This is a genomic window from Shewanella sp. Scap07 (assembly GCF_013394145.1).
GTDB lineage: Bacteria > Pseudomonadota > Gammaproteobacteria > Enterobacterales > Shewanellaceae > Shewanella > Shewanella waksmanii.
This window is the reverse complement of the sequence record NZ_CP041329.1, coordinates 4,705,343-4,763,013: the sequence shown is the minus strand read 5'-3', so window position 1 is coordinate 4,763,013 and position 57,671 is coordinate 4,705,343. Positions and strand designations below refer to the sequence as shown.

General features: G+C 46.6%; 51 protein-coding genes (2 of these 51 running past the window's edge). 24 read left to right on the top strand and 27 right to left on the bottom strand.

From position 1 onward, the window contains the following. Positions 1 to 390: the start of a putative porin gene (locus FLM48_RS21000; RefSeq protein WP_179026013.1), read on the bottom strand. Its footprint begins 588 nt before the window's first position; 390 of the gene's 978 nt are visible here — the first part of the coding sequence; its start codon is at positions 388 to 390; its stop codon lies beyond the left edge, outside the window. Positions 391 to 594: 204 nt separating this feature from the next. Here FLM48_RS21000 and FLM48_RS20995 point away from each other — a divergent pair, with 204 nt between their 5' ends. Then, the gene (locus FLM48_RS20995; RefSeq protein WP_179026012.1) at positions 595 to 1,206 is read left to right on the top strand and encodes a tRNA-uridine aminocarboxypropyltransferase; all 612 of its coding nucleotides are present in this window, start codon (positions 595 to 597) and stop codon (positions 1,204 to 1,206) included. A gap of 218 nt (positions 1,207 to 1,424) precedes the next feature. Here FLM48_RS20995 and FLM48_RS20990 read toward each other — a convergent pair whose 3' ends face one another. After that, positions 1,425 to 3,530 carry an EAL domain-containing protein gene (locus FLM48_RS20990; protein WP_179026011.1) on the bottom strand — a complete coding sequence of 702 codons (2,106 nt, stop codon included), beginning with the start codon at positions 3,528 to 3,530 and terminating at the stop codon, positions 1,425 to 1,427. A 328-nt stretch (positions 3,531 to 3,858) separates the two neighbouring features. On the opposite strand from FLM48_RS20990, the gene FLM48_RS20985 reads away from it, so the two are divergent. From FLM48_RS20985 to FLM48_RS20975, 3 genes are read left to right on the top strand one after another with little or no spacing between them, the layout of a single operon-like run. Then, positions 3,859 to 5,415 (top strand): EAL domain-containing protein, encoded by a 1,557-nt coding sequence (locus tag FLM48_RS20985; RefSeq protein ID WP_179026010.1) that lies wholly within the window; start codon positions 3,859 to 3,861, stop codon positions 5,413 to 5,415. Next, positions 5,408 to 5,743, top strand: coding sequence for a hypothetical protein (locus tag FLM48_RS20980; RefSeq protein WP_028773581.1), 336 nt, complete (start codon positions 5,408 to 5,410; stop codon positions 5,741 to 5,743). Before FLM48_RS20985 ends, FLM48_RS20980 begins: the two co-directional genes overlap by 8 nt. Before the next feature lie 44 nt (positions 5,744 to 5,787). After that, positions 5,788 to 6,426, top strand: coding sequence for a class I SAM-dependent methyltransferase (locus FLM48_RS20975; RefSeq protein WP_179026009.1), 639 nt, complete (start codon positions 5,788 to 5,790; stop codon positions 6,424 to 6,426). 57 nt (positions 6,427 to 6,483) lie between these two features. Here the strand turns inward: FLM48_RS20975 and FLM48_RS20970 are convergent, their stop codons facing one another. Continuing rightward, positions 6,484 to 7,191 (bottom strand): PilZ domain-containing protein, encoded by a 708-nt coding sequence (locus FLM48_RS20970; protein WP_028773583.1) that lies wholly within the window; start codon positions 7,189 to 7,191, stop codon positions 6,484 to 6,486. Between the two features lie 253 nt (positions 7,192 to 7,444). On the opposite strand from FLM48_RS20970, the gene FLM48_RS20965 reads away from it, so the two are divergent. The 3 genes from FLM48_RS20965 (at position 7,445) to FLM48_RS20955 (ending at position 10,850) form a co-directional block, all read left to right on the top strand. Continuing rightward, the gene (locus FLM48_RS20965) at positions 7,445 to 8,764 is read left to right on the top strand and encodes a M16 family metallopeptidase (RefSeq protein ID WP_372847489.1); all 1,320 of its coding nucleotides are present in this window, start codon (positions 7,445 to 7,447) and stop codon (positions 8,762 to 8,764) included. Further along, entirely contained in the window at positions 8,761 to 10,206 is a 1,446-nt protein-coding gene (locus FLM48_RS20960; RefSeq protein WP_179026007.1) for a pitrilysin family protein, read from the top strand. Before FLM48_RS20965 ends, FLM48_RS20960 begins: the two co-directional genes overlap by 4 nt. A 128-nt stretch (positions 10,207 to 10,334) precedes the next feature. Further along, entirely contained in the window at positions 10,335 to 10,850 is a 516-nt protein-coding gene (locus FLM48_RS20955) for a hypothetical protein (protein ID WP_028773586.1), read from the top strand. Positions 10,851 to 10,892: 42 nt separating this feature from the next. Here the strand turns inward: FLM48_RS20955 and trmL are convergent, their stop codons facing one another. Beyond that, positions 10,893 to 11,357, bottom strand: a complete 465-nt coding sequence (gene trmL / locus FLM48_RS20950; protein WP_179026006.1) for a tRNA (uridine(34)/cytosine(34)/5-carboxymethylaminomethyluridine(34)-2'-O)-methyltransferase TrmL — start codon at positions 11,355 to 11,357, stop codon at positions 10,893 to 10,895. A gap of 192 nt (positions 11,358 to 11,549) precedes the next feature. On the opposite strand from trmL, the gene FLM48_RS20945 reads away from it, so the two are divergent. Continuing rightward, complete coding sequence (locus tag FLM48_RS20945; RefSeq protein WP_179026450.1) at positions 11,550 to 12,530, top strand: MDR family oxidoreductase; 981 nt, start codon at positions 11,550 to 11,552, stop codon at positions 12,528 to 12,530. Here FLM48_RS20945 and FLM48_RS20940 read toward each other — a convergent pair. After that, complete coding sequence (locus tag FLM48_RS20940) at positions 12,520 to 13,458, bottom strand: LysR family transcriptional regulator (RefSeq protein ID WP_179026005.1); 939 nt, start codon at positions 13,456 to 13,458, stop codon at positions 12,520 to 12,522. The two genes, FLM48_RS20945 and FLM48_RS20940, sit on opposite strands and share 11 nt — an antisense overlap. A gap of 239 nt (positions 13,459 to 13,697) precedes the next feature. Between FLM48_RS20940 and FLM48_RS20935 the strand changes: the two genes are divergently transcribed. From FLM48_RS20935 to FLM48_RS20920, 4 genes are all read left to right on the top strand, one after another. Then, positions 13,698 to 15,218, top strand: a complete 1,521-nt coding sequence (locus FLM48_RS20935) for a flavocytochrome c (RefSeq protein ID WP_028773590.1) — start codon at positions 13,698 to 13,700, stop codon at positions 15,216 to 15,218. 27 nt (positions 15,219 to 15,245) lie between these two features. Next, complete coding sequence (locus tag FLM48_RS20930) at positions 15,246 to 15,599, top strand: cytochrome c3 family protein (RefSeq protein ID WP_028773591.1); 354 nt, start codon at positions 15,246 to 15,248, stop codon at positions 15,597 to 15,599. Between the two features lie 390 nt (positions 15,600 to 15,989). Beyond that, a complete protein-coding gene (locus FLM48_RS20925) occupies positions 15,990 to 17,234 on the top strand; it encodes a hypothetical protein (RefSeq protein WP_179026004.1) in 1,245 nt (414 codons plus the stop codon). A gap of 122 nt (positions 17,235 to 17,356) precedes the next feature. Further along, a complete protein-coding gene (locus tag FLM48_RS20920; RefSeq protein ID WP_037471093.1) occupies positions 17,357 to 18,466 on the top strand; it encodes a hypothetical protein in 1,110 nt (369 codons plus the stop codon). Positions 18,467 to 18,554: 88 nt separating this feature from the next. Here FLM48_RS20920 and FLM48_RS20915 read toward each other — a convergent pair whose 3' ends face one another. Next, positions 18,555 to 19,418, bottom strand: coding sequence for a LysR family transcriptional regulator (locus FLM48_RS20915; RefSeq protein ID WP_028773594.1), 864 nt, complete (start codon positions 19,416 to 19,418; stop codon positions 18,555 to 18,557). 123 nt (positions 19,419 to 19,541) lie between these two features. Between FLM48_RS20915 and FLM48_RS20910 the strand changes: the two genes are divergently transcribed. Further along, positions 19,542 to 20,186 carry a TetR/AcrR family transcriptional regulator gene (locus FLM48_RS20910; RefSeq protein ID WP_179026003.1) on the top strand — a complete coding sequence of 215 codons (645 nt, stop codon included), beginning with the start codon at positions 19,542 to 19,544 and terminating at the stop codon, positions 20,184 to 20,186. Here FLM48_RS20910 and FLM48_RS20905 read toward each other — a convergent pair. From FLM48_RS20905 to FLM48_RS20870, 8 genes are all read right to left on the bottom strand, one after another. Further along, complete coding sequence (locus FLM48_RS20905) at positions 20,183 to 22,114, bottom strand: methyl-accepting chemotaxis protein (protein WP_179026002.1); 1,932 nt, start codon at positions 22,112 to 22,114, stop codon at positions 20,183 to 20,185. The genes FLM48_RS20910 and FLM48_RS20905 overlap by 4 nt on opposite strands. Before the next feature lie 38 nt (positions 22,115 to 22,152). Next, entirely contained in the window at positions 22,153 to 23,196 is a 1,044-nt protein-coding gene (locus FLM48_RS20900) for an inorganic phosphate transporter (RefSeq protein ID WP_179026001.1), read from the bottom strand. Positions 23,197 to 23,207: 11 nt separating this feature from the next. Then, entirely contained in the window at positions 23,208 to 23,876 is a 669-nt protein-coding gene (locus FLM48_RS20895; protein WP_179026000.1) for a DUF47 domain-containing protein, read from the bottom strand. Between the two features lie 96 nt (positions 23,877 to 23,972). Further along, on the bottom strand, positions 23,973 to 24,797 hold the full coding sequence (locus tag FLM48_RS20890; protein WP_179025999.1) for a hypothetical protein: 825 nt from the start codon (positions 24,795 to 24,797) through the stop codon (positions 23,973 to 23,975). Positions 24,798 to 24,811: 14 nt separating this feature from the next. Then, entirely contained in the window at positions 24,812 to 26,179 is a 1,368-nt protein-coding gene (locus FLM48_RS20885; protein ID WP_179025998.1) for an OprO/OprP family phosphate-selective porin, read from the bottom strand. A gap of 292 nt (positions 26,180 to 26,471) precedes the next feature. Then, the gene (locus FLM48_RS20880) at positions 26,472 to 27,809 is read right to left on the bottom strand and encodes a hypothetical protein (RefSeq protein WP_179025997.1); all 1,338 of its coding nucleotides are present in this window, start codon (positions 27,807 to 27,809) and stop codon (positions 26,472 to 26,474) included. A 3-nt stretch (positions 27,810 to 27,812) separates the two neighbouring features. Then, positions 27,813 to 28,286, bottom strand: coding sequence for a CYTH domain-containing protein (locus FLM48_RS20875; RefSeq protein ID WP_028773602.1), 474 nt, complete (start codon positions 28,284 to 28,286; stop codon positions 27,813 to 27,815). An 18-nt stretch (positions 28,287 to 28,304) separates the two neighbouring features. Further along, positions 28,305 to 28,940, bottom strand: a complete 636-nt coding sequence (locus FLM48_RS20870; protein WP_179025996.1) for a hypothetical protein — start codon at positions 28,938 to 28,940, stop codon at positions 28,305 to 28,307. A 321-nt stretch (positions 28,941 to 29,261) separates the two neighbouring features. On the opposite strand from FLM48_RS20870, the gene FLM48_RS20865 reads away from it, so the two are divergent. Both FLM48_RS20865 and FLM48_RS20860 read left to right on the top strand, forming a co-directional pair. Then, complete coding sequence (locus FLM48_RS20865; protein ID WP_084632532.1) at positions 29,262 to 30,863, top strand: DASS family sodium-coupled anion symporter; 1,602 nt, start codon at positions 29,262 to 29,264, stop codon at positions 30,861 to 30,863. A 44-nt stretch (positions 30,864 to 30,907) separates the two neighbouring features. Next, positions 30,908 to 31,930: a helix-turn-helix domain-containing protein gene (locus tag FLM48_RS20860; RefSeq protein WP_028773605.1), complete on the top strand. Its 1,023-nt coding sequence runs from the start codon at positions 30,908 to 30,910 to the stop codon at positions 31,928 to 31,930. A 36-nt stretch (positions 31,931 to 31,966) separates the two neighbouring features. Here FLM48_RS20860 and FLM48_RS20855 read toward each other — a convergent pair whose 3' ends face one another. After that, complete coding sequence (locus tag FLM48_RS20855) at positions 31,967 to 33,337, bottom strand: ATP-binding protein (RefSeq protein WP_179025995.1); 1,371 nt, start codon at positions 33,335 to 33,337, stop codon at positions 31,967 to 31,969. A gap of 1 nt (position 33,338) precedes the next feature. Further along, complete coding sequence (locus tag FLM48_RS20850; RefSeq protein WP_028773607.1) at positions 33,339 to 34,022, bottom strand: response regulator; 684 nt, start codon at positions 34,020 to 34,022, stop codon at positions 33,339 to 33,341. 218 nt (positions 34,023 to 34,240) lie between these two features. Here FLM48_RS20850 and FLM48_RS20845 point away from each other — a divergent pair, with 218 nt between their 5' ends. The 5 genes from FLM48_RS20845 to FLM48_RS20825 all read left to right on the top strand — a co-directional run bounded on the left by FLM48_RS20845 (position 34,241) and on the right by FLM48_RS20825 (position 40,934). After that, positions 34,241 to 34,717 (top strand): Spy/CpxP family protein refolding chaperone, encoded by a 477-nt coding sequence (locus FLM48_RS20845; protein WP_179025994.1) that lies wholly within the window; start codon positions 34,241 to 34,243, stop codon positions 34,715 to 34,717. Between the two features lie 76 nt (positions 34,718 to 34,793). Beyond that, a complete protein-coding gene (locus tag FLM48_RS20840; RefSeq protein ID WP_179025993.1) occupies positions 34,794 to 35,669 on the top strand; it encodes a cation diffusion facilitator family transporter in 876 nt (291 codons plus the stop codon). 174 nt (positions 35,670 to 35,843) lie between these two features. Then, positions 35,844 to 36,515: a TetR/AcrR family transcriptional regulator gene (locus tag FLM48_RS20835; protein ID WP_256870990.1), complete on the top strand. Its 672-nt coding sequence runs from the start codon at positions 35,844 to 35,846 to the stop codon at positions 36,513 to 36,515. Then, positions 36,508 to 37,827, top strand: a complete 1,320-nt coding sequence (locus FLM48_RS20830; RefSeq protein ID WP_179025992.1) for an efflux RND transporter periplasmic adaptor subunit — start codon at positions 36,508 to 36,510, stop codon at positions 37,825 to 37,827. The genes FLM48_RS20835 and FLM48_RS20830 overlap by 8 nt, the downstream gene beginning before the upstream one ends. After that, positions 37,824 to 40,934: an efflux RND transporter permease subunit gene (locus FLM48_RS20825; protein WP_179025991.1), complete on the top strand. Its 3,111-nt coding sequence runs from the start codon at positions 37,824 to 37,826 to the stop codon at positions 40,932 to 40,934. Before FLM48_RS20830 ends, FLM48_RS20825 begins: the two co-directional genes overlap by 4 nt. Positions 40,935 to 41,014: 80 nt before the next feature. Here FLM48_RS20825 and FLM48_RS20820 read toward each other — a convergent pair whose 3' ends face one another. The 4 genes from FLM48_RS20820 to FLM48_RS20805 form a co-directional block, all read right to left on the bottom strand. Then, on the bottom strand, positions 41,015 to 41,944 hold the full coding sequence (locus tag FLM48_RS20820) for a Gfo/Idh/MocA family protein (protein ID WP_179025990.1): 930 nt from the start codon (positions 41,942 to 41,944) through the stop codon (positions 41,015 to 41,017). Between the two features lie 29 nt (positions 41,945 to 41,973). Beyond that, the gene (gene glnG, locus FLM48_RS20815; protein ID WP_028773614.1) at positions 41,974 to 43,386 is read right to left on the bottom strand and encodes a nitrogen regulation protein NR(I); all 1,413 of its coding nucleotides are present in this window, start codon (positions 43,384 to 43,386) and stop codon (positions 41,974 to 41,976) included. A 45-nt stretch (positions 43,387 to 43,431) separates the two neighbouring features. After that, the gene (gene glnL, locus FLM48_RS20810) at positions 43,432 to 44,487 is read right to left on the bottom strand and encodes a nitrogen regulation protein NR(II) (RefSeq protein WP_179025989.1); all 1,056 of its coding nucleotides are present in this window, start codon (positions 44,485 to 44,487) and stop codon (positions 43,432 to 43,434) included. A 128-nt stretch (positions 44,488 to 44,615) separates the two neighbouring features. Then, a complete protein-coding gene (locus FLM48_RS20805) occupies positions 44,616 to 45,155 on the bottom strand; it encodes a DUF4124 domain-containing protein (protein ID WP_028773616.1) in 540 nt (179 codons plus the stop codon). 585 nt (positions 45,156 to 45,740) lie between these two features. Between FLM48_RS20805 and FLM48_RS20800 the strand changes: the two genes are divergently transcribed. Then, the gene (locus tag FLM48_RS20800; protein WP_179025988.1) at positions 45,741 to 47,840 is read left to right on the top strand and encodes a S8 family serine peptidase; all 2,100 of its coding nucleotides are present in this window, start codon (positions 45,741 to 45,743) and stop codon (positions 47,838 to 47,840) included. 87 nt (positions 47,841 to 47,927) lie between these two features. Here FLM48_RS20800 and FLM48_RS20795 read toward each other — a convergent pair whose 3' ends face one another. Beyond that, positions 47,928 to 48,398, bottom strand: coding sequence for an Lrp/AsnC family transcriptional regulator (locus tag FLM48_RS20795; protein WP_179025987.1), 471 nt, complete (start codon positions 48,396 to 48,398; stop codon positions 47,928 to 47,930). Positions 48,399 to 48,558: 160 nt separating this feature from the next. On the opposite strand from FLM48_RS20795, the gene FLM48_RS20790 reads away from it, so the two are divergent. Both FLM48_RS20790 and FLM48_RS20785 read left to right on the top strand, forming a co-directional pair. Then, the gene (locus FLM48_RS20790) at positions 48,559 to 49,740 is read left to right on the top strand and encodes a monodechloroaminopyrrolnitrin synthase PrnB family protein (protein WP_179025986.1); all 1,182 of its coding nucleotides are present in this window, start codon (positions 48,559 to 48,561) and stop codon (positions 49,738 to 49,740) included. Next, positions 49,740 to 50,849, top strand: coding sequence for an aminotransferase class V-fold PLP-dependent enzyme (locus FLM48_RS20785; protein ID WP_028773620.1), 1,110 nt, complete (start codon positions 49,740 to 49,742; stop codon positions 50,847 to 50,849). Before FLM48_RS20790 ends, FLM48_RS20785 begins: the two co-directional genes overlap by 1 nt. A gap of 26 nt (positions 50,850 to 50,875) precedes the next feature. On the opposite strand, the gene FLM48_RS20780 is transcribed toward FLM48_RS20785, so the two are convergent. The 4 genes from FLM48_RS20780 to glnA form a co-directional block, all read right to left on the bottom strand. Continuing rightward, positions 50,876 to 51,313, bottom strand: coding sequence for a hypothetical protein (locus tag FLM48_RS20780; RefSeq protein ID WP_179025985.1), 438 nt, complete (start codon positions 51,311 to 51,313; stop codon positions 50,876 to 50,878). Between the two features lie 31 nt (positions 51,314 to 51,344). Beyond that, positions 51,345 to 51,659, bottom strand: coding sequence for a helix-turn-helix domain-containing protein (locus FLM48_RS20775; RefSeq protein ID WP_179025984.1), 315 nt, complete (start codon positions 51,657 to 51,659; stop codon positions 51,345 to 51,347). A 13-nt stretch (positions 51,660 to 51,672) separates the two neighbouring features. Beyond that, positions 51,673 to 52,101 carry a hypothetical protein gene (locus tag FLM48_RS20770; protein WP_051484587.1) on the bottom strand — a complete coding sequence of 143 codons (429 nt, stop codon included), beginning with the start codon at positions 52,099 to 52,101 and terminating at the stop codon, positions 51,673 to 51,675. A gap of 194 nt (positions 52,102 to 52,295) precedes the next feature. Continuing rightward, the gene (gene glnA, locus FLM48_RS20765; RefSeq protein ID WP_028773623.1) at positions 52,296 to 53,705 is read right to left on the bottom strand and encodes a glutamate--ammonia ligase; all 1,410 of its coding nucleotides are present in this window, start codon (positions 53,703 to 53,705) and stop codon (positions 52,296 to 52,298) included. A gap of 373 nt (positions 53,706 to 54,078) precedes the next feature. Between glnA and typA the strand changes: the two genes are divergently transcribed. Then, a complete protein-coding gene (typA, locus tag FLM48_RS20760) occupies positions 54,079 to 55,902 on the top strand; it encodes a translational GTPase TypA (RefSeq protein ID WP_028773624.1) in 1,824 nt (607 codons plus the stop codon). 223 nt (positions 55,903 to 56,125) lie between these two features. On the opposite strand, the gene FLM48_RS20755 is transcribed toward typA, so the two are convergent. After that, on the bottom strand, positions 56,126 to 56,338 hold the full coding sequence (locus tag FLM48_RS20755; RefSeq protein WP_179025983.1) for a hypothetical protein: 213 nt from the start codon (positions 56,336 to 56,338) through the stop codon (positions 56,126 to 56,128). A 167-nt stretch (positions 56,339 to 56,505) separates the two neighbouring features. Beyond that, positions 56,506 to 57,671: the 3' portion of a tetrathionate reductase family octaheme c-type cytochrome gene (locus tag FLM48_RS20750; RefSeq protein WP_179025982.1), read on the bottom strand. 229 nt of this gene lie beyond the right edge of the window; only the last 1,166 of its 1,395 coding nucleotides appear in the window; the start codon falls outside the window, past its right edge; the stop codon is at positions 56,506 to 56,508.

Here is a 57,671-nt window from a genome sequence, read left to right as displayed (position 1 = left end):
GTTATTCAGTTGTGCAGGTTTAGATTGTTGATAACGTCCACCGACAAACCAGCCGTTATCGAACACATACGTTGCATCTACACCGTAGAAGTCGCTATCGGCTTTTGCACCGCCTGATAACGAGTCTTGTTGAGCGGTATAGAACGCACCAAATTGACTACTTTGAGCTAAAAAACCATTGAGTGCATAGGGGCCATTGGCAACATCGACCTCATCGAGGTAGTAACGATAATTGACTTGCCATAGATCACTGCCTGACAAATAACTGTCTATGTTATCATTGTTGATATAACTCAGATCAGCTTGATGATTAAACTGGCCAGTGTTGGCAAGTACCAACGAGGGTACAGCGAGCATGGCAATGATTGGGTACTTCGCAGGTTTGCGCATATTACATCCTTGTTATTGTTGATCTATTTAGCGACAGCTTAATGATGCGACTAAATAGTGACGGCGTTATGTTAGCTAAGCGCAATAAAGCCAGCTAACTTTATCTTCAACTAGTGCATTAAATTAGCATTTAACAGGCTGATACATATAGATATTAATTGAATCAAACTGTATCAATATCTCGTAATCAATCATTGGGAAGTCATGTCTAGAAACTGCTGTGATGCTTGCTCATTTCCGCTTAATGCATGTATATGTGATGCCATTCGCCCGCTCAATCATCAGCAAGAACTGATTGTGATGCAGCATCCTAGTGAAGTGGGTCATGCCAAAAACAGTGTGCGGCTGATGCAGTTGGTACTGAGCAACTTAAAAGTGTTTGTGGGTGAGCAAAGTGCAGATTTTGTCGCGTTACAACACTACTTAAACCAGTGCGGTAAACCGGTGTTTTTGATTTACCCCAGTGATGACAGCAAAGAGATAGGGCAAGCTGCAGTGCCGAGCAATGCAGTATTTATTCTACTTGATGGTACCTGGCGTAAGGCCTACAAATTATTGCAACTGAACCCCTGGTTGAGCCAGTATCGGGCATTGCATTTTGATTTAGCGTCAGCGTCTAACTACACCATTCGTAAATCCAGTCGCAGTGATAGTCTATCCACGTTAGAGGCAGCTGCGATGACGTTAAAACAGCTGGACAATAATCTCGATGTGACACCGCTCACCGACGCTTTGGCAGCAATGGTTAATAGGCGTTTAGCGGCAATGCCTGCAGAGGTGCGTCAACGTTACCGCAAATCAACTGACACAGAATGATAAATCTAGGTCACTGGCTTTACTGCAATTTTGTGACATATATCAGGGCTTGCTGAACAAATCTTCGCTCAGATCACGATATTTCAATAAGGATTCAGGTCTAATGCCTGTTGTCGCCCAATGGGGGATTGGGGGTTGTGTCATCGCGTTGTCCATGCAGGGAGGCAACGCTTTAGGGGAAACCCAGGTGGCACAGCTTCCCGCTAATCAAATTGATATTAGTCGTCAAAATTGTCACTGGTAAATTGCTCTGCTGCACTCGGGTGACCAAAGAAATACCCTTGTGCAAAGCCTTTCCCCATGCGCGCCAGTAGCTCTTTTTGTTGTCGAGTTTCAACCCCTTCTACCACAAAGCTAATATCTAACGCCTGTGCCAATTGAATCATCGCCTGGCATAACTCCTTACCCTGTGGCTCACTGAGGCGCTGGGCGAAACCTGCATCAATTTTTAAGCTATCAATGGGTAGCGAGCCTAGCTTGCTCAGTGATGATAACCCAGCACCAAAGTCATCAATCGCAATATTAATGCCCAGACCTTTTAGCTTGATAAGCGTGGCCTTGATAAGCTCAGGTTGTCTTAATAGTGCCGATTCGGTGATCTCGAGCACTAACCCATCGGCTGGCAAATTACTGCGTTCCAGTGCGGTGGTGACATGCTCAAGAAAATCGGGGTGCGCGAGTTGCGTTGGAGAGATATTCACGCAGGCTTTAAGGTCGGTGTCATGGCTGGCACGCCACTTTGCGATTTGGCTGCAAGCTTGATTTAGCACCCATTGGCCTAAGGTGATCAGTAGCCCGGCTTCTTCTAGCAGTGGGACAAATTCAACCGCTGGGACAATTTGGCCATCAGGTTTTTGCCAGCGCAGTAGCGCTTCGGCGCCAATAACACTGTTGCATTCAAGATTGACGATCACCTGATAAGCTAATTGAAATTGGTTCAGACTATGGGCATGGCGCAGCTCACTAAGCATGTTGAGTTTCTTTTCGGCATCTTCATGCATACTGGCACTGTAGAACAGCAAATGATTGGGGCTTTTTTTCGCGCAATACATGGCTGTATCGGCAAAGCTTAGTAGTTGTGATGCTTGGTCACTGTGCTCTGGGAACATGGCGATGCCAACACTGGTGCCGAGATAGAATTTTTGGCCGTCAATTTCAAAAGGTGCATCAAATACTTGCATGACCTGCCGTGAAACCTCTTCAACTTCATTTCTATCAACACAGCCTTGCAGGACTAAGGTAAATTCATCACCTCCAAGCCGCGCGATGTCGGCCTTTTCTATGCAGCAGGCCTCAAGCCGTGCCGAGACTAGCTGCAACACTTTATCGCCAGTAGCATGACCAAAGCAGTCATTGATGTTTTTAAAGCCGTTGAGATCCATAAACATCAGTGCGCCAACTAAATGCGGCTGTTGCTTACTGTCCACTAAAGCTTGATTAAGAATCTCTTTGAGCTGATGACGGTTGGGAAGGCCGGTCAATGTGTCAAATAGCGCCTGCTCTGTTAGTCGGTCTTCGAGTTTTTTCTTGGAACTAATATCACTAAAAAGCGTAATAAAATAAGCGGTTTGCTCTGTATGGATTTTACGACAACTTTTCCACGCCGGAAAATGTGTCGCATCTGAGCGCTGCATTTCGACTTCACCTTGCCAGTTGCCTCGCTCCTCGAGAGTACCAAGGTAACTTTTATCGACAACATCATTGGTACGGCTGCTGTCGATAAAGTCTTGGCTTCTACCGAGTAATTGATCTGCACTATAGCCACAAATACGGCACATGGCTTTGTTGACGGCAATAATTTTATGCTGACTATCCGTGATATATACCGCTTCAGCGCTGTCTTCTAATGCAATTGAAAGCAGCTGTTTGGGCAGGCTCTCAAAGCCATTTCGACTGCTTTTTCTGGTTCGACTACGGCGGTTAACTGGGGTGAGCTCGGCAATTAACACCGCTTGCTCATTGAGTGAGGCTGGATACAGAGTGACCTTTGTCGGCAGTTCAGCCCCTTGCTGGCTCATATGTAACCAATCGAATGATTTAATACTGCCGCGGGCGGCTTCTTGCATCACGTGCTGGGCGAACTCGATGCTGTTGCGACCCGATGATTGAATGCGTGGCGAGAAGTCGTAGGGAGTCGCATTGATGAAGTTTTCAGCCTGACTTTCAAAATACGCTAAGGTTTGCGCGGTGGCATGAATAAAATGAAAGTCCTTAATAACCGCCAGCATAGGCAATGATGACGCTGATTGCCACGCAATAATATGGCGTTCAGTATCAGCGTGACTGGAGCGCAATTGGCTTAATGTGTCAGACCATAGGTCCATGGGTGAAACTCCCTTATCACCATCCTGCAACAGCTAGGGCGGCATCCCTTTAATACACGTTGACGGTTTATAGCTTATTGTTATTGGTCTAAAAATAACCTTTATTGCCTGATTACTCAAACTTGTTAGCCAAATATTGCGCCTGTTAAGAATAATTCGCTAATTAATTAATACCTTTAGACCAATTTGCCGCTAGAATGGCACTAATTAGCCAATTGTTCTTGGGGGAGACAAGTATGCACATAATCAATGGACTGGGTAGACCCTGCCGAAATTGTGCTGCGCTATGATGTCATCGCGGCGGAGGCGTTTCACTCTGAGGGTATTGTTGACCTTAGTCTTTGCACTCTTTGCACTCAGTAGTGCTTATTTTTATAGTGCTTGGTCGTTGCGCAGTGAGTCGCTGACCGATGCGCGCAAATTACTTCATTTTGTTGATAATAAACTGCGCATTGCCGAGCACAGTTTGGCTGAACTCAATGCCTTAGACTTCAAGCAGTGTGATGTCCAAGGTCGTGAGGCGCTTGAATCATTTATCTTTAATCACTTAGGCTCAGGTTTGTTCCTTATTCGCGATGTTGACGCGCCGCCGTGGACCTATTGCTCTGTAGTGGGCAATTTAGTTATTGAAGATAAAGATCGTGATCCTTCTCGCTACTTGTTTCTTGATGGGCAGGCGCAGAAAAAGCCGCTGGCGGTAATAGGTCATTATTGGCAGGGGCAGAAACGTCGCGATCTATTTATCGGTTTGGTCGGTGATGATCGCGTCAATGCCGTGCGTGTGGCACTGGGTGAAACTGCCTTTTACACCGACAATCGCAATCCGCAGCAAAAAATGGTGTCACTCAATCTGACTAATCATGTTGAAGTGCTCAAATTTGGGCAGCTGCCTGAGACGGTGGCGATGACGGTAGAAGCGTCGAGTAGCAGCTATCCACTTTATGCCACGACTTATATTAGCCAAACCGATTTACTGGCAAAGTTTAAACATAGCTTGCTGATCACCGCTCCGCTTTCAGCCATGCTGGTTTTGTTAATTTACTATTTACTGCGACTGTTACATACATTAAGAAATTCATTGAGTTATCAGTTGCAAGTTGCTGCCGAACAAGGTGATTTCATCGCTTACTATCAACCCATCGTTGATGCGCAGACCGGTAGGGTTGTTGCGGCTGAAGCACTATTACGTTGGCGTAAGAGCGATGGCAGTATTGAGCCACCAGGGTATTTTATTCAAACGTTGGAAGAGAGCGACCTGATTAATGAGGTCACCCTGCAGATATTGCGCCGTATGCCTACCGATTTAGCGCCAATTTTAGCGCAGTCAAAGTCGTTTCGTTGCAGTATCAATTTGGTACCTAAGCACGTGGAGTTGCCCGACTTTTCCGATGAACTGACGCGATTAGCGGCGCAAGGTTTCCCAACAATGCAGTTAGCAGTTGAAATAACTGAGCGTTTGCCGTTACACGATTTAGTGAGTGCCAATAAACATTTAAAGGCGATGCGAGATTTAGGCGTATGTGTTGAGCTTGATGATGCGGGCACCGGATATGGTGGCTCGTCATATTTACAAGAGCTCAGTATCGATGTGATGAAAATTGATAAGCTATTTGTGGATACTTTGCTATATTCGCCGCAGAAAACCCAAGTATTAGATGCCAATATTCAACTGGCCAATATGTTAAAGTTGCAAGTCATTGCTGAAGGGGTCGAAACCGCCGCGCAATCAGCAGATCTGTTGAGTAAAGGGGTGCGTTTGCAGCAAGGTTACTTCTTTGCTAAACCGCTGAGTGCCGCAGATTTTGTTGACTATTGGCAGGCCTCTACCAAGGAGACCGTGGATGATAACGCGCAGTTTTTGTCAAAGGGAGCGACAAATGAGTAACTTAAGCCGTATAACGTGGACAGTGGCTTTGCTGGTGGTGAGCGTGGGTAGCTGGGCTAATTCGGCCAAAGAAAAGCCCTACATAAAAGCGCAGGATATTGCAGCAAAAACTGAGCAGCAACAGTTACTCAAAGCTCAAGAAGCAGCCAAGCAGACGCAAGATCGAGAAAAGCAGGTGCTTGAGCGCCAAGCATCTGGTGATTGGGAGGCTGAGCAAAAGGCTAAAGCCAATGCACAGTTCAATCAGCGTGAAAGTCGTGAACAGCGATACTTACGCGAAGCCAAAGAAGCAGCCGCAAAAGATCGTAAAATCCCCAAGCCAAACTAAGTCATGATAAATTTAGGCCTTTGTTGCCGATTTTTGGAGTTTTTTTGAAGTATTGTCCCCTATGTGACAGCCAACAACTGGATAATTTTCATCAAGATAAGTTTCGCCGCTATGTACGTTGTCGCCAGTGTGATTTGGTTAGCGTACCCGATGATTATCTGCTTTCGGCCGAGCAGGAAAAAGCCATTTATGATCAACATCAAAATGATGCCGCAGACCTCGGCTATCGACGCTTTTTAAGCCGAGCTTGGCAGCCGCTATTGGCCTACATAGATGGCAGTATGCAAGGGTTGGATTTTGGTTGTGGCCCGGGGCCAACGATTAGCGAAATGGCAAAAGAGCAGGGCATCAATATGAGCAATTATGACCTGTACTACTTTAATGAGCCGCAGTTGCTCACGCGCCGTTATGATTTTATCACCATGACCGAGGTGATTGAGCATGTTGCTGATGCCAAGCAGTTAATCGCACAACTGGATAGCGTGATGGCGAGTGGCTCGGTTATTGCGATTATGACCAAACGGGCTAAAGATGAAGCGGCATTTGCCGGCTGGCACTATAAAAATGATTTGACCCACATTCGTTTCTATAGTGATAACACCTTTAAGTGGTTGGCAGAAAAACGGGGCTGGCGGCTTGAGTTTGCTGATAAAGACGTGGTGTTAATGTTTAAACCTAGCTAAGTATCGATTAAACTCACCGTATTCACAATAAATAGGCCGCTAAGCGGCCTATTTTAGTTATTGCATCAGATGGCTAAGAATTACCTTTTGGACAAACTGTTCTGCATCTTCGCTGGATTCTGCGATACAAAATCCATATTGGCATAGCCCAGCTTGTTCAATGGGCTGAATATTTTTGATTTGAATTGGCACGTATAAGGTTTCCATTGCGTGCTCAATGTTGACCTGTAATTGATATTCATCGTCTGCAGAAGCTTCAGCAATAGCTTCCCCAAGGTAGGCGCCACCTTTAATCGAAATATCTTCTAAATGGCCGCGTGATAGTGGTTTTACGCTGACATTGTCACCGGTAACGTCAGTATTGCTGCTAGTGGAATAAATTGCTGCTTCAACGCGGATCGGGATACGCGAATGCTGACGCAGGGCGACACTTTGCAGTTGTTTGGGGTAATCGATAATGAGCCATTGCCCCGCGCTATTAAGTAACTTCAATATCTTACTGCGAAACGCAACGATGTTGGCCTCGGGGTCTTCCGCATTGATGATGCGCACCACTACGCCCTGACCATGAGTGATGAACTCAGATGCCAGTTGCCATTGGCGGTCTTTACCTAATGCTAATATCACTGCTTTGCCACTGTCGACGCCGATTAAGCGGGTTTTAAGCCGAATGGCCTGCGTGGGGGTTAACACCTGTAGGTTGACCTCGGTGTTGCAGCTAATACTGTCTAAGTGAGCATGGTCGTTATCACTGGGGCTAGCCACTGACGATTCTCCTTAATATGTCAATGCGATGGGCGCTGTTAGCCGTTTAAATCTCTTGGCTTGACGCTTAATAGTAGCGAATAAACGTATTAAGTTACAAATAACTAGCGTTGAATAATGTTCGGCGCTTGATCTTAGTGGCCAGATAGCTTTTGATAGTGAAGTTTTGATTGGCGCGGGATAGTGCTAATCAGTTAAGTTGCAAGTTCAAATGACTTTGCTCATCCAAAAGGGGCGACACATGAAGTGTAAAATGATGGCGGTCTGTCTGTCGATTGCGATGCTATTAGTATCGCTGACAACCAAGGCCACACAAGTTGAAGATATTAAGAGCTTTACGCTCGACAATGGCATGAAGATTATGGTGATAGAAGATGCTTCTATTCCTAATGCTAACATGTACTTATTTTGGAAAGTGGGTTCACGTAATGAAGTCCCCGGGATTACCGGAATTTCTCATTTTTTCGAGCATATGATGTTTAATGGCTCAAAAAAGTATGGACCTAAGATGTTTGACCGCACTATGGAAGCGGCGGGTGGAGCAAATAATGCTTACACCACCGAAAACCTCACGGTTTATACCAATTGGTTTCCCGCCAATGCCATTGAAACTATTTTTGATTTAGAAGCTGACCGTATCGCCGATCTTGATATCGATCCGGGTATGGTGGAAAGCGAGCGTGGCGTGGTGGCCTCAGAGCGAACAACCGGGCTAGAGAACTCTAACTGGCGTACCTTGCAAGAAGAGGTCAAAGGCGCTGCTTTTCGTGCCCATCCTTATAGCTGGTCAGTGATTGGTCATGAGTCAGATATTGCTGCTTGGACCTTAGACGATCTGGTGCAATACCACAAAACCTATTATGCCCCTAACAACGCAGTAGTCGTTATTGCGGGTGATGTGAAATTAGCACAAGTTAAAAAACTCGCTAATCAATATTTTGCGCCTATTCCTGCCCAGGCCCCACCAAGAGAAGTGAAAACCGTGGAGCCGTTGCAAAAAGGTGAGCGCCGCGTGTTTGTGCATAAAGCTTCGGTAAGTACGCCAAATGTCATGTTGGCCTACCACGTACCAGCGACATCAAATGCCGACTATTATGCGTTGGATTTATTGTCATCCATTCTTACTGAAGGCAATAGCTCTCGCCTATATCAATCTTTGGTGGAAAAGCAGGTTGCGTTGAATGTAGAAACCTACATGCCAATGAGTTTTGACCCTAACCTGTTTTATATTATGGGCGTAGCCAATCCTGGCATTACCGCCGTTGAACTCGAGAAAGGTCTGATTGCCGAAATCAATCGTATCGCCACAGAAGGGGTGAGCCAGCACGAGTTAGATAAAGTGAAGAACATTAAACTAATGGATTTTTACCGGGCGATGGAAACCATTAATGGTAAGGCTAATACGTTGGGGACCTATGAGCTGTACTTTGGCAGCTATGCTCAGCTATTTAACGCGCCAGAGCAATATAACAAGGTCACCGTTGCCGATGTACAACGGGTAGCTCAAACCTATTTACGCCGCTCAAACCGCACTGTTGGTGTACTGGCTGCAACCGAGGAGACGGACCAATGATATTTGCCAAATTAACCTCAGCGCCATTATCCAAGCTCGCGCAAGTTATCAGCTTAGGCGCTGCATTAACTTTAGGTGGTTGCGCTGCCACTCAAACCAGTGATGTGGTCGATACCGGTAGCTTTGCCGTACCAAGTTATGAGACCTATCAGCTTGAAAACGGCTTAACTGTGTACTTAATGCCGCAACGAGAAGTGCCTCTGATCACTGTCAATGCGGTTGTGCGCGCCGGTGCTGTTAAAGACACCACATCCGGCGTTGCTGCCATGACCGCTCAAGCACTATTGCTCGGCGCCAATGGTAAAACCAAAACCGATATCGAACAGACAGTTGATTTCCTTGGGGCATCCATTGATGCCGATGCCGGTAAAGAAGGTAGCTATATCGTCAGTGACTTTATGGCCAAAGATCTCGATGTGATGTTGCCGTTAGTGCGTGATGTCCTTACCGCTCCAGAGTTTAATGCGGCGGAGTTTGAAAAATTACGTCAGCGTCAAATTGCTGGGCTATCGCAAGCGAAGGAAAGTCCACGTCGAGTGATTTCACGTTACTTTGATAAACTGGTGTTTGGCGAGCATCCTTATGGTAATGCCGTCTCTGGTGATAGTGTTGCGCTGCAATCGTTAACTATTTCGCAATTGCGTGCATTCCATCAAAGCTACTATCAACCAAGCAACAGTGCGCTTTCGATAGTGGGTGATTTTGATGTCGCAGCGATGAAGCGCCAACTGCAGTCACTTTTCGGCCAGTGGCAAAACACTGAACAGTTGCAAGCGCCCGCGTTGGATACCGGTTTAGCCCCGTTAACTGCAAGCCGCGTATTATTAGTCAACAAAGATGATGCGATTGAAACCACATTTATGATTGGTGGTAAGGGTATTGCTCGCAGCAATCCCGATTATGTTGGTCTACAAGTCGTCAACACTATCTTAGGTGGACGATTCACTTCTTGGCTAAATGATGAGCTCAGGGTTAATGCGGGTCTCACCTATGGGGCACGTTCTGGATTTCGCGCTTATTCTCAAGCCGGTGTGTTTCAAATCAGTACCTTTACTAAAAGCGAAACCACAAAAGAGGCAATGGACTTAGCGCTGAAAACCTATGCAAGGTTGTGGGAAAAAGGCATCGATGAAGCCACATTGGCTTCAGCCAAAGCTTACGTTAAAGGGCAATTTCCACCTAAGTTTGAAACCAGTGCCCAATTGGCTGGCTTGTTGGCCGATATGTACCTGTATGGTTTTGACGATCAATTTATCAATAACTTCCAAGCGCAGGTGGATGGCTTGACTATCGCCGAAAGTCAGCGTCTAGTGGCGGATTACTTTCCGCAGCAAAACCTGCAGTACGTGCTGATAGGCAACGCTGCAAAAATTGCCGATGTTGCTAAGCAATATGGGGAAGTGCAGCAAGTTGAAATTAAAGATGTCGGCTTTGGTAAGTAATTGCTGTTAGTCGATTTACTGATGTGAAAAGGCGCTCTTATCGAGCGCCTTTTTTATGCTAGCCATTTTGCTAGGTCAGCGCTAGGATAATAATTAACCTCAGTTACCGCCTGACAAGAGCTGCATCTATGCCCAACCTACTTGTTGCTATCTTACTGAACATTGGCATGCTGGTTTCCTTTAGCGCGACCGCTAGCCAGCGGGTTGAGCTGGCTTCATTATGTCAAGCACTAGAGGGATATTGGGTAGGTGACTCTGCGCAGCCGCAAGGCGAGGTGGTGGCGAGTTCGGTCAAGGGGTTGTGTAGCGCCGATGGTCAACAGTTGATGCTCTATGTTAGTGCCAAGCATCCCAGCGCTGCCACAGAAGCTTGGTGGTTTCGCCAGCAAGGCGATGAGGTGCTATTAACCTTTTATGCCGGTGAAGATGAAGATAAACAACAGCGCTTTACCCTGTATCAACAAGCGACTAGCTATACCTTGCTAGGTGAAGGCCAGCGTCTGTCTCGTCCGGCGCTGATTCAGCTTAGGTTTGATAGGCAAGCCCAAGGGTGGCTATGGCGTCAAAGTGTCATGTACCTCGATGACGATAGCGATCAGTACCAACTCTTCCGTGGCATCAGCTTGCAACAGGCCAAGCCTTAACCTCAAAAAAGTTAAGGCCATAGCGCGAGGTTGATGTTAAGCCTACAAGGCGCCGCGATAGTCGATTTGTCGCCATGCCTCATAGCTGATAATCGCCACTGCGTTAGATAGATTTAACGACCGGCTGCTTTGCGCCATTGGGATGCGAATACGCTGATCTAATGGCAGTGACTCGATAATATCAGCGGGTAACCCTCGGGTTTCTGGGCCAAAGAGCAGCACGTCATCTTGGGCAAATTTCAATTCAGAATGTGGCCGACTGCCTTTTGTCGTACAGGCCATAATTCGTTTGCCTTGCATGGCCTGCAGAAAGCTGGCGAAATCTTTATGGCGAGTCACTCGGGTCAGGTCGCTATAATCTAATCCCGCTCGGCGCAACTTCTTTTCTTCTAAATCAAACCCTAAAGGTTCGATTAAGTGCAGCTGACAACCATTGTTAGCGCAAAGGCGAATAATATTACCGGTATTGGGAGCTATCTCTGGCTCGTAAAGGGCGATATGAAACATATGAGTCTTTTGCTAAAAGTGAATGTTGGCATTATACCTAAATCTACTGGTGATGGGCGATTCAATCTTGGACGCTAATGAGAGCAGTGATAACTGTTGCATTGTGCACATGTTCAACATGCAAACAATGCATTTCAATCATAATCAAATTTAGATTATGCTGCTTGAGTTAGTTAATCATAGGAGCCAATGATGTTTGATGCATTAATTTTAACCCAAGAAGATAAACAAACTATTGCCAACGTAGGGCAGCTGAGCACAGAGCAACTGCCAGCTGGTGATGTCTTGGTTGAAGTGAGCTATTCATCATTAAACTATAAAGATGGATTGGCGGTGACCGGTTTGGGCAAAATCATTCGTCAGTTCCCCATGGTGCCAGGTATCGACTTTGCCGGTGTGGTTAAATCTTCCGCTGATCCACGTTATCAACCCGGTGACAGTGTCATTCTTACTGGTTGGGGGGTGGGTGAAAACCACTGGGGTGGTATGGCGCAGCAAGCCAGAGTGAAAGCCGACTGGTTAGTGCCTATGCCTGCTGGTTGTGATGCTAAAAAAGCCATGGCGATTGGCACTGCAGGTCTAACAGCCATGTTATGTGTACAGGCGCTGCAGCAAGCCGGCATCAAGCCCGAAGATGGTGAGATATTGGTCACCGGTGCTAGCGGCGGGGTGGGCAGTGTGGCGGTAACCCTGTTAGCCAAGTTAGGCTATAAAGTGGTGGCTAGCTCAGGTCGAGTTGCCGAAAACGGCGATTGGCTTAAGCAGCTGGGTGCCAATGCAGTTATTGATCGCAGCGAACTAGCTATCGATGCACGGCCATTAGAAAAGCAGCGCTGGGCTGGCGTAGTTGATACTGTGGGTGACAAAGTGCTCGCTACCGCCTTAGCACAGATGAATTACGGTGGCGCAGCTGCTATTTGTGGTTTAGCTGGTGGCTTTGGTTTACCCACCACGGTGATGCCATTCATTCTACGTGGGGTAAATTTGCTAGGAGTCGACTCCGTATCTTGTCCATTTGCTAAACGCCAAGCTGCGTGGCAGCGTGTGGTTGAATTGCTGCCAGAAGTCTACTATGACCAAGCGAGTACCACCATTGAACTGTCACAGGTGCCTGAGTTCGCGCAAAAGATTGTTAAAGGCGCAGTGACAGGCCGAGTCTTGGTTAAGCTGTAGTTTCCGCCGCGGTATTATTTAATAGTTTGGTAATTGCAGTGGTTAAGGTGTGCCGTAACCACTGCTGTCCTTTATCTAATTGTCCACGGGAATGCCAAAATAAGCTGTAGTTCAATGGTGCAATAGCAAAGGGTAGCGGCTTGGTCACTAATTGATGCTGCTCAGCAGCAAGTTGCGCCATCCCTTGGGGCAAGGTGATAATGACCGGTTGCAGTTCAATCAAGTTCAGTGCGCCGCCTAAATACGGGGTGCGCAGTAACTCTTTTCTTGGTGGGTAAGCCTCAATAGCCCCGTCGACAATGGCTTTTACGCCATCACTAATGGCAGTGGTCACATGGGGGTAATGTAAGTAATCACTTAGACTCATGCAGGCATTTGCCAATGGATGATCGGTTGCCACTAAACAACTGACACCCACTAGGCCCAATGGATGGTGGTGCAGGTTATCAGTCGGGCCGATTGCCCGGCAAATGGCGACATCGACATCTTGTACACTCAACTGTGATAACAAAGTTTGGTGCTGCACCGGCACAATCTCGATGCTGATATTGGGTGCTTGACGATAGATGTCTGCCAATACAAATGGTAATAAGGCTTGAATGGCAAAGTCCGTCGCCGCAATGGTGAACTTTTGCTGGCATTGCTGTGGCACAAAAGCTTGTGGTGTGAGCACTTCAATAATTTCACCAAGTGGGTTTTGTAACTGTTGATAACAATCTAGGGCAAATTGTGTCGGTACCAGTTGTTGGCCTACCCGTGAAAATAATGGGTCGTTGAGCATCACCCGCAAGCGACTGAGAATTCTGCTGGTGGCTGATTGACTTAAATGAAGCCGTTTTGCAGTTTGCGTTACACTGCGCTCTTCTACTAAAATTTGCAATGCAATCAAAAGACTAATGTCTTGCCTGTAAACTTCTTCAAGTTCCATATTGCTAATCCACTCTGTTTATCGTCAAGCCTATTGTTAGGCTTATTGCATCAGATATCAATTTGGAATGGCTTCCAAATTGTTAGCCATTGACCATTTCTGCAGAAATTATAACCGCGAACATATTTCTAACATTTACCGCAACAAGGGACAGCACAATTGTGCCTTTATTCCCATTTTGGAACCGATTCCAGCTCTATGATGACAGCGTCAATTAAAACTAAAAAGGGTGATGACAGATGAGCAATGTAGATCTGCTTGGACGCCGTAATTTCATTAAAGGTATGGGAGCTGCAGCAGGTGTTGCTATGGCCGCACCAGCAATGGCAGTTTCAGAGAAAGCTGACGGTGTAACATGGGACAAAGAAGTTGAAGTCTTAATTATTGGTTCAGGGTTTGCGGGATTAGCCGCGGCAATCGAAGCGACTCGAAAAGGCGCAAAAGATGTGCACATTTTCGAGAAGATGTCTTATTTCGGTGGTAACTCAGCGATTAACGGTGGCTTGTTTGCTGCGCCGGGTACGCCTATGCAGAAAAAAGAAGGCGTTAAGGACAGTGTTGATCGTATGGTTGCGGATCAACTTGCCGCGGGTCGCGGTATTGCCGATGAAGCGTTATTACGCCATGTGGCGGAGCATGCTGTTGAAGCGTTAGAAATGACCTTTGATGCCGGCAGTGAGTATCACCCTTATCTGCAACAATTAGGCGGTCACTCGGTTGCACGGACTTATCAAACCACGGTGAGTTGTGGCGCTGGGATTACCCAGCCATTGCTAAAAATGTGTCGTAAGTTAGGCGTTAACACACACAACCGTAGCAAGTTTGAAGGCTTCCTTGTTGGCGAAAAAGGTGAAGTGGTTGGGGTTAAAATGCGCCAAAACTATCACTTCGGTGAAGACCAGCCAGGTGAAGTACTTAAAATAAAAGCCAAGCGTGGCGTGATTATGGCGACCGGTGGGTTTGCACAAAATGTTGACTTACGTATGGCACAAGACCCGACTCTAACATCTGAAGTGGGTTGTACCAATGCGCCAGGGGCGACCGGTGAAGGCATGTATGAAATGTTCCGTTTAGGGGCGATTCCTGTGCATTTAGCGCATATTCAGTCAGGTCCATGGGCATCACCAGATGAAGGTGGTTTTGGCTATGTGTCTAACTACTCTATCTATAATTTCCCGCATTCAATGGCGATTAACCGCTTAACGGGTAAACGCTTTATGGATGAAATTGCCGACCGTAAAACCCGTGCTGATGCCGAGTTAGCGTGTCGCGATGAGCAAGGTAATGCATTACCTCCAATTTTGATCACTAGCTACAAAGATTCGAAAAAACACCCAAATACTAAGAAGGTTATCAAGTATAACGTGGGCTGGAAGTTCGATAGCGTCGAGGAACTAGCTAAACACTTTGATGTGCCACTTAAGCCACTAAAAGCGCAAATTGAAGAGTACAACAGCTATGTGAAATCTGGTGAAGATAAACAGTTTGGCAAAAATATGACTAAAGCCGCTGGCAAGTACATTGAAGCGCCCTTTACTGTGGTTCGCCTATGGCCAAAAGTGCACTACTGCCAAGGCGGTGTACAGATCAACACTAAGGCCGAAGTAAAAGATAGCTTCACAGGTCAGTCAATCGCTGGGCTCTATGCAGCGGGTGAGGTTTGCGGTGGTATCCATGGTGTGAGTCGTTTAGGTAGTTGCTCTATTCCTGAGTGCATGGTGATGGGTATGACAGCCGCTCGCTCAATGATGAAGGCTTAACTGGACCAATAATAAGAGGAATCAATAATGAAAACACTGAATATTGTACTCGCACTGGTCCTGACCGGTTTAGTGAGCCTATCAGCCCAAGCGGTAGAAATTCGCGACCACCACAAAGATGTTATTGGCAAAGACTGTAAAGCTTGTCACGACAACGGTATCAAGCAGTTCCCTTCTGATCAGGCTTGCTTGCAGTGTCACGATGTTGATGAGTTAGCCAAACAAACGGCACGTAGTGAAGAAGACAAGTGGCAAAATCCACATAATAACTTGCACTATGGCAAAGAGCTGCCTTGCCAAGAGTGTCACGGTGAGCATGAATCTAAGCAGCCGATGTGCAGCAACTGTCATACATTTAAGTTTGATAAACATAAAGAGTAAATAGAACTCAAATACCTTCACTCATCTCTATATTTCCTTGCATCTAAAAGCCGCCCGTTTGGGCGGCTTTTTTTCGTTGTAAATATAACTAAATAGCCGCCGGTTAATTTTAATTTTTTTGTGTGGTTATTTTTACTTTTTATATTTTGATAGGAAATTATTTTGTTGGTGGTTATGTTTTATTTTATCTTTCAATTTGCCAGCTTTTATCTAAATTAATATCTGGTTTATTAACGTTTTGACCTATAAATGTTTTTATTATGTAAGTGTGACTGGGTTAACAATGTTAATTGGTTACTTTGCTTTGGTTAAATTTTTGGAATTGATTCCAATATTACTATTGATGTCGAAAAGGGGTGTTGATTAATTAATAAATATAAGTGGTGATGTATGAAGTTTAATATTTTGTTTGGTTCTTTATTACTATCAAGCGGTGCAGTGGCTGCTGATATTCCTGATTATCTTGACGTCAATGATATTGATAGTGCGCAGTTTGTTTGTTTGGGTGAGTCGCCTAGTTATTCTCAAAAAGATCAAAAGTACATAGACATACTTTGGCAGGAAACGCTGAGCTATTTGCAAGCTTATGCAACGGCATTGACTAATGACAGTGCCGGTGATTGCCTCAACTCTGATACGGCGATGTTTGATACTACCAATGGTGGTCAGAAAATGTGTGTGATGGATCGTCGTGATATGAAGTTAATGGTGAAAAATATTCATCAAGTACTCAACAATCCGGATGAAGCAAAACGGTGTTTTGGCGTCAGAGAGGATGTGAATTGGATTTACAACCCAGGTGGTGAACTTACTAAAAATTCTCCTGTTGCACAGCACTTTAAACGCACAACCTTTAAAGAGTTTTTTGACACTAAAGTCACTAACAAAGACGTTAAAAAACTAGGTCATTCATTCACCAAAAACTTCTACAAAATGGTGACTGGCGATGAAGTTAAAATGCCAGCGGTTTTCCCCTATGACATTAGCGCCAAATCTCTTCCTAATTTATGGGCGGCGGCCGGTTGGTTCCCTATGTATGCCGAAGAGAGCAAACGCAATGACAAAAATTTCAATAATATCCGCGGTGGTTATGCCTATGCTGAAATTTTTGGCCATTGGGGGTTATTGCGAATTGATACCATTAATGGAGAGAAAGTCGGTGCTGAAGTGGGTATGACAGTACAGTCAGTTAATACTCTGTATCCATTCCACAATCATGCCATTTCAGAAATGTACTACAACATGCGTGAGCCCGCTTGTGCCAATCAATTCCAAACTATGGCAATTCGCGAAGATTCGCCATTGGTTAATACCGTAAAAGAGACCGACAGCATGCGTCGAGTTCAGTTTGACGAAGGTCAGCATAACTCGCAAACCATGTGGTTATCAGGTAGTGCCAATCAAGATGCGCTGTTGTACTTCCACCAAAACACCATCCATGGTTTTGACATCGATGGTAGCTGTGAAGCTAAGCCAGAAGAGCGCGCTATTGTCTCTGTATGGGCGCGCAGTAATGCCCATGATACCCGCAATGATTACGGTACTACGTTGTTGTGTGAATCAGCTAAAAATCCCGGCACCCCAGCCAAACGCGGCGAAATAATTCAGTGTGATTTAACGAAGTTGAAATGGTAGTTGCCAATAGGTATTGGTGGTGGGCGCTCCCCCTGCCACCAACGCCAAGGAACGGGATCTATCAATTTTAGTTCGGTCTTTTAATAAATATTCTAACGCTTAATAATTAATTAGAGGTTTTGATGAGTAAACGTAATTTTGCCATGTCTATGGTGGCATTGGTGGTGGGTATTAATAGTGTGTCAGCATTTGCTGATGATTCGGTGGTTAGTGGTTCTCTACGCGCTAATTATAGTTATAAAGAATATTCTGATGCATCTAAAGATAAAGGTGGTGATTTAGATTTCAATATGCTTGGCATTAAAATTAACCATAGTTGGGATGATTTTGGTGTGGCGGCAGAATATCGTTTTTATGATGGCTATGATCATTTAAAATATGGCTACGCATTTTGGAATTATAGTGATGAGATCACGTTTGATATCGGGGCAATTAGTAAACCATTTGGTAATAAAAATTATGCATCACACAACTGGTGGTACAGCCTTAATTACTATTTAGGTTTTGAAGATGATTTTGGGCTGGGTTTAGGAATGGCCTATGAGAATGGGGCGTCGACCACCGAGTTGGCGTTTATCAAAAATGCCGTTTATGGCGGAACCGACCATCGCGATTTTGCAGGGACTGTTGCAAAGGGCACGATTGGCGACACGACCTATAACAATGAACAGACCAATATGTTGGCGGGTCGTCAAAGCTTCACTTTCAATAGTGGTGAACTGACCACCGTTGTTGGTGCTTCAGTCGAATATGGCCAGTTGTACAATGATGAATTTGGTGAAAACGGCGATATGTTCAACTATGCACTGCATGTTGATATGAACTACGCAGGTTGGGGGTTGCAGGCGCAGTATTTGGCGTTTGATTTTGATCAGTATGATGATGGCCAAATTGATCCAAACAAAATCGGTATGGGCATGCTAGGTGGCTTTTATGAAGTGGCGAGCAAAGGCAATATTTATACGGCCAACTTATCTAAAACTATTGCGACTAGCTGGGGCAGTTATACCTTATATAATGACTTTAGCATGGTGCAGCCTGAGGTGGACGAGTTTGATGACTCAATACTAAACACGACAGGTGTCTCGGTAGGTTATGGACAATTCTTTGTCTATGTTGACCTGTATAGCGCTAAAAATGTCTTGTGGTTAGGAGGAAACAACTTAGGTCTAACGCAAGCAAATGACGACTGGAATTATCGTTTCAACATCAACATGCAATATTACTTCTAATGGTTAGCCATTGACGTAATCAACAACAAAACGCCAACCGATAAGGTTGGCGTTTTTGTAGGTAGGTGTAACCAAACCACAGCTTGTGCTAAGGGACTTCAGCTAATTCCAGTACGTTTGCCTTTATCAATGAAATCAGCTGCATGGTAGCATCTGTTTGGGTCTCAGGGTTGAGATAAAGTGACTCATTAAATGTCGGCAAACAGGGTAGGCCATGCTCCATAGGGTCGAGGATTTCCATCGCGTCTGTGATGCGAAACTCTGCGATAGGTGCTACGACTAAGTCGTTTTCAACCGCCATGCACAAAGCCTGCGGCGATGGGGTCGACAGTAATACATTGATGGGTCGCATAGAAATCTGATGGTTAGCAAAAACTTGCGCGCGGATCGGGCAGTTTTCAGGGTATAGCGCCATCGGGATGGTATCACGAGTATGGGCCAGACCATTTTTTGCCGAGACCCAATGGAATTTGCGCTCAAACAATAGCTCTCCGTGGGCTGGCGGTTGCCAGTGAGTTGCCACTATCAGATCAAACTCACCTTGTTGTAGGCGCTTGTATAAGTTGCCACTGACATCGGTATCGATCACCAGTTCAATACAAGTAAATTCACGAATGAACTCCAATAAACAGCTACTTAAATAGCGTTTGATGTAGTCAGTGGGAACACCTAGGCGAATCACTTCTCGATTTTGACAATCTTTGATGTCATCAAGCGCTTGAGAACTCAATTGCATCATTTTATAAGCGTAGTTGAGTAGTGTTGTACCTGATTCGGTCAACTGCACGCCTTTGTTGTCTCGAACCAGTAGGGTTTGGCCCACAGATTCTTCCAATTTCTTGATTTGCAAACTCAATGCTGATTGGGTGCGACACACTTGTTCAGCGGCTTTAGAGAGGTTGCCGCATTCTGCCACAGCGATGAAACTTTCAAGTAGTTCTATCTTTAACATAGTGCTATTGAGTTTATTGATAGTGGTATCAGTATTACTCAATATGGGGTAGTCGCAAAGCTTGCTATATTGGTATTGTGAACTGAATGTTCATGCCATTTAACAAAGTGTGACGGGGTCGATATGAGTAACTGGGAACAGCGTGGACAATATTTAGTTGAGGTTGCTCAACGTTGCCTCAAAGGCCATAAATCGTTTGATTTATGTCGCTCACATTTGGTTAAAGCCAGCCAAATTTCTAAAGGTACTATCTATAATCATTTTCCCAGTGAGGCCGATCTAATCGTTGCAGTAGCGGTAGATGATTTGCAAATGTGTTTGGCCCAAGCGCAGTTGGATGAACAGCATTATAGCAATCCATTTTTACGCTTTTTATATCACCATTGCTGGCGTCTGCATCATGTTCTATCGCAGCAGAAGTTTGTGATTCAGCGGGTGATGCCCAATGAAGATATCCTCAATGCAGCAGGTGATTACTACCGAGACCAATTCAACCATCACTACCAGCAATACAAACAGTGGCTAGCAGCGACCATTGCCGAGATAGGCTTGGTAGAAGGCTTTGATCGCCACGAGCTCGTCTCTCAATACTTGCGTGGCGCGATCATTAACTGTGATGACGACAACAAGTCAGCAGATGATCCGCAGTTATATCATCAATACTGCTACGCCATTACTCACTTACTGGGTCACTCAGATAAGCGCATTCCCACCAAAGCCCACTTTAGCCAATGGCTGCAACAACTGCAGGGTAGCAAAGCGGCCTAAGTGTTAGTCGGCGTTAGGTGAAATTTATTGCAATCAGTGCTTAGCTGATTAGTCAGCTCACTAAGCTGAGCGGCGCCCTGCGCCACTTGCTGTGAGATACTGGCAACTTGACCGCTGGCATCTTCTATTTGTGCCAAACTTCGCGTGAGTTCATAGGTGGCCTGAGCTTGTTCATGACAGCCAGAGGCAATCGATGCCAAATGTGAAGTGGCTTGATCCATTTGTGCCACAATCCCCTCAAATGCCAGCTCGGTTTGTGCGGCAATATCGTTGCCGTCGGCCATCTGCGTGATGGATGCGTTAACCAATAGCGTGGTTTTTGAGGCTGCGGTAGCCGTGCGATTAGCAAGCTGCCGCACTTCATCGGCAACGACGGCAAACCCTCGTCCATGTTCGCCCGCTCGGGCCGCTTCAATGGCCGCGTTCAGTGCAATTAAGTTGGTTTGATCGGCAATATTGGTGATTTCACTCATGATATGGGCAATCTCATCGCCAGAAGTTCGCATCTGCGCTAAGGCTAAAGACAGCTGCTGCATCTGCTGATGGCTCTGGCTGGCCTGCGTTAAGCTGTGTTGACCTTGTACATTGATATCGGTTGAAGCCGTGGCGGTGATTTTAGTCTGGCTATCAATTTCATGTAGTGCAGAGCTCATGGCGGTGACCAAATCGAGCTGTTCGGTTGCACCTTGAGCCAGATCTAGACTGCCGTTGTTAAGATCATGACTATTCTGTTCAATTGCTTGGGTACACTGCTGCACCGACCGTACTAGATGGGACAAATTCAGCAGCATTTTTTGTAGCGCTAGCCCCAGTGCGTCTCGCTCGCCGGCCAATTGCACCTCAAAGGCGAGATCGCCGTGGGCAATTTTCTCTGCCGTGGCAATCTGTTGCTTTTGTACTTGCACCAAATGCGCCACCGCATGGGCAATATGCCCAAGCTCATCTTGGCGTTGCAATAGCTTGTGCCAAGCCGTTTGATTTAGCTGACTGAGCTGAATATCCCCTTCTGCAAGGTGAGCCACGGCGCTGGAAACGGTACTCAAACCTCGGGTGACGACATTCACCAGTTTAACAATTAGCAGTGCCACAATGATGATGGCAACAGCAGCCACAGCCGAGCTAACAAGTATCAACTTGCGCTCATTGGCAATTAACACTTGGGTATCTACGGCGCTGATAATTGACCAGCCGCTAGTTGGCTCTTTGACCACCCAGCCGCGATAGTGAAGTTGCGCTTGGTTAAACTGCACCGTTTGTTCAGACAAATGACATAAGCTATCTAAATCAAGTTGTTCGTTCGCTAGCGTTGGCTGCGGGTGTGCGACCAATTGGCAACGACTCGACAGCACAAAACTGCTGCTTTGGGGCTGAGTTTGGCTCAAGTCGACATACTCGTTGTAAAAATTGTCCAGTGGTAGGCTCATGAATAAGATATTGTCGCGGGAAACCTGTTGGGCAAAAGTGACCAATAACTTGCCATCAACTCGGCTATGCACAGGTTCAGAAATAACCAGTTGCTTACTGTTCAGCGCCTGCGTGACATAGGGCATGGTTTGATAGTTTTTACCGATACGTTGTGGATTACTGGCGGCAATCACCCGTTGTTGACTGTCCAATAACGCGATGTTTCTGGCGCCATTGTGTTGGGCTGTGGCCGCTAAGTGAGCCGATAGCTTGGTCTGCCAAGCCTGATCTTTTGCCGCTAAGCGCACAAATGGACTCTCTGCCAGTGCTGCTAAGGTGTGCTGGTGGTTGTTCACCCAACTACTGATATTGTCACGGAGCAATGCTGCACTGGTTTGCATGGCACTCGATGATGCTGTTTGCATCATGGTTAAACTTAGGCTGATACACACATAGGCAATGCTAACGAGTGCCAATGTGACTAAGGGGATCAGTAAGGCATTAAATCGATGACGTAGCTTCATAGCGCACCTTTGTTGGCAAAGAGCAGATCACAGTGGCGTTAAATGACCACTTGCTTAAACAGGTTTTGGATGATGAACAAGCCAATAAAGCAGGCAATAGCGGACATAATTGGTGTGATGACCCAACCGATAAGAATCCGCCCCAATACTCGCCACTGTACCGGCAACTTTTTCAATAATGCGATACCGACCACCGCGCCAATTACCGCCTGTGAACTCGATACCGGCACCAGCGGGATTGCGGGTAAACCTAAGCTAACAAAGGCATTGGATAGGCTTTGAGATGAGAAGATAAACAGCACAATTGAATGAGCCATCACTACCACCCAAGCGGTAACAGGCGTCATGGCGATGAGGTTATCGCCTACGGTTAACATCACTTTTTTAGAGTAGGTAAATACGCCGATGCTAATGGCGATGGCGCCAATGAAGAACAGCTGCATGGCCGGGGTTAATGTCAGCCCAAACAGATCCATTGGATCAATGGGGGCGCTGAGTACAAATACACCCATTACGTTAGCAATATTATTAGCCCCCAAACTGTAAGAACCAAACGCACCAGCAAGGATTAATCCAATGCGGGTCCATTTATCCAGTTGGAACAACCCTGGGCGCAATCGCGCGATACTGGTACTCACAAGCTTGAACAGTAACACCGCGGTAATGGCCGCTAAAATAGGGCACAGCACCCAAGTGCTGAGGATTTTAGTCAGCACTTCTGAATCTGTAGGCATACCGCTAAACAGGTTCCAACCGATGATAGCGCCCACAATCGCTTGGCCTGTAGAGACCGGCAGGCCGGATTTAGTCATAAAATAAACCGTGGTAGCGGCAGATAATGCCACGGTAAATGCACCGCCTATGGCAGAGACTTTTCCTAGCGCGCCTAAGGTGTGTGATGCCCCAGCGCCACTGATCACCGCGCCTAGAATCACCATCACCGAACAGATGAGGGCCGCGGTGGAAAACTTGACCATTTTCGAACCTACAGCAGTACCGAAAACGTTGGCAGCGTCATTAGCGCCTAGTGACCAGCCGAGAAATAAGCCGCTAGAGAGAAAGACCCAAATCGCAATATCCATATTGTCGCCCCTTACTGCACACGTTTGAGGGTGAAGATGGCAATGCGGTCACTGATATCTTCGGCCAAGTTGGCGACTTGGTCTAAGCGGTCGCAAAAATAGCGCAGTTGGATTTTATTCACGAGTGGCATGTCGGTATCGAATAACATCACTTTGGTGCGGGTGCACTGCTTGTCGGCTTGACTCTCAAAAGCGATGACTTTGGTGTGATACTCCTGTACTCGCTGCAAGTCGGTAAAAAAACTTTTAGCGCACAGCAATGTATGGTCGATGGTTGCACCAACAATATCGAGTAAAGCCAGCAGCTCTTGGCCTACAGGCTGGGGAATCAATGGTTGCTCAATTTTAAGATGCAGGCCAATAGTCTCTTGGCGGTTGATTAATCGATCGGTCAGATCGATAAGTGAAGCCACGTCGGAGCGTAGATCGGGGATCAAGGTTTTTCGATACAGGGTTTGTTCGATTTCGCGTTTAAGTAAATCCGCTTGATGTTCAATCTCTTGCAGTTCTTTTAGTGCTTGGGCAAAGGCGTCGCTTTGTGGGCCGTAGTTTAAGTAACTAGTCCACATTTCTACCGATTTATGATGCGATAAAGTGACTTGATCTAAGAACAGATAGACCTTGGTTTCGGTCGATTGGGATTGAGAAAGCAGCGTAGTGAGCCGAGAAAAGCCAAACATGGCATCTCCTTGTCGTGAGGGAAGTAGGGATTTTTTGAGGTGGCAGTCTCGCTAGACGGGAGCAGGGACTAGCGAGCCTGCAGTGGTCGCGCAGTACTACTTGAAGGCGTTACTCATTTCAAACGTCGCTTTAGTTTTAGAGCCTTGATGGCCCTGTCCTAGATTGACGGCGTTGACCTGTTCAAATAAATGCTCATAAGCTTGTTCGAGTCTGTCCTGATTCTTTAAGCTGCCTTTAAATGAAAACTCAGTAAACGTGATACGCGGTTGTCGGTAGTAGGGCGTCCAAAGTTGAAAGTCTATTTCCAAATCATCAAAGCGACGATCCTTAAGTGCACCCTCCCAACCATGGGTACGCATAACAATGGTTTGTGCAAGATCTTGTTGGTTGGCTTGATAGATATCACCGACGATAGACCAAATTGCTTTATCTTTTTTCAAGATATTAAACACTTGCTCATAATCAACATCTTTGACGTTAATATCGCCAGGTGAGTAGGGAATATCGTAGCTGACGCTGTAAGCCGCCTTACCATTGGTAAAATCGATTTCCGCTTTACGGTACTGGCTCACATCACCAAAACCTTGCGGGTCTTCAGCGCGGAGTTTGACGGTAATTTTGCTCTTGCGCGGTTTAGTGACATGCTCTCTCACTCGAATATTGATATCTTTGGCTTTAAAAGCGCGGTTAGGAGTATCAATATAAGTCACTAATTTAACCGAGATATCATCGTCAAACGTGATGAAGTCAAAAGCTTGTTTGAAGTCGTTACTGAGCTTATTCGCGCCATAGGGTAATGTTTTACCTACCCCAGTATTGACGTGATACTCCAACGAAGTAAATTGCTCTGGTGATAACGCATAAGCGCTTGAACTTAGGCATAAATTGACCAGACCGATTAGAAATAGATTGTTTCTCATCTGCTTGGCTCCTTTTAGAATGCGTACTGTAAGCGGGCTTGGAATATGTTGCCGTCTTGCTCATACAACATCAGGTCGGGGTCGCTATGATGCTCGAACCCCTGTTCATAATCGGCTTTGGTATGCACGTAGTTAAACTGCGCTTTTAAGTTGTTTTCGATATACCAGTTAACGCCAATAACATAGTCGGTTTTCTTGCCGCCATAGATGTTGGCATCGGTATCATTGAAATCAGCGTAGTCGACTCGCGCGGCAATTTCCCAGGCACCATAACCACCTTTTGATAGTGCGTTTTCAGGTTTAACCGTTTTAAAGGTGCCTTTCTTATCGCCGTAGCGCCAGCTCTCTCCTGTTAAGGTATAAACCGCTTGTGCATAGCCACTGTTAAAGGTCGCGCTGCCCATGTTATCGCCCTTAATGTACAGATCATCGGTTTTTGCTAGCATGTATTCGGCTTGCATCAGTAAGCTACGATGTTGGTATGCTGCTTCCAAACCATAATGCTGGGTTGATTGGGTATTGAATTTACCCGTATCAATCAAACGACCCGTGGCTTTGGTATTTGGTCGAGCGCGGTAACGGGTCTCTTCCATATTGCTATTGTTTTTGGTGTACAGTGCGCTGGCGCCTATGTGCAATAGGTGGTCACTGTTGTTGATGGGTGCCATGGTAAATCGGGCATTAAATACGTCTTGCTTTTCATTGAGGTCATCATCATTCACCAAGGCTGTCACACCGTAGCCAGTGCTAAAATTATAGCCGTCGCCGTAGTATAACCAAGAAGCACCAACTGCACGCTCAGGTGAGAAGGTATCGGTACTGGCGCGTTCCAAAAATGCTAAATGGGCTGAACTGCCTGTGGCCTCAAGGCCAAAACCAAACTTCTGGAAACCGAGTTTAATTTCGCTGTTATCAAACCCACGGTAATTGACGTTGGCATCTTTAACTTCAACTTCTGACACGCCATCAAAATCAAATTCCAGCGAGTATTTCCATACATTGGAGAAATACCCTTCTACCCCAAACCGAACACGACGGAAGCTGACTTCATTAATGCCCTCTTGGTATTCCAGTTTGTTGCCGGTATAGAAAGGATCGGCGTTAACATAGTCGAGCTGAATACGCCCCGTAAACTGCATGGTTGATTGGCCATCTTTGGACATTAACTCTGGTGACGGGTCACCGGTTTCAAATTTGACTCTATCGCTAGCGTTGGCAGCATCTTTTGCTTCTATGAGCTCAATTTCTAGCGCGTTTAGGCGCTCCTCTAGCTCAGTGATTTTATCTGCTTCAGTCGCCATCGCGGCTGATGAAAAACACAGTAGTGAGGTTGAGATTGCAACGGCAATGCGAGACCGAGAAAAACCATTTTTGTTCACCATAATGCATATCCTTAATATCTTATTCTAGATGTTAACGCGGTGTAAGAAATCTGCTGTTTCCTGATGAACTAATAGTAAGCAGATCGCGGTAAGAAAAACTTGATCCATGTCTATTAATTTCAACTTAATCGTACAAAATGTTTTTATTTTATTTTTGCGAGTAATGATGGTTTTTTAGCAGTGATATAGTTCAGTATAAGTTGAGAGATTTACTTTAAGGCGTGGGGAGGCGACGCCCAATCACAAGGGAGTTTATGCGTAGTAAAAGTGAGTTGGTCAACACTGGTTGCGGCTATAAGTTATTGATTTTGATCTTGTATATACCGTGAACCCCTTTTCTGCTAGTGACGATTCGGTGCTGACTATAGGTCAAGCCATCGCCTAAATCTACGCTGATCAACAGGTGAATTGTATGGACTTTGTGTACCGTCGCTAGGCGAATGTTTTGCCCTTGCTGGTAGTGATGATTGCTGAGGATTTTCGGCAATGAACGCAAAGTCTTACTTAAGTTAATTGTCAGTTCATCTATAAACTTTTCTTTGCTTTTTCGTTGTTTCTCGGTGTTAAAATTGTAACGTCGTTGGTAGATCCAATGACGACTATCCTGGGACGTCTCTTGTCCCGGTCGGCGATTTAATATCGACTGAATTTGCTTGGGTAAATGCTGTTGTGATTGGCTGAAAAAACTCTCAGTGGTGGCAGCAATTTCTACCTGACGACTGCCTTGATAGTAGCGTGACTGGTGTTGAAAATAACGAGAAGAAAATACTTGCATTAAATATTGCCGCCCAAGCTCTTTAATTCGATCCTTGAGGATGTAGGAGATAACCAAAGAGAAAAAGAACGGTGTAGAGAAATTGCCAAATGCTTGCTGGGTGAAAAATGCCACTGCGGTTGCGAATGCCATCGCTAGCGCAGCCGCTACACCAAAAATCAGCTGCTCAGCATATTGGCCGTTTTTGAGTTTCTTACGCTTGACTTTATACGGCGTATTTATCACTTTTCGGCCGAGATGGAGCTTATTCAGTAAACGCTCTTGGCCCTCTTCACTATCATCATGCAGCTTAAATTTATGCTGCTTTGCTAAGGCAATATTGCGCTCGAGTAATCGGCTTAGCCTAGGCGTATCTGTTGAGTTTTGCTGGCGCAATAGTGCCAGCAGCGACTGGTGCAAATCATAGGTGAGCTGGTGGCGCGCGAGTTTATATAGTCGTGCTTGTCCAAGATGTTGCTCGTTGTCATGAATTGCACAACATTGCTCGATCGCGTCATTCAGTTGTAATAGTAGTGGCTCATCGGCACCGTTAAGTAACTGACGGATGTCGGTGACAAAGTGAGACAGTGCTAGCCGGTAGCGGCGTTGATTGGTCCGGGCTTGTGCATATGCCGTATGTTTTAAAGTGAATAGTGCACGCTGCACTGAATCCACACTGGCGGTTTCATCAAACCTAATCACTTGCTTCTGCGATAGATTTTGATAGAAGCTACTGGGGTTGGCAATGTCGCTATTTTCGGCCAATTGCGAGGGAAGAAAAAAGTGAACCTTAAGCTGGGCGCGCTTAACGTGGGCCGGAAATTCGGCGCGCACGTTAAGGTGGTACTGGTCAGCTTTAAATAGCGACACTGTCATGGGCTATTGCCAGGTGCTGTAGGGTTGCTTCATCAGCATGGAGTTATAGTAACGTGCATCTCCAGTCACTTCTTGCGCCAACCAAGAGGGTTTATTGACCACTTGATCTTCGCTAGTTAACTCCACTTCAGCGACAACTAAGCCCTGATTACTTTGATAAAACTCATCGACTTCAAATATGTGGTTAAGATGCTCAACCAGGTAACGTGTTTTATCAATGACTCCAGGTTCGCAGATGGCCAGTAATGCTTTGGCTTCTTCAACAGGGATCTCTTGCTCCCACTCATAGCGCGAAGCACCAGATTCATTGCCGATTCCTTTGATGGTTAGGAAGCCTTTTTCACCTTTTATGCGTACTCTGACTGTGCGCTCGGGTACGCTGCTTAGGTAGCCCTGTACAATACGTACAGCGCGAGCAGCTTGATGTTTGAAGTCATCGTTTTTGACTAGGTACTTACGTTCAATCTCTTGAGCCATTGCGCTGTTCTCCTATATTTAGTTTGCTAGCGGCAGGTTTTTCATACCGATAACACGTTTAATAGCTTGTAAATAGTTGATGTTTTCTACGCCTTCTAGCTGCACATCCTTAATGGTTTTTTGAATATCTTCTAGCTCAGTAGATTCGCTGTTAATGCTGACAATCTTGGCACCATTAACCAGCACATTGGCCACTTCACAAATGGTGTCGTTAACCATATAGCCAAAGCGTTGCTTGTGAATTTTCACCGCTTGCAAATCCGCATGGGCATCAATAATGGCGATGAACTCGTCAAAGCTGTATTGGTTTTGAGTCAGTTCAGGAAGTTCGACCATGAAGGCAGGAAAAATCTCTTCAACCAGCTGGGCTCGGCTAATGGGGAACTCGGCTTTGAGCTTTGGATCCCATTGCTCAAGTCCATCTACGGTTTGTACATAAGATTTCACATCCATCTTGCCATCGCGAATTTTGGTGTTATTGAGATCATTGGTACGCGACATGATATAGATTTCATCGCTTTCGCGATGCCAAACTTTTTCTGGAACCGGATTAGACAAGCGTGCCATACGCTCTGCTGCGGCGCTAAAGTCTTGACCAAAGGTACGAAATTCAAATCGAGGCTTAGATATTTCACCAATTTTAAGTGCTGACATTGAGGTTTCCTTACAAGTATTTGTGTTTGTTTGGACTGCCTAAATACAGTACTGACAAAATCGTCAATAAAAATCGATCTAGATCAAATTTTATTAAAATTAGTTTAGACCTAATCTTACATCTCATTCCACCTTCTGATGTTTTCTATAAAATAAATTCAATTAAAACAGTGTATTGTCTTGGTCTTTATTGCTGGATGCTTTCTGTTGTTTATTTTTTATTTAAAACTAAAAGTATTTTTTGTTGATCTTGATCGCCTTTTTATTAAGCCAATATGGGTAAAGTTGTTTTACAGTTAATTCGCTTAGGGAATAAGAATAATGTCTAAAACTGAAGTGCCCCAAACCGACCCGCTCGATATGAGCCAATATCGAATGGAAACGCTCCCCGTTAGGTCAAAAAGTCGTTTCGAACTCTGGTTGGCACAAGCAGGTATTTGGATCGCTCTAGCGGTATTTGTGGGCATTCTTATGGCAGAGCCGGCGAGCTTTTTAGTTAACTTTGACCCACAAACATTAAGTCAGACCGCACTAGAGCGGTTTGAAACCGATGGTCTCGCTATGTTTAGTGCTCGCGGCACTGCAATGCTTGCCATTTTTTGTGCCGCAGTCATTTTGTGGATCACCGAGCCCATTCCCAACTACTTAACCTCGCTGATGGTGATTATTGCGATGGTGCTAACTGGGGTATTACCGGAAAAAGTGGCTTATGCCCAGTTAGGCCATCCGATTATGTGGCTCAATATCCTGTCATTTATTCTCGCTTCTATGTTAGTGACTTCCGGCGCTGCCAAACGTTTTGCGCTGTGGTTCATTTGCCGATTTGGCACCAGTGCAACACCGATTTTTTATAGCTTTATGGTGATCAATTTAGTGCTGTCAGCGTTTATTTCAGCCACCACCGCTAAAGCCGCCATTCTGATGCCGATTTTCATGGTGATTGCAGCGGTATATGGCGCCCGTGGCGGTGACAATAAAAACAACTTTGGCCGTAACTTAGTGCTGCAAAATTTACTGCAAATTAATCTGTGTGCCGGCGCGTTTGTGACCGGCTCTGGCGCTAACCTGTTGGCAGCGAGTTTGATTGCCGGGGCGATAGGCGGCAGCTTTTTCTTTGCAGACTGGATGATTGTCGCACTGCCGATTGTGCTGTGTATGATTGTCATTGGTTGGTTAGTGGCGACTAAAATCTTCTTTCCTTTAGCACCAGAAGAGCGCTTGCCGCAGATTGAAGGTGGCATGGAGCGTTTGCAATCTGAGCTCGATAAAATGGGCAAGGTGTCGTGGCGTGAAATCAAATCTCTAGTGATATTTGTCACCATCTTATTCTTTTGGGCTACGGATAAATACCATGGAGTCAGCGCCACAGCGATTGCCTTTATTGGCGCCATCGTTGCCCTGTGTCCACGTATTGGTGTGGTGAACTGGAATGAGGTGGATGTGCCCTGGCATTTACTGCTATTTTCAGCGGGAGCGTACACTTTAGGTGCTGGTTTTAAACAGACTGATTTACCGAATCTGGCGGTGAATTTCAGCCTGGAGTATTTTGGTTTAGATGAAAGTACACCGTTTAGCGTGTTCTACATTGCGCTTACAGGGGCGATGTTATTGTCATCACTGGTATTTCAGTCCAAGACTATGCGGACTATGTTGTTTGTGCCGATTGCTATCGGTATTGCGCAGCGATTTGATTTTCCCATTATGAGCTTGGCGTTGCCGGTGGCGTTACTCATTGAACATGTTTACGTTTTACCGTTTAATAGTAAGCCTGCGTTGTTACTATATTCGACCGATCATTATAGTTTGAGTGATACCTTCAAGTTTGGCTTCACCATGTTGATGATTGGTTGGGCAAGCAGTATTTTAATGGGTGAGACTTGGTTTAAATGGTTAGGTTACGCACCCAATGGTGTATTTTGGTAGTGCATCGACGTAGTATTTTTAATGATTGTCAGGCGAGATAAAGTATGAGTGCCAAGAACAATGAAATTCGCAGTAAGCTAGCGCTGTTACAGCTAGCAGAAGAGCTTGGTAGTATTAGTAAGGCCTGTGAGATAATGGGCTATAGTCGTGACAGTTATTACCGCTTTAAAAAGCAATATGCCACAGCCGGCGAGCGTGGCCTGAAAAACCTCTCACGCAAGAAGCCGGCACTGAAAAACCGAGTGTCTGCCGAAGTAGAAGAGCAGGTGATAGAGATTGCGCTCGACTATCCCAATTATGGTCAGGCCAAAGTCGCCGAGCTACTGACTGCCCGCGGCTGCAATGTGTCGGCATCGGGAGTGAGAACAATATGGGTGCGGCATAACTTAGAGACTCGCAAAAACCGACTGTTAGCCCTTAATGCCAAACTTAAACATGAGCAGTCTTGGTCCCCCCTAGAGCAGCAGCATCTTGAGCAACTACACAAGCTCACTCCAGATGATCCGGTATTTGAATGCCTTTTCCCCGGCGATATCTGCGTGCAGGATACCTTTGATTTGGGGGATATAGCCCCGCTAGGTCAGCTTTATCAGCACACGTTTGTCGATGGTTATAGCCAATATGCGATTGCGGTGGTGATGACCGACAACAGTTCGGCATCGGCGGCCGAATTTTTGCAAAATATCGTTCAGCCTTGGTATCAGTCACAGCAGTTACCTATCAATAGTATCTTAACCGATAGAGGTACCGAGTTTTCGGGTAAAAAGGGCGCCGCATTTAATGACGTATTGGCGCAAAGCCAGATTAAGCACATTCAAATGCGTGCGTATAACGGTCCGGTCGTGAATGGTTTAGCTGCGCGATTTCAGGCGTTTGCCCACAACGCATTTTTTGAACCTTTCTTAAAGGCCAATAAGGTGACGTCGTTAGCGGAGCTCAATCAACATTTTGCCCAGTGGCAGCACGATTACAACGTTAATCAGCCCCTATCTGGTAGGTATACCTTAGGTAAAACCGCTACCGAAGTGCTAGACAGCAGCCGCCACTTGATAAGTGGCGTGGAGTAACTGCTGAGCTAAGGCGGTGACGGTCAACGGGCGCCGCTAATACCTTGGTAAACTAATGGTAACCTTTAGGCCATGAGGCTGGGCATTACTGGCGCGAATGGTGCCTTGGTGAGCATCGATTGCCGCCTTAGTGATGGCCAAGCCTAATCCCCAGCCACCGGATTCTCTTTCTCGCGCTGTTTGCGGACGATAGAACGGCTCAAATATTGATAGCAAATCTTGCTCATCTTCAATACCAGGACCATCATCAAGAATGATTAACTCCACCGTGGGGCCGTTGTTGCGCGCAGAGATGGATATTTGCTTATCGGCATAGCGAATAGCGTTGCGCAGTAAGTTTTCCACTGCACGAGCCAATGGCCGCGGGTAAGTGGGCAACATAATATCGTCATCAATCTCAATCGCCAGCTGTTTTTGCTGTTGCTCAGCTTCAAAGTCGGCGTCATCGAGCACTTGGGTTAATGTTTCGTTGAGTGCTAATGAATGTTTAGAGTCATTAAAATTCAGTTTTACCCGTGATAACTCCAGCAGCTCGCCAATCATTTGATCAAGTTGTTCGGCTTCATAGCCAATTCGTTCTATCTCGCTAGAGCTTTGCTCTTTTTTGCGCGCTAAAGCTAACGCTAATTGCAGCCGAGTGAGCGGCGTGCGCAGCTCGTGGGAGATATCACTGATAAGTCGTTGTTGGCTATTGACCATGTTTTCAACGGCATCCGCCATGCCATTAAAGGCTTGCGCTAGCTGTCCAAACTCATCGGTGCGTTTGCTGGTGCTGGCATCCACGCGGTGCTTAAGATCGCCCTTAGCTAAGGTTTCAGCACTTTGTTTTAACGAGCGCAAAGGCTTGCCCAAATGCCACGCAAGGAGGCCACATAGCAATCCTGATAGCAGGATTGCTAAGCTTAATGTCAGCAGTTTATTTTCAGCAAAGAAGAAAAACCACGGCCGTGGATGATGATCATCAATACGACCATAAAGGCTATAACTTTTGCCTCTCGCGCTGAATTCATAGGGGCCAAAGATCAGCTCATTTTTAAATTGGTGACTGATTGGGTGGTTGGCTTCTTCGGCCATTAGAATAAAGCGGCGCATTCCCCGCGACATGCGGTCCCGGTTAATTACTTGGCCCTGATCGTTGAGCAAATAGATACGCAGTGGTTTGCCGCGAAAATTCTTGAGTTCGCGAAAGTGCCTAAAATGACGCTCTTCTAGTAAATCTGGCTGCTCGACAATGCGGTTGGCAATGCGCGACAGTAAGGATTCAAGATGTGGTGGTAGCGGGGCTTGGTCGTGGTTCTGTTGCAGTAATGGTAGCAAGCCTACCGCAGCGATAATTAAGCTACTGCACAGCCAAAAGCCGAGCAGTAACTTAATAAAAATACGATTGGGGGTGGTGCTTAATATCATGTTAAGTCAGCCAAATATAACCTTTGCCGCGAATGGTTTTTACCCGTGGGCGGCCATCGGTGCGCTCAGGTAGCTTCTTACGCAAGTTAGATAAATGCATATCTAGGCTGCGGTCAAAAGGCATCAGTTTTTTACCCAACACTTTCTCGCTGAGCTGGTCTTTACTGATTAACTCGCCAGCGTGCTGGATCATTTCTAGTAGCAGCCCAAACTCGGTGCCGGTTAAGATGAGGGATTGCTCTTGGCAGTATACCTCTTGGCGACTGGCATCCAGTTTGATATCGCCAAACTCCAGTACCGTGTTGGCGCTCTCTTCTGTCGTGTGATGAGTGCGGCGAATAATGGCTTTAATTCTGGCCACGAGTTCACGGTCATTAAATGGCTTGGGCAGGTAGTCATCGGCGCCAATTTCTAAACCCACCACTCTATCAATTTCATCGCCGCGAGCGGTGAGCATTAATACGGGGGTTTGCTTCTGTGCGCGTAGGGCTTTGAGAACCTCAAAGCCATTCATTTGCGGTAGCATCACATCCAGCAAGATAAGATCGAAAGATTGAGTAAGCGCTAGATTTAACCCACTTTGGCCATCGTGGGCTAAAGTCAGCTCAAATCCTTCTAACTCTAATAACTGAGCCAGTAACTCGGCAAGGCCAAGATCATCGTCAATTAGTAATATGTGGCTCATGCGCTACCTCTTTGAAATGTATATCTAGTGCCAGTATACCCATTTAGACGTCAATTGCAGTCTAGCTATGTAATTCTGTGTAAAGTTTGGCGGATAGGCTAGTTTCAGCGCTGACACAGTTGTTTGCAACATATTTACAGTGATTTACCTTAGCTAAACCCTCAATTACATTGCAAAGTCTAAACTGGTAGCGACTTCATCGACAAGAGAGAAACATTATGAATACTCGTCAACTTAAAGCAGGTGTTATTGCCCTACTCGCCAGTTCAGCCGTGATGATGGCACCGGCAACTTATGCTAATGATAATGGCCAACAAAAAAGTGGCTACCATCAGATGGAGCGTGGTGGACACCATGGCAATCTGAAAAAGATGTTCCGCGGTTTGGATTTAACTGATGAGCAGCGTGAACAGGTTAAAACCATTGTTAAGCAGACCCGTGAAGATGTAAAAGCACTCGCTGTAAGCAATGAAGATCGTCAGAGCCATAAAGCAGATATGCTAGCGCTAATCACGGCAGACGGTTTTGATGAAGCGCAGGCTGCGCAGCTTCTTGATACCAAACAGCAAAAGCGTCAACAGGCGGGTGTCATTATGCTTAAAGCGCAAAATCAGGTTTATCAATTGCTAACCCCTGAGCAACAAGAGAAATTCAAAGCTAACTTTGGAAAAAAGGGTAAGCGTAAACACAGGTAAAGTCAGCCACGTTTGGCTTATTTGATGTAAACTAACGTTATATGCTTCCCCCTACTTTAAGTAGTGATATAACGTTATGACGCAAGCTTCCCAATATGATTTTTGGGTAAAACTGGCAAGCCGTGCTGCTGTCGCCACCGCTTTTACCTTGATTATTATCAAACTGGCAGCCTGGATTTATTCAGGCTCTGCCAGTATGCTCGCCTCACTCACCGACTCCTTTGCCGATGCACTCGCATCAATCGTTAATTTTATTGCGATTCGTTACGCCATTGTCCCGGCTGACAAAGACCATAGGTATGGCCATGGTAAGGCCGAACCTTTAGCCGCCTTGGCGCAATCGGCGTTTATTCTTGGTACCGCTTTCTTATTGTTATTTCATGGCGGCGATCGTCTCATCAATCCGGCACCAGTAAATAGCCCTATGTTGGGCGTCGTCGTTTCAATTATTGCCATCATATTGACCTTTGCTTTGGTGATGTTGCAGAAAAAGGCGGTAGCCGCTACCTCCAGCACTGTGATTGAGGCAGATGCCTTGCACTACAAATCTGATTTACTGCTCAATGCGGCGGTATTGTTGGCTTTGGTATTGGCCTATTACGGCTGGTGGTGGGCTGATGGTTTGTTTGCTGTGCTGATCGCCTTGTTTATTGGCCAGCAAGCAATTGATTTAGGATATCGCTCGATTCAGAGTTTGTTAGACAGAGAGCTGGAACCTGAGGTGAGAGCGCAAATTGCCAGTCATATTAATCAAGATGACCGCATTATTGGTTTTCACGATCTGCGTACCCGCGAATCGGGCAAAACAACTTTTGTGCAATTTCACCTTGAGTTAGATGGTAACTTAAGCCTGCATCAGGCCCATGAGATTGCCGATGCCGCTGAGCATCGAGTTGCAGCCCTGTTTGATGATGCTCAAGTGATTGTTCATCAAGATCCCGCCAGGAATTAGTATTAACGTGCTGGCCACGAATTGCATTGAGTGGTCAGCTATTGCAAGGCTGTATCGCGGTTTGGTGTGAGTGAAACAGGCATAAATTCCACATAGATCCCAAATCGAGGAATTATTTTACTGCCAATTTGTGAGTGGTTCTCCTAGACTTTATTCTTCAATTGAAGAATTATCTTGGTAGCGACGAATATGACCACCGGTACTCACGCGAAAGTTGGCCGTCCCCGCGGGGATAATCAAATTCGGGCTAAGTTACTTGATGCCGCGCGCACATTATTTATTGAGCGTGAATATGGCCAAGTGACTGTGCGGGATATTGCCAAATTAGCCGCCACCGATCCGGCGATGATCCGTTACTACTTTGGCAACAAGCAAAGCTTGTTTTCAGCCATGTTGCAAGAAACAGCCATGCCAGTTATTGCACAGTTGCAGCAAAGCCGCAGTGAGCTGGGTGCCGATAGCCCCGCTAAGCTAATGCAAACTTACTACAGTGTGATGCAACACCACCCTCATTTTCCACGGTTAATGTTTCGCTTAGCTGGACTCGATCGCAGTAATCCCGATAACCAAGCGGTACTGAGTGCCTTTCATCGTGTGGTGCAAATTGATCATATGATGATGTTTGAACAATTACAGCATCAAGGTGTCCTACGTGACGATGTCGACGGCAAGTGTGCTCAATTGAGTTTTTTCGCCATGATGGTGTTCCCATTTCTAATCCCAGACAATGTACTGAAAAATTTTGCTATTGAGTTAACGCCAGAATTTTTAAGTAAGTTGGCGCAGCAAAATGCTAATTTGCTAAATCGAGGCCTGATGGCCACTAAGGAAGAGTCAAATGCATGACAAGAAGCGTATGTTAATTCCGGGCATTGCTGCCGGTGTTTTCATATTGATACTGGCGAATATTCTCAAACCTTCACCGACCTTGGTGCAAGGTTATGATCAAGCTCGCTTAGTGGAAGTCAGCGAATTGCAGCAACAACAAGTCGCGCCGGTTATTCAAGGCTTTGGGCGGGTAGAGCCCAAACATGTGTGGCAAGCGGTGGCAGAAGTTACCGGTAAAGTGATTTATCGCCACCCACAGTTAGAAACCGGCCGCATGTTACCGGCGGACACACTGGTGCTAGAAATTGACCCCTTAGAGTATGAACTAAAGCTGGCTCAAGCCGTGGCAAACCTTAATGCCACTGAAGCTAAGCTAACACAGCTTGACCAACAGCAGCGTAACCTGGAAACCAGTCTCGCCATTGAACAGAAAAAAACCGTGTTGGTGGAGCAGGAGTATGAGCGTAAGCAGTCACTGCAACAACAAAATCTTATCTCAAGCTCTGAACTTGAAAGCCAAAAGCAGAGTCTATTGGCGCAAACTAAGCTGGTTGAAGATCTACAAAGTTCGTTAAAGCTGTTACCTGACGATCGCAAAGTCACCCAAGCACAAGCCAGTGTTGACCGTGCGACCTTGCAAGACGCAGAGCGCCGCCTAGCGCAAACCAAAATTACTTTACCCTTTGATGCCCGTGTCTCTGACATCAACATTGAACAAGATCAGGTGGTGGCCAATGGCGCAGTGATGATTGTCGCTCACCAACTTGGCACCGCTGAGATTAAAGCCGAGCTATCACTGAGTGATATGCGCACCTTGGTTAGCAGCATTGTGCCGCGATCGCAAAAACAGAACATGCCATCAATAGAGAAATATGGCTTGCAAGCGCAGGTACAGTTTGGCGCTGGTGAGCATGAGTTTATTTGGCCGGCAAAAGTGACCCGCGTGGCAGAAACCGTCAACCCTACCCAAGGCACCATTGGTGTGTACTTAGAGGTGGAGCAAGATTTCCATCAACTCGATCTACTGGCTAAACCGCCGCTCACTAAAGGCATGTTTGTCGCAGCTAAAATTTATGGCGGTGCTAAGACGCATTATGTGGTGCCTGAGCAAGCGTTGCATGGCAATAGTATCTATATCATGAGTGCTGAGCAGCGCTTGCAGATAGTGACGGTGGATGTGCTATTTCGTCATGAAGACAAAGTAGCGATTGATGGCGAGATTGCACCCGGTGCACTGTTAGTGCTCAATGACCTTATTCCCGCCATTGAAGGGATGAGTTTGAAAGTGGCGCAAGATGATATCGATGCTGGTAAGGAGACAACGCAGTGATCGCTTATGTCACGCGACATCCCACGCTGGCCAACTTGTTGATGTTGGCGCTGCTGTTACTGGGATTATTAAATGTAGGCTCCATCAAGCGGGAGACCTTTCCTGAGTTTGCTCCGCTTTATGTGGTGGCATCGGTTGTGTACCCCGGTGCGTCTCCGGTCGAGGTTGAAGAGAGTATTTGCCTAAGAATGGAAGATGCCGTCGATGGCTTATCCAATATCGAAGAGGTCAATTGTGATGCCCAAGAAGGTATTGCCTCGATGCGGATTAAGTTAGACACCGGTGCCGACATGGGACGTATGTTGGTGGACGTACAAACCCAGATCAATGCTATTAAGAACTTCCCCAGCCAGATTGAACCGCCTATTGTCAAAGAGCTTGATTGGGCCGAGCCCGTGGTTGATGTCGCCATTGTTGCCAATACCAGCTGGCCACATTTAAAAGCCTATGCCGAGGATGTAAAACGGCGACTTAAAATTGATGCGGGCGTCAGTCTTGTGTCTATTGCAGGCTTTTCAGATCACCAGTTGCGCATTGAGCTAAACGAAGCAGATATGCGCCGCCTGGGGCTAAGCGCGGCCGATGTAGCAGATAAAGTGGGCCGGCAAAATGTCAAAATGCCTGCGGGTAATATTGAGCTGGCAGATAAAAATATCTTACTGCGTTTTGACGAGCGTAAAGTCACCCCTGAAGCCATGGCGCGCACTATTGTGTCTTCGGCAAGCGACGGCAGTGTGGTGCGTTTAGGCGATATTGCCACCATTACCGACCGGTTTGAACTGGATGAAGAACACATTCAGTTTAATGGTCAGAATGCGGCGATGATCAAAATCCAGAAAAATAAGGCCGATGACGCGCTGCGGATTAAGCAGCGAGTTAGCGATTTTATCGAGCAGGAACGGTTACAGGCACCTGAAGGGGTGAGCCTGACGATGACCAATGATTTGTCGTCGGTACTGCAAGATCGCCTAGACATGATGCTGACCAATGGTTGGCAGGGCATCATCTTAGTGTTCTTTAGCATGTGGTTATTCTTCTCGTTGCGTTACTCATTTTGGGTATCGGCGGGTTTGCCGGTGGCATTCTTAGGCGGCCTGTACCTAATGAGCTTATTTGGGGTGTCGATTAACCTGATGAGCTTAGTGGGCCTGCTGATGGCGATTGGTATCATGATGGATGATGCCATTGTGATTGCCGAATCGATAGCAGCGCACATTGACCGCGGCCTAGAGCCCCATGATGCGGTGGTCAAAGGGGTGTCGAAAGTTGCCCCTGGCGTTGTTTCATCATTCTTAACCACGGTGCTTATTTTTAGTGCGCTGCTGGGGTTAGATGGTCAGATGGGCGCGGTGCTGTCGGCGATACCTATTGTGCTAATCATGGTATTGACCATTAGTTTAATTGAAGCGTTTTTGATCTTGCCAAACCATTTAAATCACTCATTAAGTCATGCCAATGATAGTGAGTCACGCTTTAAGCCACTAAAGTTTAAAACCCAGTTTCTAGCGAAGTTTGAGCAATTCCGTAACGGTAAATTAGTGGAAATGGTCGAGTTTGTGGTGCGTTGGCGTTATGTCAGTGTGGGGGCCACTTTAGGGTTCTTATTGGTGTCTATCTCGCTGGTGGCGGGCGGGGCACTGAAATTTGTGCCATTTCCTGAGCTTGATGGTGATATTGCCGAAGCTCGCATCATCTTACCGCCAGGCACTTCTTTAAGCCGTACTGAAAATGTGGTGCAGCATATTATTGCCAGTGCTGAGCAAGTCGGCGCCCAGTACAGCACCGACTTTGAAGATGGTGAACCGTTAATTCGAGACATTACCGCTCAGTATAACTTCAACGCTGATGCCGGTGAGCAGGGGCCACATGTGGCAACAGTTCGCTTAGATATTCTGTCGGCCGAAGTCCGTGAAACCCTGATTGATGATTTTATCGAGTCATGGCGTGACGCTGTTGGCGAGCAAGCCTTGCCACTGTCGTTAGTGTTTAAGCAACCTAGCATGGGACCAGCAGGCCGCGATATTGAAGTGCGCTTGCAAGGCGATAATCTCGATCATCTCAAACAAGCCTCGGTATCACTGCAATCTTATCTGGCGCAATTTGATGGTGTGAATGGCATTTTAGACGACATGCGCCCAGGTAAAGAGGAGATTAAGGTCAGTTTGCGCCCTGGTGCTGAGTCGTATGGCGTGGATGCCCAGTTGATTGCTAATCAATTGCGCAGTGCGTTCTTTGGTCAAATTGCCGATGAGATTCAAGTCGGGCCGGAGAACATTGAAATTGAAGTTCGACTGAATAAGGCGCAAGCAGGTGACCTGCAAGCCTTGGCTAATTTCCCAATTATGCTTGCCGATGGTAATCAACTGCCACTGTCAGCGGTGGCAATATTAGAAAACCAGCGTTCTTATGTGCGCATTCAGCGCATTAATGGGCTACGTACTGTGACGGTGATGGCTGATGTGAACAATCATAAAGCCAACAGTGGTGAGACTTTGGCTAAGGTTAAAAGCGAATGGCTGGTGCAAATTAATCAGCAATATCCTGATGTGCGTATCGATTTTGAAGGCTCTGCGAAGGAAACTGCCAAAACCGGTAGTTCAATGGCTAAAGGCTTCTTAATTGGCCTATTTGGTTTATTTGCCATTTTGAGTTTTCAGTTCCGCAGTTACCTAGAGCCCACTGTGGTGATGCTGGCAATTCCATTGGCCCTTATTGGGGTGTTGTGGGGGCATTTATTGCTGGGGCACAATCTGTCGATGCCGTCGATCATGGGCTTTATCTCGCTGGCGGGGATTGTGGTGAACGATTCAATATTGTTGGTGCAGTATATTCGCCATCATATCGATCAAGGTGACAGTGTCCACCAAGCTGTGGTCAGTGCCAGTAGAGAGCGCTTTAGGGCGGTATTTTTAACGTCGCTGACCACTGCTGCCGGCTTGCTGCCTCTGCTGCTTGAATCTAGCTTACAAGCACAAGTGGTGCAGCCGCTGGTGGTGTCGATTGTGTTTGGTATATTTGCATCAACTCTGTTGGTGCTGTTTATCATCCCTTGTGCTTATGCCATTTTGGGTGATTTTGGCAAAGTACGTCAGCATCAAGCCTTATAGCGTTTACCACATATAACTGCCACAAAAGCCATTAGAGCAATGGCTTTTGTGGCGTAACGCTGAGCTTATACTCGCTGTTATTATTGCTCAACGCGCTGCAGAATATGCTCGCACATTTGATGACTGGCAATCTGCTCGTCTAGGCGTTGCCAATCGATCTGTGGCTGGGCAGCACAATGGAGCCAGTCGGTAATCATGGCCTCAAATCCACGGCTATGCAGATAGCTGGTCCAGTCATTAAAGCCCAGGTTTTGGCATTGCCCCGCTTGAAAGTGTTGCCCTTGAGTTAAGCTCTCAATTTGATACTTCTCGTTGTGCCGATACAGCTGTAACTGCTCTTCAGTCATGCCACTTTGACGATTCATTGAAGCTTCAAACAGTTTGTTGTTATGGCTAAATTGAATGTGAATACGCTGCAGTTTGCCATCAATGACGGCACTATTCACTTGCAGATCACTTGGCTGATAGTCCGGCGCAAGACCGGCTAAAAAGCGTAAGCCGTCCACCAGATGAATAAAATCATCAAAGATAAATTGTCGCGGCGAGGCAGCCAAATCAACACGATTTTTTTGCCAGATAACATGCAGATTGTCGCCCGATGCCAGTGGTGATATCAGCGGGGCAAAGCGGCGATTAAAACCAACATAAAGCAAGGTATTGTGCTGTTTAGCTAGCGCAGCAAGCTCTTGGCACTGCGCTTGGTTATCACACAGTGGTTTATCGACAAAGGTGGCAATATTAGCCGCCAAGCAGGCTTGAGCTAAGGCAAAATGACTTGAGGTGGCAGAGTGAATCATTACCGCATCGGGCTGGCTGGCAATGAGTTTATCGACATTGTCATAGACGGTGTCGATACGATATTGCTGCTTTAGCTGTGCTAATACTTGCTTATCTCGGGTGCACAGAATTGGATTCACATCGACATGATTGGCCAAAATGGGCAGATAGGCTTTTTGAGCAATATCGCCCAGGCCAACGAGGGCGATATTAAGTGTCTTGGTCATTGTCATGTTGTCTAGTTGCTTGCGGTAATGGCGAGTTACACATCCATTTCTAATTCTTTGAGTTTACGGGTTAAGGTGTTGCGGCCCCAACCCAAGCGTTTGGCCGCTTCTTGTTTATGGCCATTGGTGTGTTTTAGGGCGGTCTGCAGCAAAATGCGTTCAATGGCAGGCTGCACATCGGTGAGCAGGTCGCTATCGCCTTGGCTCAGGCGCTGGTCGATAAACGCAGTCAGCGCCTGCTGCCATGAGCCTTGGGTTTCACCATCAGCTTGTAAACTCTCAAGGGGTTGTTCGAGCAGCTCTGGTGGCAAGTCTTGCGGCAGAATCTCTTGCCCTGAGGCCATAACCATTAACCAACGGCAAGTATTCTCTAACTGACGCACATTCCCCGGCCACGGCAGATTTGATAAGGTTTCCGCCGCCTCAGCGGTTAAGGTTTTTGGCTCAACGCTGATCTCCTTAGCGGCAATGGCGAGAAAGTGTCGTGCCAGTTGGGCAATATCTTCGCGACGTTGTGACAAGGGCGGTAAGTGGACGCGAATCACATTGAGCCGATGGAATAGATCCTCACGAAACTCGCCCTTGGCCACTAACGACTCTAGGTTTTGGTGGGTGGCGGCAATAATGCGCACATCCACTTGCACCGGCGAATGGCCGCCAACGCGGTAAAATTGGCCGTCGGCTAAGACTCTTAACAGTCGAGTTTGCACATCAAGGGGCATATCGCCGATTTCATCGAGAAATAGCGTGCCTTGGTTAGCTTGTTCAAAACGCCCTTGGCGAATGCCTGCTGCACCAGTGAAGGCGCCTTTTTCATGGCCAAATAGCTCCGACTCAATCAGATCTTTTGGAATAGCCGCCATATTGATGGCGATAAACGGTTTATCTTTGCGGGGGCTGTGTTTATGTAGCGCGCCGGCCACTAGCTCTTTACCGGTACCAGATTGACCATTAATTAATACACTAATTGATGAACGTGATAAACGACCAATGGCACGAAACACCTCTTGCATTGCCGGTGCTTCACCAATAATTTCAGGCGTTTTTACCTCATCGCTCGCTTTAGCCACAGGCACTTGCTCGGTAGCGTGAGTGAGTGCCCGTTCAACGAGACTGATGGCTTCATCAATATCAAACGGTTTAGGCAGATATTCAAATGCCCCAGCTTGATAAGCACTCACGGCACTGTCGAGATCAGAATGCGCGGTCATGATGATCACGGGGATGTGCGGGTAGTGGATCTGGATGCGCTCAAGCAATGTGAGTCCATCTGTGCCGGGCATACGGATATCAGAGATGATGACCTGAGGCTGAGCCAGCTCCAGTGCTTCCCACAATGATTCGGCAGCGGCAAAGCTGGCGCAGCTGATTTTAGCCCCTTTAAGTGCGCGTTCGACTACCCAACGTATCGAGTTGTCATCATCAAGTACCCATACTTTTTCAGTCATACTGCTCACTCCCGCGTTGTAAAACGTTATTCGCCATTGGGTCTACTAACCGTTCAGTGGTAATAAAATAGTGAAGGTTGTCGACCCAGGTACAGAACGACAATCAATGCGCCCGCCGTGCAGCCGAGCAAAGTTATGTGCAATAGACAGCCCAAGGCCTGAACCTTGTTCTCGACCCGTGACCATGGGATAGAATAAGGTATCCATTAACTCTGGTTTGATACCGGGTCCATCGTCAATAATCGACAGCACCAGTACCAACTTATGCCGCACCGTACCAATAGTGACTTGGTGTTGGGTGCGAGTTTGAATGCGAATATGGCCACCATAATGCTCGAGCGCCTGAATGGCGTTTTGTACGATATTGAGGATCGCCTGCTGCAGCTGATCTTGGTCCATCTCCATATCGGGGATCGACGGGTCATAATCTTGAGTTAGCTCAATATTATTGGGTAGTGCCATGCTCACGAGTTTGAGCACTTTTTGAATGACTTCGTGAATATTGTGGCGGCTATGCTTGGTTGGCTTTTGTGGCCCTAATAAGCGGTCGACCAAATTACGAAGTCGGTCTGCTTGTTCAATAATCAAGTCAGTGAATTCACCGAGCTCTGGATCTTTTAGCTCACGGGACAGCAACTGCGCCGCGCCTCTTAATCCCCCTAATGGGTTTTTAATTTCGTGGGCTAAGTTACGCACTAAATACTGTGCCGCTTGCTGCTGGGCATCAAGCGACAACTGTTGATGGATACGGCGTTGTTGATCGACTTGACGGATTTCAATCAGCGCGAGGTTCTCGTCGCTCAGGTTCAGTGCTTGTTCTAGCGGAGTGAGGGTAATATCAACCGTGTGCTGCTGGCCATCTAAGGTCACTAATGGGGCGGTATTAACCGTTAAGCCTTGGTGATCGGCTAAGGCACTGGCCAATAGTTCGGAGTCGACACCCAGCACTTGATAGCTGTCGACAAAGTTGTGATCGGTCAGCTTGTGGCTGCCTAGACCGAGCAGCTGCTCTGCGGCGCCATTGGCATAGCGCAGCATCAGTTCGTCGTTGATGACGATAACTGCTGTCACAAGGTGATTGAGCAAGTCATCAAATTTCATTTGTCACTCCCAGAAAGCGATTGCACCATTATGGTGCACCAATTTGGTGCACGCTGCAAGCTATGCTCACCGGGACGGGGTAAAATTAAGAGTCTCTTAAGTTACCGAATACAAAGCAATTATTCTAATTATCCACCAAAAGGTGTCGCTCTTGGGGTTGCTTTTATCGTTGCCCGGTGAAGATAAATGGTTCTTTTCTCTGAGGATGCAAGTTGTTTGCCGCTTTGTGCCACGGCTTTGATTTCAAAGGTATGTTCACCGCGATCAATACCACTGAGAGCGAAAATAGGGCTATTTTGAGGCGCGCCTTTGACCTTGCCATCCATCATTAATACCAATACATGACCAGGCGCCAATTTGGGGCTAATGGTGGCCATAATGGTGATTTCGCCATTATTGTCGCGAATTGTCTCCTCTTCGCTAGGGCTGCTGATGTTAATTCGATAGCTAGGTTGCGCCTGCGGTTCAGGTTCTGGATTACCTTCAATGACAGGTTTAGCGGGTAAGGCGACATTATTTTGGGTGTTACTTTTGAATTCAACCGCGGTAGCGTTTTCTACAGGCTCATCGGAATAATGCACCTTGCCGTCTTTATCGACCCATTTATAGACGGTCGCCTGAGCAAGCGTGGTAAGTAGAAGTAATGCCATTATCACTGCTGTACGCATAAGCTGTCCTTTGTTGCGCGGTTGTGAACATTACTAGATTAGCCGTTTTTGGATTAAAAATCATGGTAAAAGCCAACAAGTTTACTGACTTAACTGCTTAAGCGCTGCAATACATCAGCACGATGGATGAGTTGAATCAACACGCTAACATAAATGACGCCGTAGTTAGCTGCTGTTGATGACAATGGATAGGTCAATATATACCCTTGATCTATATCTCATTCCCCTAGGTTATAGCAATTGTGTTGCTTAAAATTTACACAGCTTTTAGCTGCTCAGTTTATTCGGCACGTGAAGGCTAACTAAGTGAATGTTTCAGCATAACTAATTGGTATTTGTCGACTAATTATTCTAATCGTACCTAAATATTTACGCATTTTTCCCGGCCAGACCATTAGATTCATCTGCCCACTAAGTTACTGATATTTTGTTTGACTGCTGCATTAACTCGCGCTTAATTAAATGCGAGCAAAGTGAATAATTAGTTACTTATTTTGCTTGTTAGACATGTAAATACACGGCTCCTGTTGACGTGTTAAGTTGTCGCGTTTTCACAGCGAGCTTCACACAATGTGAAGGTACACAATGAAAACAATAAATAAACAAACACTCCCTCTGGCAGCAGCTTTTACCCTGAGTCTAGTTGCCGCCGCCGTTAATGCTCAAACCCAGAGCATGGCCGAACCCGCCGTTGTCGATAACCAAGCGCAACGATTTATCGTACAGCTCACTGACCGCAGTGTCTTGAGTTTGCAGCAAGGGAAATCATCCGCTGCGGTAGTGACTCAAGCTAAGGTTGATTTGATGCAGCGCACTGCAGCAACGGTCAGCGCCGATGTGGTGCTGTCATTACCGCAAATCAATGCGATGGCGGTGATGCTGGACTCTGAGCAGTACCAGGCTTTGTCAGCTGATCCTAATGTCGCTTTGGTTGAGGTCGATCCCAAGCGTTACCTGATGGCTGAGTCATCTCCCTATGGTATCAGCATGGTGCAGGCTAACTTAGTGTCAGATAGTCAGACGGCTAATCGTAAAGTCTGTATCACCGATACCGGTTATGACTTAGGCCATGTAGACCTGCCTAATGCGGGGGTAACTGGTGACGATGGTTATGGCAGTAACAATACCGGTAATTGGTATAACGATGGCAATGGTCATGGTACCCATGTTGCCGGCACAATTGCTGCGATAGGGGGCAATAATCAAGGTGTGGTCGGTGTTAATCCATCAGGGTTAATTGGCCTGCATATTGTTAAAGTCTTCAATGATAGTGGTAACTGGGCATATGGCTCGGACATGGTTGCCGCAGTGAATCAATGTGTTGCTGCTGGGGCCGATGTGATCAGTATGAGCCTAGGTGGTGGCGCGGCTTCTTCTGCCGAGCGCCAAGCGTTTGCCAATGCTGCTAGCCAAGGCGTGCTAAGCATTGCTGCAGCCGGTAATGATGGTAACAGTACCCTGTCTTATCCCGCTTCTTATGATGAGGTGATGTCGGTCGCTGCGGTGGATAGTACAGGCACTAAGGCATCTTTTTCGCAATACAACTCGCAAGTAGAAATTGCTGCGCCCGGTGTTAATGTGAACTCGACTTGGAATGATGGTGGCTACAAATCTATTAGCGGTACGTCAATGGCTACGCCACATGTGGCTGGTGTAGCAGCACTGGTTTGGAGTCATTTTCCGAGTTGTAGTCCAGCAGAAATTCGTAATGCGTTAAATGCTACCGCCGAGGACAAAGGCAGTGCAGGGCGTGATACTTCATATGGCTACGGTATCGTTAAAGCTAAGGCCGCTTACGACTATCTGCAAAACAGCAGTTGTGGCGGTGGGGGCGGACTCGACCAGCCTCCTGTTGCCAATTTTAACGTGGCGGTTAATGGCAGTACGGTCAGCTTTAGTAATGCTTCAAGCGATGACAAAGGCATCAGTAGCTATTACTGGGACTTTGGTGACCAGACTAGCTCGACTCAGGCTAGCCCTGTGCACACCTACAGCAGCAATGGTGATTTCACCGTACAGCTGACAGTCACCGATACGGCTAACCAAACCAATACTAAGTCAGCTACGGTCTCTATTGGCAGCGGTGGTGGTGAAGGTTGTGATGGCATTGGTGCTTGGGATGCTGGCACCTCATATGCGATTGGTGATTTAGTGGCTTATAGCAGCAGTAAATATGAAGCGACTTGGTGGTCAACGGGAGCCCGTCCGGATGTGTATTCGAATGTGTGGGCTAATCGCGGCGAGTGCAGTGGTGGTGGCAACCCAAATCAGCCTCCAGTGGCAAACTTTAGTGCTTCAGCATCTGGATTGACCGTTAGCTTTACGAGTCAGGCTACTGATGACAGCGCTGTCGCGAGTCACGCTTGGCAGTTTGGTGATGGTGGTGTGTCAAACCAAACTAACCCGGTGCACACTTTTGGTGCAAGCGGCAGCTATCAGGTGAGTTTAACCGTTGAAGACGCTGAGGGACTGAGTCACACCCAAGTGCAAACCATTGCGGTAGCCGATGGAGTGCAAGGTTGTAGTGGTCTAACAACCTGGTCTGCTGGCGCCATTTACAATACGGGCGACCAGGTTGCACATAATGGGGTTAAGTACACGGCAAATTGGTGGACGCAGAATCAAAATCCTGCAGATAACTCTGGCCAATGGGCGGTGTGGACCAATAACGGTAGCTGTAATTAGGCTGCGTGGTTAAGTTAATTCCACAGTAAATACTTCGCTTCTTAGCGTAGAAGCAAGCCCAAGCTAACGTCGCTAGCTTGGGCTTTTTTAGGTCCGAATAGGCAGGGGCTTGCTGCTAAATGTTTGTTTTAATACCACGCTAGATTCTATGCTGGCGATGCATTTAAGCTCGCCTAAGCGTTGCTTAACGAAGCATTCGTAGTCAGCTAAGTCTTTGGCGATGATCTTAATTAAGTAGTCATGGGCGCCGCTAATGACTGAGCATTCTAGTACTTGGGCTAAATCTGTGACTGCTTGCTCAAATTGATTGGCATATTGCGCTGAGTTCTCTTTCAGCCTGACAAAGGCATACACAGTGACATTCAAGTCTAGGGCTTGGGGGTCTAGGTCTGCACTGTAACCTTTGATAACACCGTTTTGTTCCATTTTACGTATGCGTCGTAGGCAGGGAGTGTCTGACATATTGAGCCTTGCGGCCAGTTCAGAGATGGCAATACGCCCCTGTTTCTGCAAGATTGCCAGAATGCTCAAATCTTTGCTGTCGCATCTATGTGTCATGGTTAAGCCGGTTTTCGTTAATTTGTGGTTAATTTATATCGATATTCACCAAAGTTGAACTAATTTGTGACTAATATTGGTGAAAGGCAACTTGGCTAAGCTGTTAGGCTGGTAAGTCAAAATAAGAATGAGAACTATAACCCCAACCAGGGAGTGACCTGTGAGCCCAGATTTACAAGCATTTGATAAGTGGATCCGCGAAGATTTTGTCGAAATTAATTCCCATCTAGAGCAGCTATATTTACAACAATCAGACCCCGCCAATGTGGCTGGTATTGGCGATGCCGATAAGCAGCTATTAGAGTATCAAGGGCGGGAGCTGATTAAGTGCTTATTAGCAGAAGGCAACACTGATGAGGGTTTTGATAGCGCTTTTGATCTGTTAGGCAATGTGGGTTTGTACATGGCGGCATGTCGTCGCCATGAAATCACTGAGCCCAGCCGCGAACGCACGTCGCCACTTGTTGAAGCCTCGGCCTTGGCGATGCATATTGGCGCGTCAATCGGGGTAACGCCTAGGTTTGCAACTGCGCATTTGACCACCCATAACCGTGCGGTTAATGGTGTCTATAAACGCTTTACCGATTTAGCAGCGGAGAAGTTGTTTGTCGATTACAACACTAAAGGCATTTTGGCCTATAAACGTGCCGCCGATGCGCTACTAAAGATTCAATCTTTAGGGGTGTCGCATCCAATTACGGCAGACTTACTGAGTGTGGCGGAAACGGCACTGGAAGATGTGTTGTCGTCTAACCAAACCTTGTTTGAACAGCTCGATACCGATATGTTCTTCTATTGCGTACGACCATATTACAAGCCGTACCGTGTCGGCAGCCAAGTTTATCGTGGTGCCAATGCGGGCGATTTTGCTGGGATAAATGTTATCGATCTGCAATTGGGGTTATGTTTTGCTAATGAGCCGGCTTATTCACAAATGCTGGTGGATAAATTCTTGTATATGATGCCGGAAGATCAGCGTATTTTACGTGACTGCATGCGCCGCGGCAGTATTATGGATGACTTTTTGCAGGCCACTGGCGAGCAAAATAGCGCTTGGTATCAGCAAAATTTACGCCGCTTTCTCGCGGTATGCGAACGCCATGGTGAAACGGCCATTGCCCACCATGACCAACTTGTTGAAAAATATATCGCCCAGCCCTCAAAAGCGTTGGCTGAACAGCATATGGATAAGGTGACTGCTAGCGGCCCACCACTGCCAGTGCTGCTCGATGCCTTAGAAAAGCTGCGTGATCGCCGTGCAGCCAAGCAACGAGACGATATTCGTACCCGCTATGAGGACATTAGTCGCCTCACTTCCACACTGACAGACGTGAGCTCATAATGCATCGACAAGATTTTGTTTTACCACAGGCTACCTACCTCCTTAATCACTCAGTAGGTCGGCCGCTAGTGCAAGCACAACAGGCATTTGAACAGCAATTTCTGTCACCGTGGCAAGATTCAGGCCGTGAGCCTTGGCAGGCTTGGCTAGCGATAATTGAGCAGTTCTGCAGTAATTTAGCCAAACTGCTTAATAGCGATGCTAGCCAGTTTTGCCCGCAGGTTAACTTATCGAGCGCGCTCACTAAGTTGGTGATGGCGCAGCCGCGATTGCAGCGGCCGGGTTGTAAAGTGTTGATGAGTGAAGCCGACTTCCCCAGCATGGGCTTTGTGTTGCAAAAGGCGCTGCCTGATGCCGAAATAGTGTTTATTCCTAAACCGCTAGACGTTACTGACGTCAATGTTTGGCAGCAATATGTCAATGCCTCGGTAGATCTGGTTTTCATTAGCCATGCCTATTCCAATACCGGCCAACAGGCGCCCATCGAGGAGATTGTGGCGTTAGCTAAGCAGCAAGAGGTGTTGTCGGTTGTCGACATTGCGCAGTCGGTAGGCGTGATCCCATTGGATTTGACCCGCCTAAACGCTGATTTTGTGATTGGCTCTTCAGTAAAGTGGCTGTGTGGCGGCCCTGGTGCCGGATATTTGTGGGTTAGCAAAGCCCAGCTGCAAGCATGCCAACCTAAAGATGTCGGTTGGTTTAGCCATGACAATCCCTTCGAATTTGATATTCACCAGTTTCGCTATCATAGCAGCGCACTCAAGTTTTGGGGCGGTACGCCATCTGTTGCTCCCTATGCATTTGCTGCGCACAGTATCGGCTACTTTGCTGATTTAGGCGCCCATGTGGTACGCGAGCATAATCAGGCTTTGATTAGCTTGGCGATGCAGCAGCTAGATGGCTTGTGTGTCTCTCCAATTAAAGAGTCACAGCGAAGTGGCACATTGATTGTTGATTTGAAACACCAAAATCAGCAAGTGTTAGCGGCGCTAACGGCGGCCGATATCAGCGTGGATTGCCGTGAAGCCGGGTTAAGGATCTCACCGCATATATACAATACCGCCGATGACATGGCGCATTTAGTCGATGTGATCACCAGCGTGAGATAGCTATCTTAGCTAGCAACAACTTAAGGTTATGATGCGTCGCCACAGCTTGCTGGAACTTGAGCGTCGCTTTGGTGCACCGCGATGATTTCGATCACGGCGTCATAATCAGCGGCAAATCCATCTTGGTACGCGGGATGGCTTTGGCGATCGATTTGATGAATGCTCACCTCGACATATAACGGTTGGTAAGGTGCACCACGCTGCTCAGCAAGTAGCAGGCTTTGCTGCTTGAGGGTGTCACTCACAGGTGTGGCGCGCACCCACCAAGATTGTTGGTTGTTGCAGGGGCTAAAAGCGCTGACCTCATGGCCCCAGTAGTAGCGTCCTGCTACCCGCGTTGCTGCCGGGGCACTTTGCTCAGTCTCTGCCATGTGAGGCTGCCTAGTGTCGCTAGGTGGCAAGCTGCTACACGCGCTGAGCAAGTACCAAGTAATGACCATCAACAACCACTGTACTTTAGGCATATTGCTGTGCTCCTTGAATGTTATGGGGTGATTATCGAATAAACAGGTACATCACAGCGGCACCAATAAAGGCGCCAATAACGGCTGCGATAATGAGTAATCCGGGTTGTTGATACACAGAAACCGTGGTTAATTGGTGTTGCTCCGGGTGCGGGACTTGGCGTAGTACTTGTTGTTCTACCTCAAATACCGCACATAGACCCAGTAAGGTTTCATTTGATGCGGCGCCCTCTTTTTCAATGCGCTGAATGGTGCGAATGCTAATATTACAAGCATCAGCGAGGTGCTGCTGTGTCCAGCCCCGTTGTTGGCGTAATTGTTTGACGCTGGCGGCGTTAATATCCATATTGGCCTCGTTATTACCCGAATACCACTGCTGCAATGACACCGGCGATAGCGCCGAACACCATGCCACCAATGAAAAATAGACCCAATTTTTTTAGTGCATCTTTGGTGCTGCCGGGAGAGTAAGCTTTCGTTTCGCGGTGTAAGCAACGTCCATTCTTATACAGTGAGCAGTTGATCTCGCCACGTAAAATACTGGTGACATGATATTCGACACGGTAGCGATCGCTGCCAATTTCAAATTGATGGCGACTCACAGTGCGGTAGTTACGAGTGGATGACACTAACTCATCATTGAGATAAACGGTTTCTTTACCCGAATAACCCGAGCCGTGGACGGCGAAGTGGCGATCTTCATCATTAAAATAAAACCAGTAACCATTAGCTAAGGTGACTTTGTCCGTTTGCGTGTCCATAGGGTGAGTGGATACTAAATTGTCCATGTGTTGCTCCCGATGTTGCCAGTTGATTAGGTTGAACGCAAGTTAACCACTTTGGGGAGCAGTAATCGCCGACAAGTTTATGACAGGCAGGCAAATGTCATATGACAGGGGATATGACAGTTATGGTAATTGATTGAATTTTAGCAATAAAAAGCCGCCTAAGCGGCGGCTTTTAAAGGGTAGTAATTGACAGATTACAAGCTGTAATACATGTCAAATTCTACTGGGTGAGTCGTGTTATTTACACGCTCAACATCTTCAGACTTAAGCTTGATGTATGAATCAATGAAGTCATCGTTAAATACGCCGCCCTTAGTTAGGAACTCACGGTCAGCATCTAGACACTCAAGTGCATTTTCTAGTGAAGTCGCAACTGTTGGGATTTCAGCAGCTTCTTCAGCTGGAAGATCATAAAGATCTTTATCCATTGCTTCACCTGGGTGGATCTTGTTCTGAATACCGTCAAGGCCAGCCATTAGCATGGCAGAGAATGCCAAGTATGGGTTAGCCATTGGGTCACCAAAACGTAGCTCAATACGACGTGCTTTTGCACTTGGTACTACTGGGATACGGATTGAAGCACTACGGTTACGTGCAGAGTAAGCTAGCATTACAGGCGCTTCAAAGTGTGGAATTAGACGCTTGTAAGAGTTAGTAGCTGGGTTAGAGAAAGCATTGATTGCACGAGCATGCTTAATCACACCACCGATGTAGTAAAGTGCCGTTTCAGATAGACCACCATACTTATCACCCGCAAACAGGTTAACACCGTCTTTAGCGAGTGATTGGTGAACGTGCATACCACTACCGTTATCACCAACAACAGGCTTAGGCATGAAGGTCGCTGTTTTGCCGTATGCGTGTGCAACGTTGTGAATTACATACTTAAGTACTTGTACTTCATCCGCTTTCAAAGTTAGCGTGTTGAAGCGAGTTGCGATTTCGTTTTGACCCGCAGTCGCCACTTCGTGGTGATGCGCTTCAACAACTTGACCCATCTCTTCAAGTACAAGACACATTGCACTACGCAGATCTTGTGAAGAATCAACTGGTGCTACTGGGAAGTAACCGCCTTTAACGCCTGGACGGTGACCTGTGTTGCCATCTTCGTAGCTAGTGCCTGAGTTCCATGCTGCTTCTTCAGCATCAACTTTGTAGAAACAGCCAGACATGTCTGCGCCGTACTTAACGTCGTCAAATAGGAAGAATTCTGGCTCTGGACCAATTAATACAGTGTCAGCAATACCTGTTGAACGCATGTACTCTTCCGCTTTCTTAGCGATTGAGCGTGGGTCACGGTTATAACCAGTCATAGTACCTGGTTCTAGAATGTCACAACGGATGTTAGCCGTAGTTTCAGCTGTAAAAGGATCTAATACGAAGCTGCTTGGGTCTGGCATTAGTACCATGTCTGATTCGTTAATGCCTTTCCATCCTGAGATAGAAGAACCATCAAACATTTTGCCGTCTTCAAAGAAGTCTGCATCAACTTGGTGAGTTGGGATAGATACGTGCTGCTCTTTACCGCGAGTATCGGTAAAGCGTAGATCAACAAACTTAACTTCTAATTCTTTGAGTTGTTGTAAAACTGATTCAGCTGACATTCTTAAGTCTCCGAGTAGGGTAAAGGCTAAGCCCTTTATCTTTATCTATAATTAAATATTGCGCTCACCGCGATTCTGGACTTTATAAAGCTAGAGTTGTGCCAAAATTTTAAGTGTATGTTTTTAAAGGTGTATGGTGTTTTGAAGGGATATGAAAAACGCTGTTTCGCACCAATATGGTGCGATGGGTGCACGTTATTGGTGCGATCCCCATGCTGGTGCAGTGATGACTCAATAGCGGTATTCATAGCTGACTAAAAAATAATCCTGTGCGAGAGAGCCCAGCTAGAGTAGAATGGCACGTTTTTTATTGCAACAGCTATGCTTAACGCTGTTACAAATCCCCCTATATTTGATGGTAAGAGGTCTATCCGTGTTAGAGAATTTACGTAACATCGCCATTATTGCACACGTTGACCATGGTAAAACTACCTTGGTTGATAAGTTGCTGGCACAGTCTGGAACCCTTGAAACTCGAGGTGAGGCCGCTGAGCGGGTGATGGATTCCAACGATCTAGAAAAGGAACGTGGGATCACGATTCTGGCAAAGAACACTGCCATCAAGTGGAATGATTACCGCATTAATATCGTTGATACCCCTGGTCACGCCGATTTCGGTGGTGAAGTAGAGCGCGTACTGTCTATGGTAGACAGCGTATTGCTACTGGTTGATGCGGTTGACGGCCCAATGCCACAAACTCGCTTCGTAACTAAGAAAGCGTTCGCCCAAGGCCTAAAGCCAATTGTTGTTATCAACAAAATTGACCGTCCAGGCGCTCGCCCTGATTGGGTTATCGACCAAGTATTCGATCTGTTCGATAACTTAGGCGCGACTGATGAGCAGTTGGACTTCCCAATTGTTTATGCTTCAGCACTAAATGGTTTTGCAACGCTAGATCCAGATGATGCTGGCGAAGACATGACGCCACTATTTGAAACGATTGTTGAGAAAGTATCTTCTCCTGATGCTGATGCAGAAGGTGACTTCCAGATGCAGATTTCTCAGCTAGATTACAACTCATACGTGGGTGTTATCGGTGTAGGTCGTATCAAGCGTGGTAGTGTTAAAACTAACCAGCAAGTGACTATCGTAGATGCTGAAGGTAAAACCCGTAACGGTAAAATGGGCCAAGTATTAGGTTACATGGGTCTAGACCGTCACGAAGTTAGCGAAGCTAACGCAGGTGATATCGTCGCAATTACTGGTCTTGGTAGCCTACAAATCTCAGACACTGTGTGTGCAACAACTACTGTTGAAGCATTACCACCATTGTCTGTTGATGAGCCAACTCTGACCATGACTTTCCAAGTCAACACGTCGCCATTTGCGGGTAAAGAAGGTAAGTACGTGACTTCACGTAATATCCTTGAGCGCCTAGAGCAGGAGCTAGTGCACAACGTAGCACTGCGTGTTGAAGAAACTGATAGCCCAGACCGTTTCCGTGTTTCAGGTCGTGGTGAGCTTCACCTTTCAATTTTGATTGAAAACATGCGTCGTGAAGGCTACGAGCTAGCAGTATCACGTCCAGAAGTTATCGTAAAAGAGATTGATGGCGAGCAATGTGAGCCATATGAAACCCTAACTGTTGATGTTGAAGAAGAGCATCAAGGTACCGTAATTGAAAAATTAGGTATGCGTAAGGGTGACATGAAAGACATGCAGCTTGATGGTAAAGGTCGTGTACGTATCGACTTTATCATTCCAAGCCGTGGCTTGATTGGTTTCCAAACTGAATTTATGACCGCCACTTCAGGTACTGGTCTTATCTACCATTCATTCGACCATTATGGTCCAGTGAAAGGCGGCGATATTGGTCAACGTCAAAACGGCGTGTTGATCTCTAACGCAACAGGTAAAGCACTGACCTTCGCACTATTTGGTCTACAAGATCGTGGTCGTCTGATGATTGGTCACGCTGCAGAAGTTTATGAAGGCCAAGTCATTGGTATTCATGCTCGTGCAAACGATCTAACTGTTAACTGCTTGAAAGGTAAGCAGCTAACTAACATGCGTGCATCAGGTACTGATGAAGCGCAAGTACTAACTCCACATATCCAAATGACCCTTGAGCAAGCGCTTGAGTTTATTGATGATGATGAGTTAGTAGAAGTAACGCCAGAGAACATTCGTGTTCGTAAGCGTCACCTAACTGAAAATGATCGTAAGCGTGCTAGTCGCGCTGCAAAAGACGCATAATCTGCCTTGCACCTAGTTGGTGCAACCGCATTTAGCATCACGAAAGCCCCGAATACCTAAGTATTCGGGGCTTTTTATTGTCGCAAAATAGTCCGTCCATGGCCGCTTTACGATTTCACTCCTGAAACTGAAACTTCTAGTTGCATCAGCACCGGGTTCGATTACTTCTTCGATTGCGCTGTTCCATGAACGAGAGGGGGGTAATATAGATATTTTGGCGACCTTATCCAAGGGTCACGCTTGGGTGTTTGTCGCTGGAGTGTTCATGAAAAATATCATCAAGATAGCCGAGCAGTTGTTCGCTACTCAATTCACTGGGAATTATCACATCATATACACGGCGGCGCATGCCCGTGCCCGATTCGATAAAAAGTAGCCACTCATCTTGTTGTCGGTGTACTGACATCAAGGTGCCAAAAACGTTGAATTTGTGCATGCTGCGGCCTTGCTGCTGAAATCGTTGGGTTAAACTTGAGTGTATCAGAGTTTAGCATCTGGTAGGTTTTACCAAAAAAGCCAGCCGTTATAGATGAGATAAACGGCTGGCAAACAAGCGCATGGAGTGGGAGCTCATTTCGATGAGTGTTATGCGCTTATGCAGGACTAGCGGGCATGACGGACGCCCGTCTTGTTTTTCATTGGGTCACCGTCATATCCCAGTGCTTGCCAGTCAAGGCGGCCCCCTTTGGCGTTATGACAATCTTTACACTGCAGTGCGGCTGATTTGGGCGATACCATATGGTTAATTGGCCACCACATTTCGGTCGCGGCAAAGCCGTATTCTCCGCTAAAGCTGATGCCTTTTTCCACCATAGTGGCATTTTGTTGCATGCCCAGTTCAGCGGCTTTAGCCCAGTCGAATGTTTTCCAGTATCCGCCTTTGCCAAACACTTTAGGGGTGATAAATATGTTGTGCTTTTTGTCGAAAATCTGCTTACCCGTATGAACTTTAAAGGGGGCAATTTTGGCTTGCGGATCGCTAATGCTGCCCAGAGGGTAGGTGAGCTTAGTGGTGACTTTAGCATCCATTTTATCCCCAGGCATATAAGCATCAGCTTTGCCGTTATACCATGCATATTCGGGTGTTACCGACTTAGCCCACACAAAATCGCCTTTCTTCTTCATGTAGCTATGCTTGCCATATTGATCGACTGTTTGTGGTCTATCACTACCGGCTGTTGACCAATCCCAGCTCATTTTAGTGGGTTCATTTTTGGCAAACACCGGAATGTGGCAGGTTTGGCAGGCAATGGCTTGGCTGTGCTGGTTAAGCTTTGCTTTTTTATGGGGCTCAGCTTCATGGCAGTTACTGCATCCGATAGGGTTATCACCGCCGGGTGAGACGCCCATCGCATTGCCTGTGATTTGATGGTCTTGGGTGACGTGACAATCTTGGCATTGAAAGTCGTTGCCATCGGTGTCCATGTGAACATCGGTGGCTTTGTCAGGGTATGACATGGAGGAGTCTAAATCGCCATGTTTGACCCCATCACCGCCACCACCAAAGAAGTGGCAACTACCGCAGTTGTCCCTAACTGGGCGGCCGACATTCTGAGCCACGCGAGTCAGATTGGCCTTAGCGGCCACTTCGCCAGCGCCGGCAGGATCTTTAACGTAGGTGCCCGTGGTGTCGTGGCAAATAAGGCAATCTACTTTGGTCATATCGTTAAAGTCGAAGTTGTTATCCTTCCAGCCATAACCGGCATGGCAGCTGGTACAGCGGGGTTCGTTACTCGACACTGCCACACAAAAGTTGTTAATGGTGTTCT

What these genes read in the sequence shown, in the direction of transcription:
- FLM48_RS20995 (WP_179026012.1), top strand. Translation starts at nt 595, where the DNA reads ATGTCTAGAAACTGCTGTGATGCTTGCTCATTTCCGCTTAATGCATGT.
- FLM48_RS20990 (WP_179026011.1), bottom strand. Translation starts at nt 3,530, where the DNA reads ATGGACCTATGGTCTGACACATTAAGCCAATTGCGCTCCAGTCACGCT.
- FLM48_RS20980 (WP_028773581.1), top strand. Translation starts at nt 5,408, where the DNA reads ATGAGTAACTTAAGCCGTATAACGTGGACAGTGGCTTTGCTGGTGGTG.
- FLM48_RS20965 (WP_372847489.1), top strand. Translation starts at nt 7,445, where the DNA reads ATGATGGCGGTCTGTCTGTCGATTGCGATGCTATTAGTATCGCTGACA.
- FLM48_RS20960 (WP_179026007.1), top strand. Translation starts at nt 8,761, where the DNA reads ATGATATTTGCCAAATTAACCTCAGCGCCATTATCCAAGCTCGCGCAA.
- FLM48_RS20955 (WP_028773586.1), top strand. Translation starts at nt 10,335, where the DNA reads ATGCCCAACCTACTTGTTGCTATCTTACTGAACATTGGCATGCTGGTT.
- trmL (WP_179026006.1), bottom strand. Translation starts at nt 11,357, where the DNA reads ATGTTTCATATCGCCCTTTACGAGCCAGAGATAGCTCCCAATACCGGT.
- FLM48_RS20945 (WP_179026450.1), top strand. Translation starts at nt 11,550, where the DNA reads ATGTTTGATGCATTAATTTTAACCCAAGAAGATAAACAAACTATTGCC.
- FLM48_RS20940 (WP_179026005.1), bottom strand. Translation starts at nt 13,458, where the DNA reads ATGGAACTTGAAGAAGTTTACAGGCAAGACATTAGTCTTTTGATTGCA.
- FLM48_RS20935 (WP_028773590.1), top strand. Translation starts at nt 13,698, where the DNA reads ATGAGCAATGTAGATCTGCTTGGACGCCGTAATTTCATTAAAGGTATG.
- FLM48_RS20930 (WP_028773591.1), top strand. Translation starts at nt 15,246, where the DNA reads ATGAAAACACTGAATATTGTACTCGCACTGGTCCTGACCGGTTTAGTG.
- FLM48_RS20925 (WP_179026004.1), top strand. Translation starts at nt 15,990, where the DNA reads ATGAAGTTTAATATTTTGTTTGGTTCTTTATTACTATCAAGCGGTGCA.
- FLM48_RS20920 (WP_037471093.1), top strand. Translation starts at nt 17,357, where the DNA reads ATGAGTAAACGTAATTTTGCCATGTCTATGGTGGCATTGGTGGTGGGT.
- FLM48_RS20915 (WP_028773594.1), bottom strand. Translation starts at nt 19,418, where the DNA reads ATGTTAAAGATAGAACTACTTGAAAGTTTCATCGCTGTGGCAGAATGC.
- FLM48_RS20910 (WP_179026003.1), top strand. Translation starts at nt 19,542, where the DNA reads ATGAGTAACTGGGAACAGCGTGGACAATATTTAGTTGAGGTTGCTCAA.
- FLM48_RS20905 (WP_179026002.1), bottom strand. Translation starts at nt 22,114, where the DNA reads ATGAAGCTACGTCATCGATTTAATGCCTTACTGATCCCCTTAGTCACA.
- FLM48_RS20900 (WP_179026001.1), bottom strand. Translation starts at nt 23,196, where the DNA reads ATGGATATTGCGATTTGGGTCTTTCTCTCTAGCGGCTTATTTCTCGGC.
- FLM48_RS20895 (WP_179026000.1), bottom strand. Translation starts at nt 23,876, where the DNA reads ATGTTTGGCTTTTCTCGGCTCACTACGCTGCTTTCTCAATCCCAATCG.
- FLM48_RS20890 (WP_179025999.1), bottom strand. Translation starts at nt 24,797, where the DNA reads ATGAGAAACAATCTATTTCTAATCGGTCTGGTCAATTTATGCCTAAGT.
- FLM48_RS20885 (WP_179025998.1), bottom strand. Translation starts at nt 26,179, where the DNA reads ATGGTGAACAAAAATGGTTTTTCTCGGTCTCGCATTGCCGTTGCAATC.
- FLM48_RS20880 (WP_179025997.1), bottom strand. Translation starts at nt 27,809, where the DNA reads ATGACAGTGTCGCTATTTAAAGCTGACCAGTACCACCTTAACGTGCGC.
- FLM48_RS20875 (WP_028773602.1), bottom strand. Translation starts at nt 28,286, where the DNA reads ATGGCTCAAGAGATTGAACGTAAGTACCTAGTCAAAAACGATGACTTC.
- FLM48_RS20870 (WP_179025996.1), bottom strand. Translation starts at nt 28,940, where the DNA reads ATGTCAGCACTTAAAATTGGTGAAATATCTAAGCCTCGATTTGAATTT.
- FLM48_RS20865 (WP_084632532.1), top strand. Translation starts at nt 29,262, where the DNA reads ATGTCTAAAACTGAAGTGCCCCAAACCGACCCGCTCGATATGAGCCAA.
- FLM48_RS20860 (WP_028773605.1), top strand. Translation starts at nt 30,908, where the DNA reads ATGAGTGCCAAGAACAATGAAATTCGCAGTAAGCTAGCGCTGTTACAG.
- FLM48_RS20855 (WP_179025995.1), bottom strand. Translation starts at nt 33,337, where the DNA reads ATGATATTAAGCACCACCCCCAATCGTATTTTTATTAAGTTACTGCTC.
- FLM48_RS20850 (WP_028773607.1), bottom strand. Translation starts at nt 34,022, where the DNA reads ATGAGCCACATATTACTAATTGACGATGATCTTGGCCTTGCCGAGTTA.
- FLM48_RS20845 (WP_179025994.1), top strand. Translation starts at nt 34,241, where the DNA reads ATGAATACTCGTCAACTTAAAGCAGGTGTTATTGCCCTACTCGCCAGT.
- FLM48_RS20840 (WP_179025993.1), top strand. Translation starts at nt 34,794, where the DNA reads ATGACGCAAGCTTCCCAATATGATTTTTGGGTAAAACTGGCAAGCCGT.
- FLM48_RS20830 (WP_179025992.1), top strand. Translation starts at nt 36,508, where the DNA reads ATGCATGACAAGAAGCGTATGTTAATTCCGGGCATTGCTGCCGGTGTT.
- FLM48_RS20820 (WP_179025990.1), bottom strand. Translation starts at nt 41,944, where the DNA reads ATGACAATGACCAAGACACTTAATATCGCCCTCGTTGGCCTGGGCGAT.
- glnG (WP_028773614.1), bottom strand. Translation starts at nt 43,386, where the DNA reads ATGACTGAAAAAGTATGGGTACTTGATGATGACAACTCGATACGTTGG.
- glnL (WP_179025989.1), bottom strand. Translation starts at nt 44,487, where the DNA reads ATGAAATTTGATGACTTGCTCAATCACCTTGTGACAGCAGTTATCGTC.
- FLM48_RS20805 (WP_028773616.1), bottom strand. Translation starts at nt 45,155, where the DNA reads ATGCGTACAGCAGTGATAATGGCATTACTTCTACTTACCACGCTTGCT.
- FLM48_RS20800 (WP_179025988.1), top strand. Translation starts at nt 45,741, where the DNA reads ATGAAAACAATAAATAAACAAACACTCCCTCTGGCAGCAGCTTTTACC.
- FLM48_RS20795 (WP_179025987.1), bottom strand. Translation starts at nt 48,398, where the DNA reads ATGACACATAGATGCGACAGCAAAGATTTGAGCATTCTGGCAATCTTG.
- FLM48_RS20785 (WP_028773620.1), top strand. Translation starts at nt 49,740, where the DNA reads ATGCATCGACAAGATTTTGTTTTACCACAGGCTACCTACCTCCTTAAT.
- FLM48_RS20780 (WP_179025985.1), bottom strand. Translation starts at nt 51,313, where the DNA reads ATGCCTAAAGTACAGTGGTTGTTGATGGTCATTACTTGGTACTTGCTC.
- FLM48_RS20775 (WP_179025984.1), bottom strand. Translation starts at nt 51,659, where the DNA reads ATGGATATTAACGCCGCCAGCGTCAAACAATTACGCCAACAACGGGGC.
- FLM48_RS20770 (WP_051484587.1), bottom strand. Translation starts at nt 52,101, where the DNA reads ATGGACAATTTAGTATCCACTCACCCTATGGACACGCAAACGGACAAA.
- glnA (WP_028773623.1), bottom strand. Translation starts at nt 53,705, where the DNA reads ATGTCAGCTGAATCAGTTTTACAACAACTCAAAGAATTAGAAGTTAAG.
- FLM48_RS20755 (WP_179025983.1), bottom strand. Translation starts at nt 56,338, where the DNA reads ATGCACAAATTCAACGTTTTTGGCACCTTGATGTCAGTACACCGACAA.